This is a genomic window from Amycolatopsis sp. NPDC043889 (genome assembly GCF_056435645.1).
Map to the genome: position 1 here is coordinate 1 of NZ_JBWKEC010000029.1, position 56,715 is coordinate 56,715.

General features: G+C 68.1%; 53 protein-coding genes and 1 pseudogene (1 of these 54 only partly in view). 19 read left to right on the forward strand and 35 right to left on the reverse strand.

What is annotated here, in order from left to right:
* Positions 1-77, forward strand: a pseudogene (locus AC0685_RS34475) (helicase-related protein); the annotation flags it as partial.
* Between the two features lie 73 nt (positions 78-150).
* Here the strand turns inward: AC0685_RS34475 and AC0685_RS34480 are convergent.
* From AC0685_RS34480 to AC0685_RS34500, 5 genes are all read right to left on the reverse strand, one after another.
* Positions 151-1,560, reverse strand: a complete 1,410-nt coding sequence (locus tag AC0685_RS34480) for a S28 family serine protease (protein ID WP_478229325.1) — start codon at positions 1,558-1,560, stop codon at positions 151-153.
* 90 nt (positions 1,561-1,650) lie between these two features.
* Positions 1,651-2,421: an enoyl-CoA hydratase/isomerase family protein gene (locus AC0685_RS34485; RefSeq protein ID WP_478229326.1), complete on the reverse strand. Its 771-nt coding sequence runs from the start codon at positions 2,419-2,421 to the stop codon at positions 1,651-1,653.
* A 182-nt stretch (positions 2,422-2,603) separates the two neighbouring features.
* Complete coding sequence (locus tag AC0685_RS34490) at positions 2,604-3,026, reverse strand: hypothetical protein (protein WP_478229327.1); 423 nt, start codon at positions 3,024-3,026, stop codon at positions 2,604-2,606.
* A gap of 257 nt (positions 3,027-3,283) precedes the next feature.
* Complete coding sequence (locus AC0685_RS34495; protein ID WP_478229328.1) at positions 3,284-4,243, reverse strand: ABC transporter permease; 960 nt, start codon at positions 4,241-4,243, stop codon at positions 3,284-3,286.
* Positions 4,236-7,127 (reverse strand): alpha/beta fold hydrolase, encoded by a 2,892-nt coding sequence (locus AC0685_RS34500; RefSeq protein WP_478229329.1) that lies wholly within the window; start codon positions 7,125-7,127, stop codon positions 4,236-4,238. The genes AC0685_RS34495 and AC0685_RS34500 overlap by 8 nt, the downstream gene beginning before the upstream one ends.
* Before the next feature lie 336 nt (positions 7,128-7,463).
* Between AC0685_RS34500 and AC0685_RS34505 the strand changes: the two genes are divergently transcribed.
* The gene (locus tag AC0685_RS34505; protein ID WP_478229330.1) at positions 7,464-8,438 is read left to right on the forward strand and encodes a TerC family protein; all 975 of its coding nucleotides are present in this window, start codon (positions 7,464-7,466) and stop codon (positions 8,436-8,438) included.
* Positions 8,439-8,468: 30 nt separating this feature from the next.
* Positions 8,469-10,430, forward strand: coding sequence for a S9 family peptidase (locus tag AC0685_RS34510; protein ID WP_478229331.1), 1,962 nt, complete (start codon positions 8,469-8,471; stop codon positions 10,428-10,430).
* A gap of 78 nt (positions 10,431-10,508) precedes the next feature.
* Here AC0685_RS34510 and AC0685_RS34515 read toward each other — a convergent pair whose 3' ends face one another.
* From AC0685_RS34515 to AC0685_RS34525, 3 genes are all read right to left on the reverse strand, one after another.
* A complete protein-coding gene (locus tag AC0685_RS34515) occupies positions 10,509-11,165 on the reverse strand; it encodes an RES family NAD+ phosphorylase (RefSeq protein WP_478229332.1) in 657 nt (218 codons plus the stop codon).
* A 97-nt stretch (positions 11,166-11,262) separates the two neighbouring features.
* Positions 11,263-11,844: a DNA-binding protein gene (locus tag AC0685_RS34520; RefSeq protein WP_340688302.1), complete on the reverse strand. Its 582-nt coding sequence runs from the start codon at positions 11,842-11,844 to the stop codon at positions 11,263-11,265.
* A gap of 335 nt (positions 11,845-12,179) precedes the next feature.
* Positions 12,180-13,160, reverse strand: a complete 981-nt coding sequence (locus AC0685_RS34525; RefSeq protein WP_125682291.1) for a LacI family DNA-binding transcriptional regulator — start codon at positions 13,158-13,160, stop codon at positions 12,180-12,182.
* 114 nt (positions 13,161-13,274) lie between these two features.
* Here AC0685_RS34525 and AC0685_RS34530 point away from each other — a divergent pair, with 114 nt between their 5' ends.
* On the forward strand, positions 13,275-14,798 hold the full coding sequence (locus tag AC0685_RS34530) for an FGGY-family carbohydrate kinase (protein WP_478229333.1): 1,524 nt from the start codon (positions 13,275-13,277) through the stop codon (positions 14,796-14,798).
* On the opposite strand, the gene AC0685_RS34535 is transcribed toward AC0685_RS34530, so the two are convergent.
* Complete coding sequence (locus AC0685_RS34535) at positions 14,729-15,415, reverse strand: helix-turn-helix domain-containing protein (protein ID WP_478229334.1); 687 nt, start codon at positions 15,413-15,415, stop codon at positions 14,729-14,731. The genes AC0685_RS34530 and AC0685_RS34535 overlap by 70 nt on opposite strands.
* A gap of 30 nt (positions 15,416-15,445) precedes the next feature.
* Here AC0685_RS34535 and AC0685_RS34540 point away from each other — a divergent pair, with 30 nt between their 5' ends.
* The 3 genes from AC0685_RS34540 (at position 15,446) to AC0685_RS34550 (ending at position 17,326) form a co-directional block, all read left to right on the forward strand.
* The gene (locus AC0685_RS34540) at positions 15,446-15,850 is read left to right on the forward strand and encodes an NUDIX hydrolase (RefSeq protein WP_478229335.1); all 405 of its coding nucleotides are present in this window, start codon (positions 15,446-15,448) and stop codon (positions 15,848-15,850) included.
* A 201-nt stretch (positions 15,851-16,051) separates the two neighbouring features.
* A complete protein-coding gene (locus tag AC0685_RS34545; RefSeq protein ID WP_478229336.1) occupies positions 16,052-16,537 on the forward strand; it encodes an MmpS family transport accessory protein in 486 nt (161 codons plus the stop codon).
* 21 nt (positions 16,538-16,558) lie between these two features.
* The gene (locus tag AC0685_RS34550; RefSeq protein ID WP_478229337.1) at positions 16,559-17,326 is read left to right on the forward strand and encodes an ABC transporter permease; all 768 of its coding nucleotides are present in this window, start codon (positions 16,559-16,561) and stop codon (positions 17,324-17,326) included.
* On the opposite strand, the gene AC0685_RS34555 is transcribed toward AC0685_RS34550, so the two are convergent.
* The 12 genes from AC0685_RS34555 to AC0685_RS34610 all read right to left on the reverse strand — a co-directional run bounded on the left by AC0685_RS34555 (position 17,289) and on the right by AC0685_RS34610 (position 29,281).
* On the reverse strand, positions 17,289-17,975 hold the full coding sequence (locus AC0685_RS34555) for a histidine phosphatase family protein (protein WP_478229338.1): 687 nt from the start codon (positions 17,973-17,975) through the stop codon (positions 17,289-17,291). The genes AC0685_RS34550 and AC0685_RS34555 overlap by 38 nt on opposite strands.
* A 181-nt stretch (positions 17,976-18,156) precedes the next feature.
* Positions 18,157-20,025: a Na+/H+ antiporter gene (locus AC0685_RS34560; RefSeq protein WP_478229399.1), complete on the reverse strand. Its 1,869-nt coding sequence runs from the start codon at positions 20,023-20,025 to the stop codon at positions 18,157-18,159.
* A gap of 40 nt (positions 20,026-20,065) precedes the next feature.
* Entirely contained in the window at positions 20,066-20,461 is a 396-nt protein-coding gene (locus AC0685_RS34565) for a VOC family protein (protein ID WP_478229339.1), read from the reverse strand.
* A 5-nt stretch (positions 20,462-20,466) separates the two neighbouring features.
* Complete coding sequence (locus AC0685_RS34570) at positions 20,467-20,871, reverse strand: helix-turn-helix transcriptional regulator (protein WP_198941864.1); 405 nt, start codon at positions 20,869-20,871, stop codon at positions 20,467-20,469.
* A 115-nt stretch (positions 20,872-20,986) separates the two neighbouring features.
* Positions 20,987-24,079, reverse strand: coding sequence for a glycosyl hydrolase 2 galactose-binding domain-containing protein (locus AC0685_RS34575; RefSeq protein WP_478229340.1), 3,093 nt, complete (start codon positions 24,077-24,079; stop codon positions 20,987-20,989).
* Positions 24,080-24,199: 120 nt separating this feature from the next.
* Positions 24,200-25,438 (reverse strand): hypothetical protein, encoded by a 1,239-nt coding sequence (locus tag AC0685_RS34580; RefSeq protein WP_478229341.1) that lies wholly within the window; start codon positions 25,436-25,438, stop codon positions 24,200-24,202.
* A 58-nt stretch (positions 25,439-25,496) separates the two neighbouring features.
* Positions 25,497-25,883: a YchJ family protein gene (locus AC0685_RS34585; RefSeq protein ID WP_478229400.1), complete on the reverse strand. Its 387-nt coding sequence runs from the start codon at positions 25,881-25,883 to the stop codon at positions 25,497-25,499.
* Between the two features lie 19 nt (positions 25,884-25,902).
* Entirely contained in the window at positions 25,903-26,280 is a 378-nt protein-coding gene (locus tag AC0685_RS34590; protein ID WP_478229342.1) for a DUF1801 domain-containing protein, read from the reverse strand.
* Positions 26,281-26,350: 70 nt separating this feature from the next.
* A complete protein-coding gene (locus AC0685_RS34595; protein ID WP_478229343.1) occupies positions 26,351-26,554 on the reverse strand; it encodes a helix-hairpin-helix domain-containing protein in 204 nt (67 codons plus the stop codon).
* Between the two features lie 59 nt (positions 26,555-26,613).
* Positions 26,614-27,243, reverse strand: a complete 630-nt coding sequence (locus tag AC0685_RS34600; RefSeq protein WP_478229344.1) for a hypothetical protein — start codon at positions 27,241-27,243, stop codon at positions 26,614-26,616.
* Between the two features lie 385 nt (positions 27,244-27,628).
* Positions 27,629-28,882, reverse strand: a complete 1,254-nt coding sequence (locus AC0685_RS34605; RefSeq protein WP_478229345.1) for an HNH endonuclease signature motif containing protein — start codon at positions 28,880-28,882, stop codon at positions 27,629-27,631.
* A gap of 126 nt (positions 28,883-29,008) precedes the next feature.
* Complete coding sequence (locus AC0685_RS34610; protein WP_478229346.1) at positions 29,009-29,281, reverse strand: hypothetical protein; 273 nt, start codon at positions 29,279-29,281, stop codon at positions 29,009-29,011.
* 104 nt (positions 29,282-29,385) lie between these two features.
* On the opposite strand from AC0685_RS34610, the gene AC0685_RS34615 reads away from it, so the two are divergent.
* On the forward strand, positions 29,386-30,183 hold the full coding sequence (locus AC0685_RS34615) for a DUF1684 domain-containing protein (RefSeq protein ID WP_478229347.1): 798 nt from the start codon (positions 29,386-29,388) through the stop codon (positions 30,181-30,183).
* On the opposite strand, the gene AC0685_RS34620 is transcribed toward AC0685_RS34615, so the two are convergent.
* The 7 genes from AC0685_RS34620 to AC0685_RS34650 form a co-directional block, all read right to left on the reverse strand.
* Complete coding sequence (locus AC0685_RS34620) at positions 30,165-31,160, reverse strand: BtrH N-terminal domain-containing protein (RefSeq protein ID WP_478229348.1); 996 nt, start codon at positions 31,158-31,160, stop codon at positions 30,165-30,167. The genes AC0685_RS34615 and AC0685_RS34620 overlap by 19 nt on opposite strands.
* Positions 31,157-31,960 (reverse strand): MerR family transcriptional regulator, encoded by an 804-nt coding sequence (locus AC0685_RS34625; protein ID WP_478229349.1) that lies wholly within the window; start codon positions 31,958-31,960, stop codon positions 31,157-31,159. The genes AC0685_RS34620 and AC0685_RS34625 overlap by 4 nt, the downstream gene beginning before the upstream one ends.
* A gap of 45 nt (positions 31,961-32,005) precedes the next feature.
* Entirely contained in the window at positions 32,006-34,912 is a 2,907-nt protein-coding gene (locus AC0685_RS34630; RefSeq protein ID WP_478229350.1) for a discoidin domain-containing protein, read from the reverse strand.
* Positions 34,913-35,071: 159 nt separating this feature from the next.
* On the reverse strand, positions 35,072-35,758 hold the full coding sequence (locus tag AC0685_RS34635) for a hypothetical protein (RefSeq protein WP_007028085.1): 687 nt from the start codon (positions 35,756-35,758) through the stop codon (positions 35,072-35,074).
* 36 nt (positions 35,759-35,794) lie between these two features.
* The gene (locus AC0685_RS34640; protein ID WP_478229351.1) at positions 35,795-36,514 is read right to left on the reverse strand and encodes a HEAT repeat domain-containing protein; all 720 of its coding nucleotides are present in this window, start codon (positions 36,512-36,514) and stop codon (positions 35,795-35,797) included.
* A 189-nt stretch (positions 36,515-36,703) separates the two neighbouring features.
* A complete protein-coding gene (locus AC0685_RS34645; protein ID WP_478229352.1) occupies positions 36,704-37,189 on the reverse strand; it encodes an AMIN-like domain-containing (lipo)protein in 486 nt (161 codons plus the stop codon).
* Between the two features lie 77 nt (positions 37,190-37,266).
* Entirely contained in the window at positions 37,267-38,331 is a 1,065-nt protein-coding gene (locus AC0685_RS34650; RefSeq protein WP_478229353.1) for a DUF6734 family protein, read from the reverse strand.
* Between the two features lie 100 nt (positions 38,332-38,431).
* Here AC0685_RS34650 and AC0685_RS34655 point away from each other — a divergent pair, with 100 nt between their 5' ends.
* Together AC0685_RS34655 and AC0685_RS34660 are read left to right on the forward strand one after the other, a co-directional pair.
* Positions 38,432-39,049 (forward strand): hypothetical protein, encoded by a 618-nt coding sequence (locus tag AC0685_RS34655; RefSeq protein WP_478229354.1) that lies wholly within the window; start codon positions 38,432-38,434, stop codon positions 39,047-39,049.
* 18 nt (positions 39,050-39,067) lie between these two features.
* Positions 39,068-39,397: a hypothetical protein gene (locus AC0685_RS34660; protein ID WP_478229355.1), complete on the forward strand. Its 330-nt coding sequence runs from the start codon at positions 39,068-39,070 to the stop codon at positions 39,395-39,397.
* Positions 39,398-39,413: 16 nt separating this feature from the next.
* On the opposite strand, the gene AC0685_RS34665 is transcribed toward AC0685_RS34660, so the two are convergent.
* Both AC0685_RS34665 and AC0685_RS34670 read right to left on the reverse strand, forming a co-directional pair.
* Positions 39,414-40,490, reverse strand: a complete 1,077-nt coding sequence (locus AC0685_RS34665) for a beta family protein (protein ID WP_478229356.1) — start codon at positions 40,488-40,490, stop codon at positions 39,414-39,416.
* A 429-nt stretch (positions 40,491-40,919) separates the two neighbouring features.
* Positions 40,920-41,201: a low molecular weight phosphatase family protein gene (locus tag AC0685_RS34670; protein ID WP_478229357.1), complete on the reverse strand. Its 282-nt coding sequence runs from the start codon at positions 41,199-41,201 to the stop codon at positions 40,920-40,922.
* A 548-nt stretch (positions 41,202-41,749) separates the two neighbouring features.
* Here AC0685_RS34670 and AC0685_RS34675 point away from each other — a divergent pair.
* The gene (locus tag AC0685_RS34675) at positions 41,750-42,835 is read left to right on the forward strand and encodes a hypothetical protein (RefSeq protein WP_478229358.1); all 1,086 of its coding nucleotides are present in this window, start codon (positions 41,750-41,752) and stop codon (positions 42,833-42,835) included.
* 59 nt (positions 42,836-42,894) lie between these two features.
* On the opposite strand, the gene AC0685_RS34680 is transcribed toward AC0685_RS34675, so the two are convergent.
* Positions 42,895-43,572: an MBL fold metallo-hydrolase gene (locus tag AC0685_RS34680; protein ID WP_478229359.1), complete on the reverse strand. Its 678-nt coding sequence runs from the start codon at positions 43,570-43,572 to the stop codon at positions 42,895-42,897.
* A 107-nt stretch (positions 43,573-43,679) separates the two neighbouring features.
* Here AC0685_RS34680 and AC0685_RS34685 point away from each other — a divergent pair, with 107 nt between their 5' ends.
* Together AC0685_RS34685 and uvrA are read left to right on the forward strand one after the other, a co-directional pair.
* Positions 43,680-44,903 carry an acyltransferase family protein gene (locus AC0685_RS34685; protein WP_478229360.1) on the forward strand — a complete coding sequence of 408 codons (1,224 nt, stop codon included), beginning with the start codon at positions 43,680-43,682 and terminating at the stop codon, positions 44,901-44,903.
* 77 nt (positions 44,904-44,980) lie between these two features.
* Entirely contained in the window at positions 44,981-47,836 is a 2,856-nt protein-coding gene (gene uvrA / locus AC0685_RS34690) for an excinuclease ABC subunit UvrA (protein WP_478229361.1), read from the forward strand.
* Between the two features lie 125 nt (positions 47,837-47,961).
* Here uvrA and AC0685_RS34695 read toward each other — a convergent pair whose 3' ends face one another.
* Complete coding sequence (locus AC0685_RS34695; protein ID WP_478229362.1) at positions 47,962-48,603, reverse strand: fibronectin type III domain-containing protein; 642 nt, start codon at positions 48,601-48,603, stop codon at positions 47,962-47,964.
* A gap of 260 nt (positions 48,604-48,863) precedes the next feature.
* On the opposite strand from AC0685_RS34695, the gene AC0685_RS34700 reads away from it, so the two are divergent.
* The 4 genes from AC0685_RS34700 to AC0685_RS34715 are packed head-to-tail and all read left to right on the forward strand — an operon-like array spanning position 48,864 to position 51,306.
* A complete protein-coding gene (locus tag AC0685_RS34700; protein ID WP_478229401.1) occupies positions 48,864-49,415 on the forward strand; it encodes a sigma-70 family RNA polymerase sigma factor in 552 nt (183 codons plus the stop codon).
* Positions 49,412-50,122: an anti-sigma factor family protein gene (locus AC0685_RS34705; RefSeq protein ID WP_478229363.1), complete on the forward strand. Its 711-nt coding sequence runs from the start codon at positions 49,412-49,414 to the stop codon at positions 50,120-50,122. Before AC0685_RS34700 ends, AC0685_RS34705 begins: the two co-directional genes overlap by 4 nt.
* Positions 50,119-50,592 carry an SRPBCC family protein gene (locus tag AC0685_RS34710; RefSeq protein ID WP_478229364.1) on the forward strand — a complete coding sequence of 158 codons (474 nt, stop codon included), beginning with the start codon at positions 50,119-50,121 and terminating at the stop codon, positions 50,590-50,592. Before AC0685_RS34705 ends, AC0685_RS34710 begins: the two co-directional genes overlap by 4 nt.
* A 9-nt stretch (positions 50,593-50,601) precedes the next feature.
* Positions 50,602-51,306: a carbon-nitrogen hydrolase family protein gene (locus AC0685_RS34715; protein ID WP_478229365.1), complete on the forward strand. Its 705-nt coding sequence runs from the start codon at positions 50,602-50,604 to the stop codon at positions 51,304-51,306.
* Here AC0685_RS34715 and AC0685_RS34720 read toward each other — a convergent pair.
* A complete protein-coding gene (locus AC0685_RS34720) occupies positions 51,285-52,694 on the reverse strand; it encodes an MFS transporter (RefSeq protein WP_478229366.1) in 1,410 nt (469 codons plus the stop codon). The two genes, AC0685_RS34715 and AC0685_RS34720, sit on opposite strands and share 22 nt — an antisense overlap.
* Positions 52,695-52,798: 104 nt before the next feature.
* Between AC0685_RS34720 and AC0685_RS34725 the strand changes: the two genes are divergently transcribed.
* Complete coding sequence (locus AC0685_RS34725; RefSeq protein WP_240593172.1) at positions 52,799-53,200, forward strand: winged helix-turn-helix transcriptional regulator; 402 nt, start codon at positions 52,799-52,801, stop codon at positions 53,198-53,200.
* Here the strand turns inward: AC0685_RS34725 and AC0685_RS34730 are convergent.
* Together AC0685_RS34730 and AC0685_RS34735 are read right to left on the reverse strand one after the other, a co-directional pair.
* Entirely contained in the window at positions 53,190-53,771 is a 582-nt protein-coding gene (locus AC0685_RS34730; protein ID WP_478229367.1) for a DUF6000 family protein, read from the reverse strand. The genes AC0685_RS34725 and AC0685_RS34730 overlap by 11 nt on opposite strands.
* An 81-nt stretch (positions 53,772-53,852) precedes the next feature.
* Positions 53,853-55,175 carry a cation:dicarboxylate symporter family transporter gene (locus tag AC0685_RS34735; protein ID WP_478229402.1) on the reverse strand — a complete coding sequence of 441 codons (1,323 nt, stop codon included), beginning with the start codon at positions 55,173-55,175 and terminating at the stop codon, positions 53,853-53,855.
* A 205-nt stretch (positions 55,176-55,380) separates the two neighbouring features.
* Here AC0685_RS34735 and AC0685_RS34740 point away from each other — a divergent pair, with 205 nt between their 5' ends.
* Positions 55,381-56,715, forward strand: partial view of an ATP-binding protein gene (locus tag AC0685_RS34740; RefSeq protein WP_478229368.1) — the 5' portion only. The gene runs 270 nt beyond the window's last position; only the first 1,335 of its 1,605 coding nucleotides appear in the window; the start codon lies at positions 55,381-55,383; its stop codon lies beyond the right edge, outside the window.

Here is a 56,715-nt window from a genome sequence, read left to right on the forward strand (position 1 = left end):
TGGCCGCCCGGCTGCGGGACGAGGTCGCGGACCTCAAGAAGGAGCTCCGGGGCATGGACGCGGCCGGCATCAAATAGCCGCGTTTCGTCCTCTGGTTGCGATCCTTGCGTGTGCAAGTACCGCATTCAGAGGACGAAACGCGTGAGGGGGTCAGAGGCGACGGCGCTCCAGCATGGTCAGGTCGGCATCGAAGTCCGGGAACCCGGCGGGCACCGAACGCGTGCTGACGCCCGGCGAGACCGGAGGCAGACCGGCCCACCGCCGCACGGTGTTCGTCGCTTCGGCGGCCTGGGCCGCGGGAAGCTGCGAGATCCGGGCGCCGTGGTTCCCGCCCGGCACCGTGTAGCTGTAGGAGTCCTTCGTGCCGAAGCCGAGCCTGAACGGCTCCGCACTCCACGGGTCGTTCCCGCCGTAGACGAACATCAGCCGCTTCCCCTGAGACTTCACCCAGAAGTCGATGTCCGGCATCGCCAGGTGGTCGAACCGCGGGATGTCGACCGATTCCGGCACGAACGTCCGCGACACGTTGGAGCCCGGGTAGCGCAGTAGATCCCGCAGATATCCTTCGTAGGATTCGGGGGCGCCGAGCTGGTAGGCCGCCTGGAAGTAGTACGGGACGTAGACCTCGAGGTTCTGGTCGGAGTAGGTGTTCAGGCTTTCGACGCGTTCGAACCAGGCGTAGATCTCCGCCGCCGGAGCACCCGCCTTCGGGATCGTCGCGCAGTCGGACTGCCTCTGGTACTGCCAGAAGGCGAAGTACGAGTCGATCACGGAGATCTCCAGTGACACGTCCGCCGAGCCGACGGTCTTGAACGTGTAGCCGTTCTTGGCCGCGTCGGCGGCGGCGAGCGCCGCGAACTCGGGACGCCGGGTCAGCACGTCACGCTGGATCGCCTTCAGCGCCGACCGGCAGGCCGGATCGTCGCCGACGTTCGCCAGGAACCGGTTGTAGCGGTCGTGCGCGTTGATGACGTCGTTGGGCGCGACGTACGGGATCGTCGCGTCGACGTCGTCCGGGAAAAACCTACGGAAGTAGGTCGCCGTCATGCCGCCCTTGCTGCCGCCGGTCGCGAGCCACTTGCCCGGATAGATCCGCTTGAACGCCTCGACCGCGCGGTGCTGATCGGCGGCCGCCTGCCAGATCGTCAGCTGCTTGCCCCAGTCCGGACGGTCCGGCCGGGAGGGAGTGAAGAACCGGTACTCCATGGACAGCTGGTTGCCGTCGACGATCTGTGTCGGCTCCGAGCGATTGGGCGCTTGCGAGACGTTGTACCCGCTCGTGTACACCACGGTCGGCGACCGGAATTCCTTGTGCAGCAACGTGAACCGCTGCTGGAAGGTGCCGCGGTCCGGCCTGCGGTGGTCGACCGGCTGGGTGTAGCTGAGTTTGAAGAACCGGTACCCGGTCGGCGCCGGATTCTCCGAGACGACGGTCAGCCCGGGTATCCGCCCGAGCGCGTCCTCGATGTCTCCGGGTGCCGCCTGCGCCGCCGGGGTCAGCCCGGCCAGTGCGAGAACGGTGATCGCCAGAACCGGCCACGCGGCCGTGAGCTTCCGCATCCATGCCCTCCCCATCGGGACCTGTTGAGCGGTCGGATACTCACAGAGTCCCCGCCGGTGGGCAATCGCCTATCCGGTCGAGCCCGAAGATCAGGCCCGGCCGCTGAGCACCCGGTCGACGTAGGCCTTGATGGCCGCGAGGGCTTCGGGGGAGCTCCACAGATCGAGGACGTGGGCGTCGTCGCCGGTGCGGTGTTCGGCGATGCGCTCGTGGAACGGCCGGTGCAGCTGCGCCTTCGTGTGCGCGTACGCGGCCGCCGGGATCTCGGCGAGCTTCCTGGCCACCTCCACCGCCCGCTCGACGACGTTCCCGGGCGCGGTCACCTCGTTCACCAGGCCGAGCCGGAGCGCGTCCGCGGGCAGATGGGTCTCGCCGAGGAACGCGAGTTCGGCGAGGACGTCGGCGCCGAACCCGGACCGCAGGATCTCCAGCGCCGCCAACGGGAACGGCACGCCGACGAGCAGCTCGGTGATCCCGATCCGGCCGGGGCCGTCGGCGAGGACGCGGCGGTCGCAGGCGGCGGCGAGCACCGCCCCGCCGGCGATCGCGTGCCCGTTGACGGCCGCGATCACCGGGCCGGGGAAACCGAAGACCGAGAGGAACGCGTCCGACAGCGCCGGCAGGAAGTCCTCGAGATAGTCCGCGCCGCCGTCGTGAACACGCCGCAGGTCGACACCCGCCGAGAAGATGCCGCCGGTCCCGGTCAGCACGACACCGCGATGGCCGCCGAGCTGGACGTCTTCGAGCCGGACGACCAGTTCCTGGCAGAACTCGGTGTCGAGGGTGTTCGCCTTGCCGTGCTGAAGGGTGACGACGGCGATCCCGCCTTCGTCGTCCACACGGATCGAGGAGGTGGCCATGGCCTCGACCGTACCCGAGCCCGCGAGGATCTACAGTGGACCGCTGATCGCGCTTTCGGGTTGCCGCAGCCGGGCCGCGGCGTGGAGTTGTCCACTCACCCAGCCAGATCAGCGGTCCGCCTCCGCGAACCCGAGCCTCCGGCCGAAACTTAGCCGGAGAACCTCAGCCGGGGAGCCACCGCTCAGTCCCGGAGGCGCACGGTGACCGTCGGGCTGAAGGACCGCTTGCGGTTCCAGCCGGTTTCGGCGCCGATGCTGAGCTGGATGGCGCGGTCGGCGGGCGCCCAGTAGCCGGTGCGCACGAAGTAGGCGTCCATCGAACACAGCCTGGAACAGGACTTGCGGTTGCAGATCGTTTCCCAGCCCCACTGCCTGCCGCTCTCCTCGACGCCGTTGCGCCGGACGAAAAGATGCGGATTGCCGATTTCGCGGCAGTAGGCGCTGCCCTCGGAGATGTAGAGGACCCCGTCGATCTTGTAGAACCGATTGTTGTCGAGAAGCGTTACCTGGCCCGAGACGGCGAATCCGACCCGGCCGCCCTTGCCTGCGGTCATGGTCCAATCAAGAGAGAATTCTTGGACCGGGGTCTCGACTGACTGGGTCATGGTGACATCCCCGCTTTCCGCTCGCGTCGGCACCTTTCCACTGAAGATAAGGATTTCCCGGAGGTCTCCGAAGATGAATTCGAGGTTTTCACCCAATGAGTCGATGATCCGAAAATCAATGTTCTCATGCGCATGAAACACCGATTACCGGCGCTAATGGGTGAAGGTCGCCACGGCCAGTGAAAACCGGGGCCCACCAGGGAAGAGGATTTCGTCTTCCCAGTGGACCCCGGTGATTTTCCGGTACGGAAACGCTCTCAGCTGGTGATGTCCTTCGTCGCGAACCGGCGGCCCGCCAGAAGGAAGAACACCGTGCCGTACAACGCCGCGGACAGCATGCCGTTGGCCATGTTCGTCCAGTCGATGTCGGTCGAGATCAGGTCCATCCACGAGAAGGCGAAATGCGTCGGAAGGTAGTCGCGCAGCCCTTCCAGCGCGGTGATCTGGTCGAGGATCTGCGAGACGATCGCGACGATCACCGCCCCGCCGACGGCGCCCAGCGGGGCATCGGTGGCGACCGAGAGCAGCATCGCCAGACCGGCCACCCACGCCAGCTGCAGGATGATGTAGATCGTCGCGAGCCCCATGGCTATGAGACTGTCGCCGAACGACACCGCGTCCCCGGTCGGGCTGATGGCGTCGCCCGCGCCGTACCAGATGACGCCGACCACCAGCGAAACCAGCGGTAACAGGATCAGCGCGACCGCGGACAGGATGCCCGAGACGATCGCCTTCTGCCGCAGCACCCGATGCCGGGGGACCGGCATCGCGAGCAGGTACTTCAGGCTCGACCAGGACGCCTCGCTCGCGATCGTGTCGCCGTAGAACAACGCCACGATCATCGGGAGCAGGAACGTCCCGGAGACGAACAGCGCGAGCACCACGAAGTTCGGCGCGCTCGCGGTGGCCAGGTCGACGAAGCCGCCGCTGCGGCGGTTCGGGTTGGCCTGCCCGATCTCGAACGCGATCACCAGGATGAACGGCAGCAGCGCGGCGAACCCCAGCATCAGCTGGGTCCGCCGCCGTTTGAGCTGCCGCTTCAGTTCGACGCCGAGCCGCAGTGTCCGGTCGGCGCGGTACCCCGCCACCGCCCCGTCGGGGCCGACCTCGGTCGGTTCGTGCGACGCGACCTCGGTCAGCTCCAGCAGGGCCGCCGGATCGGTGTGCACGCCGTGATCCGCCCGGGTCGCCGGGCCGGAACCATTGGTCTTACTCACCCTTCGAGTCCTCTCCGACCAGCTGCAGGAACGCGTCTTCCAGACGGCGCCGCGGCCCGGCCTGCTCGACCGCGACCCCGGCCCGCACCAGGACGGCGACCGCCTCGGCGCGCGCGAGACCGTCGAGATCCGCGTGGACCAGTTCGCCGTCGACATCGACGCCGGAAACGCCGCCGACCTTCCGCAGCGCTTCGGCCGCTTCGGCGGGCTTGTCGACGCGGAACGTCGCCTCGCCGCTGGACGCGGCCAGTTCGCCGACCTCACCCGAGGCGACCAGCATGCCGCGGTGCATCACGACCACGTGCGTACAGGTCTGCTCGACCTCGGCCAGCAGGTGGCTCGAGACCACCACGGTGCGCCCGGTCGCCGCGTAGCGCTGGAGCACCTCACGCATCTGGTGGATCTGTGGCGGGTCGAGCCCGTTGGTCGGTTCGTCGAGCACCATCAGCTCCGGCAGGCCGAGCATCGCCTGCGCGATCGCGAGCCGTTGCCGCATGCCCTGGCTGTAGGTGCGGACCCGCCGGTTCACCGCGTCGCCGAGCCCCGCGATCTCCAGTGCCTCGGCGAAATGCGCCTTGTCCCTCGGGCGGCCCGTGCTCGCCCAGTACAGCTCCAGATTCTCCTTGCCGGACAGATGCGGCAGGAAGCCGGAACCCTCCACAAAGGACCCGATCCGGGACAGCACCGGCGCGCCGGGCGCGATCAGGTGGCCGAATACGCGGATGGTGCCCGCGGTCGGCGTGATGAGCCCCATCAGCATGCGCAGGGTCGTCGTCTTGCCCGCGCCGTTCGGCCCGAGCAGGCCGAGCACCTGGCCGGGTTCGACGCGGAACGACAGATCCTTCACCGCGACGAACCCGCCCGCGTAGGCCTTGCGCAGACCTTCGATCACGAGCGGCGTCCTCGCCAGGCTCTCGTCGACGTCGTGGGCACGGCGGCGGCGGAACGCGGCGATCACGGTGATCGCGATCCCCGCGAGCAGCGTTCCGGCGATCCCGAGCAACTGCGCGGTGGGCGCGCCCGCGCCGACCGAGTTGCCGGGAACGACCGGCACACCGAGCCGTCCGCCGTCCGCCAGCCCGATGCGGAACACGGCGGGCTCGACCGGCGTCGCGAACGCCTGGTCCGTCGTGCCGACGACCAGCCGAAGCGTGTGCCCGGCCTCCAAGGGCCGCACGATGCCCGGCAGGGTCACCGTCACCTCGACCGGGCTGCCGTCGGCAGGAAGGCCCGAGACGCGGAAGGGCGCGACGGCGTTGGCCGGAAGTGTCCGGACACCTTCCGAGTTGACGTCGTAGAGCTTCGCGAACAGGACGGCTTCCTTCTGGGGAGCCGCGGCGGACGGATCGGCCGAGACCTGCAGCCGGACTGTCGACGAACCGGCCGCGATCGTCTGCGCGTCGAGCGGCGGTGTCGCGAACTGCGCGGCCTGCCCCGGCGGGTCCAGGCTGAACAGGCCGGAAAGCCGGGACGAACCCGCAACCGCTCCGTTCAAGCCGGGGATCCCGCTCACCGCGGCGGGATTGCCGCCGGCGGGCCGCACGACCGGCTGGGCCGGGCCCGCCAGGGTGAACTGCCGCCGCTCGGTGGCGTCCCCGGTCGCTCCCGGGTACGCCGGTGCGGTGACCGTCCGGACCGAGGGGGCGCCGTTGGCCCGCAGCGTGCCCTGGATGTCGTAGCTGAACCCGGTACCGGCATCGGTGCCCTGCCCGGTGAGGGAGAACTTGAGGAAGTCGGCGATCTGCGCGCGCAGTTTCTGCCCGGGCTTCCCGCCGTCGTGGCCGCCGGTGTACCAGATCGTGCGGACCTTGCCACCCGCCGCGGTGATCTGCCGGGCGGTCGCGTCGGACTGGTCCAACCCGAACAGCGTGTCACTTTCGCCCTGTACCAGCAGGGTCGGCACGGTGATCTTGTCCGTCACGGACGCGGGGGACACCCGGCGGAGCAGGTCGACGGTCTTCTGGCTCGCCTTCCCCGTGGTGGCGAGCTCGGTGTAGGCCTGGCAGACCTCGGCGGTGAACCGTCCACAAGGGTCGGCCGGGCCGGACGGTGGCCGCTGCCCGTTCTGGCCGCCGAGCGGCAGCGACTGCGCCGCGGCCCCCGCCGCGCCCGTGCCCTGTGCCGCACCGGATTCGCTCGTCTCGTCACCGGCTTCGGGCGCGTCGTTGGCGGGGGAGCCGCTCTGCGCCGCGCCGGAACCGGCGGAGAAGAAGATGCCCGCCCACGACTTCTTGAAGACGCCGTCCGCGGTGAACGCGCCGGCGGCCGGGGTCGTGGCGTTCGGCGCGGCCGGAGCGGCGGCGTTCGGGAAGAGGCCTTGCGCGAGATCGTTGTAGGTGATCACCGGCGCGATCGCGTCGACCCGCTTGTCGGTCCCGGCGAGCAGCAGGGAAAGCGCGCCGCCGTACGAAGCGCCGGACACGGCCACCTTCGGGTCGCCGTTCTCGCTGAGGACCTCGGGCCGGGCGGCCAGACCGTCGATCAGCTTCTTGGCGTCGGCGACCTCCCGGTCGGGGTCGTTCAGCGCGATCTTCCCGGTGCTGCGGCCGAAACCGCGCGCGGACCAGGTCAGCACGACGAAACCCTTGTCGGCGAGTTCGCGGGCTTCGGTGGCGACACTGTTCTTGTCACCGCCGAAACCGTGGGCGAGCAGGACGGCCGGAGCCGGGGTCTGTTCGGGCAGATACGTGGTCGTGTCGATCTTCACGACCTCGGACGAGCCCGGGGTTTCGGGCAGGTCGAGGGTCGCGTCCTGGGTTCTGACCGCGGACGGGGCGGGTTCGCCGTTCGTCCACACGACGGCCGCGGCGGCCAGGACCACCACGACCGCGGCGAGCGCGGTGAGTTTCGCGCCTCGCGTGCGAGGGAGCGGGATTCGGGGCACGGAATGACCGTATTTCACTGAAGCTGAGAACCGCTTCCCCGGCACACACGGACCACACAAGCGTGCCGTTAAGCCGCCACCGGAACGGGTACTCAAGGAGCGAGAAGAGGTGGGTGTGACGGGAGTTACGCCATCATCTTGGTGACAAGGGCAACCTTAACTGGCGTCATGCGTACAGACAGGTCAGACTGGACCAGCTGTGAGGGGAGTATTCCTTCGCGGCGGTGTCGTCAGCACGGTGGTCTTCGCAGGCCCCCGGCACCGTCGGCCGGTTTCGCACCGGCGGAAGAGACCTCCGGTTAGTTGCTGCTGTGCACTTTCCGGAGGGTTGGTTACATGTCTGTTCCCCTGTGGCTATGGATCGCCACGGTCGGCGGTCTGCTCGCGCTGATCGCACTCGACCTGGTCATCGTCGATCGCAAGCCGCATGAGGTCACCACCGGCGAAGCCGCCAGGTGGGTCATCTTCTACATCGCCGTGGCCGTCGCGTTCGGCGTCGGCGTCTGGGTGTTCGCCGGACATGACCCGGGGGTCCAGTTCTTCACCGGGTATATCACCGAGTACTCGCTGAGCGTCGACAACCTGTTCATCTTCATGATCATCATGACGTCGTTCAAGGTGCCCGCGATCCACCAGCACCGGGTGCTGCTGATCGGCATCCTGCTCGCGCTCGCCATGCGAAGCGTGTTCATCGCCGTGGGCGCCGCGCTGATCGCGCAGTTCGTCTGGGTCTTCTTCCTCTTCGGCGCCGTCCTCATCTGGACCGCGATCAGCATGGTCCGCAACAAGGACGAAGAAGAGGAATACGAGGAGAACGCGCTCACCCGCTGGGTGCGCAAGCTCTTCCCCGTCACCGACGAGTGGCACGGCCACAAGTCCTTCGTGAAGAAGGACGGCAAGCGCTGGATCACCCCGATGTTCCTGGTGATCGTCGCGATCGGCAGCGCGGACCTGCTGTTCGCGGTCGACTCGATCCCCGCGATCTTCGGTATCACGCAGGAGGCCTTCCTGGTCTTCACCGCCAACGCGTTCGCGCTGATGGGCCTGCGCCAGCTGTACTTCCTGCTCGGTGGCCTGGTCACCAAGCTGGTGTACCTGTCCTACGGTCTCGCGGTGATCCTCGCCTTCATCGGCGCCAAGCTGTTCCTGCACGCGCTGCACGAGTACCACGTCGTCCCGGACTGGCTGGACATCAACAACTGGGTCTCCCTGGGCGTCATCGTCGTGGTCCTGACCGTGACGACGGTGGCCAGCCTCGCGAAGGCGAAGAAGCTGGAAGCCGCTGAGCAGGAGTCTTCAATCAGTAGTTAGAGCTGCTAAGGATCGGGTACCGTCGGGGCCGTGCGTCCCGTTGACATCGAAGCCCTGACGGTCCCCGGCATCCTCGCGCTGCACGGCGACCTGCTGCTCACCGCGGTGAGCAGGCCTGATCTGAAGACGAACAGCTACCGCGGAGCCCTGCGCAGAGTCGATCCGGGTGGCGGCGGAGAACGGGCCTGGACCCACGGGACCAAGGACTCCGCCCCCGCCATCTCGCCGGACGGCCGATGGGTCGCGTTCCTCCGGGCGGGAGAGGGCTCCGGGCGTGCGGCCAAGCCGCAGGTGCACGTGATGCCCGCGGCCGGTGGCGACGCGAAGCGGATCACCGGCCTGCCCCTCGGCGCGGGTGCCCCGGTCTGGGCACCCGATTCCCGCCGGATCGCCTTCGTCGCCCGTGTGCCCGAGCCGGGCCGCTACGGCAGCGAGAACGCGGACGGCGAAACGCCGGAGCCGGGCGAAGAAGCGCCGCGGCACATCACGAACCTCTTCTACCGCGTCGACGACGTGGATTTCCTCAACGACCGTCCACAGCGTCTGTTCATCGTGGACGCCGTCGCCGCGTTGGACGAGGAGCCGCCTGCCGAGCTCACGCCGCTGACCGACGACCGGGCCGACGTCGACCATCCCTCGTGGACGGTCGACGGCGAGCAGGTCCTGTTCACCGGCCCGCGTGACTGGGCCGCTGAGGACACCGTCCGTACGGATGTCTACGCCGTGCCCGCGGGCGGTGGCGAACCCCGGCTTCTGGTCCGGACCATGGGCACAGCGGACCGGCCGGTCGTCGCCCCTGACGGCTCGATCCTGTTCTACGGCAACGAATTCCCCGGTCTGGAGGACGTCGCCCGCAACACCGGGCTCTGGCGGGCGCCGTGGCCCTCCGGTGACGAGCCCTCGTCCCCGCGCCGGCTGACCGACGTCGAAACGGTGGATTGCGACAACGCCGCGGGGCCTCCGGTCGTCGTCGGCGACGAGGTCCTCGTCGTGGTCAGCACCCGAGGTGCCGCCGAGCTACGTGCCGTTCCGCTCGACGCCGAACTGGCCGAGCTGAAGTCTCTGCGCCACCTGGCGGGTGAGCGCACCGCGGTGAAGTCGTTCGCCGTCGACGGCGAACGGATCGTCGCGGTGATCGGGACTCCCGAGAGCTCCGGCGACGTCGTTCTGCTTTCGGACGGTGAACCGCGCGTGCTCACCGACTACTCGAAGGCTTTGCGGGACAACGGGATCCTGCCGCTGGAGGAACTGAACGCGACCGCCCCGGACGGCTACCCGGTCCACGGCTGGGTCGTCCGGCCCGAAGGGGACGGGCCGCATCCCGTGGTCCTGATGGTCCACGGTGGACCGTTCGCGGCGTACGAATGGAAGGTCTTCGACGAGGCGCAGGTGCTCGCCGCCGCGGGCTACGCCGTCGTTCTCGGCAACCCGCGCGGTTCCGCCGGCTACGGCGAAAGCCACGGCCGGAGCATCGTCCACGGCCTCGGCACCGTGGACGCGGACGATCTGCTGGCACTGCTGGACGAAGCGCTCAAGCTGCCGAATCTGGACGGTGACCGGGTCGGCGTGATGGGCGGCTCGTACGGCGGCTTCATGACCAGCTGGCTCGCCGCGCACCACGGCGGCCGGTTCCGCGCCGCGTGGAGCGAGCGCGCGGTCAACGCCTGGGACTCGTTCGTCGGCAGTTCCGACATCGGCTGGTTCTTCGCCGGGGGCTACGCCGGCGACGACATCGAAGAGCAGCGCAAGCGCAGCCCGCTGACTTACGCGGGGAAGATCGACATCCCGTTCATGGTCGCGCACTCCGAGCAGGACTGGCGTTGCCCGCTGGAGCAGGCGCAGCGGATGTACGTGGCACTGCGGCAGAACGGCGTCGCGGCCGAATTCCTGCTGTTCCCCGGCGAGGGACACGAACTCACGCGTTCCGGGCTGCCGCGGCATCGGGTGCAGCGGTTCGACGCCGTGCTGGAGTGGTGGGGCCGTCACCTCTGATCTTCGGTCCCTGGACTGCAATGAAGGGGCCTTTCATAGCAAATTTTGCTATGAAAGGCCCCTTCATTGCACGAGAGGTCAGCTGAGAAGCGTGTAGTTCAGCTCTTCGCACACCCGGCCGAGCGGCACGTCGAGCCCCGGATGGTCCAGCGGGAGCAGCACGTCCGGCGCGACCGGCAGCGAATCCCCGGCGGGCGGGTCCCACAGCGCGAGCGCGGGGCCGCCGGAGTCCATGGACGACCGGTACCAGACGCCGTCGAGGTCACCGAAGGCGGCGCGGATGGCGCGGGCCCAAGCCTGGGTGATCTTCTTCGGGCCGCTGGAGATCTCCTGCGAGGCGCCGACCCTGGTCGGCCACAGGCCGGCGAGGTCCAGCAGCCGCAACGTGCGGGTCGGCCGGACGACGACCAGACGCGGGCCACGGGACTTGCGGTCGACCGTCGACGTGGTCTGGAAGACCTCCGCGATGCTGGTGCGCACGGTGAGACCGAAGTACAGGACGCCGTTCCCGGGGTCGGTGACCGGACGGCCGCCACGACCAGGGGTCTGCGGGTCGAACCGGCCGTGCGGGAGCGGGCCGGTGTAGCGGAACGAATTCCACTGCTGGGGGTGGTTGCCGTGCGCGGTGAAGATCCTGACCAGCCTGGTGCCGGGGTGCACCGTCACCACGTCGTTGGTGCGGTGCAGCTCCTTGACCAGGACAGAGCGTGCGGGCGGCAGGGGGAGCCGGGCCATACCTCGGGAGTCGTCCGTCCTTGTCGGGTGATCTTGCTCGGTGGGGTCAGCCTACGGCCTACCCCCGACTGAAATTTTCCGTCGTCGGGCAAGGATCTCAGAACGGCGAGCCGAGTGTGGCCACCAGTCTCGCGACGTGCTCGGGGTCGCCGCCGGAGAGGAGCCATTGGCGCGGGGTGGCGGGGTGTTCGTTGATCACCAGATCGGCCTGCGGAGTGCTCATGAACGCGGCGACGACGAGCGCGGGCTGGTCTTCGGGGACGGCGCGCAGCACGACCTCCAGGCCGGGCAGCACCCCCGAACCGGCGAACTGCCAGGCGGGCAGTCGCCAGCCCTGGTCCTTCCAGCCGGTGAGCCTGCCCTCCTTCAGGCGGTGCCGGATCCTGCTGTCGTCCACGCCCAGTGCCTTCGCCGCTTCCAGCACGCTCAGCGCGGAATCGGCGAGTACGGCGTGCGCGGCGACCGTGCGGGCGCGGAAGTCCGGCTCGTCCTCGCCCCGGGGGGAGAGGTCCAGGCCGACGTCGGTGAGCGCGGCCCGCTGGTCCGCCGAGAAATAGTGCGACGGATCGGGGTTCGGTGGAGTCAGTCTCCGCGCCGCGTCCTCGACGAGGTTCAGGAACTCGTTGGCGTCGACCTTCAGGCCCGCCTTGGCGAGAACGTTCTCGAGCGCTATGGACATAGCGCCTAGGGTAACGCGTCTGTGCGGGTTCGTGCGGTCTCATCTCGGTTTCGTGGGGGAATTCACCAGAGATGAACACAGAGTGCACGGAATCAAACACGCGCAGTAGGCAATGTCGCCATAGTCTGCCCGGATCGGGCGAGCTTGTCCAGGAGTTCGGCTTGACAGGTGGTAAACGGGAACTTACCTTCCGAAAGGTAAACGATTTCTTCCCACCGCTTCGGAGAACCCGGCTGGTGTGGGCCGGCTTGGGGGGAACAAGGGGGTGGGGCGTTCCTGGGCGGCCGGTGCGAACCGGTCGCCCAGGCACGTCGTGCACCTGGGATCTCCGGGCGTCAGTCGCGCCGTGAACTCCGGCGCACGATCAGTTTCGCCTGCAGCGTGGTCGTGGTGGCCTTGCGCGTGCTGTCGCCGATCCGGGCGAGCAGCAGCTCGGCGGCGACCCTGCCCACCTCGTTCGCGGGCTGGGCGACCACCGTCAGCGGCGGGTCGATCAGCGTCGTCCACGGCGCGTCGTCGAACGACACGATCCCCACGTCCTGTCCCGATCGCAGACCGCGTGCGGCCAGTGCTTCCAGGACGCCGATCGTCATCGTGCTGTTGCCGACCAGCAGCGCGTCCGGCGGCTCGGGCTCGTCGAGCAGGCTGAGCGCGGCGAGCCTGCCGCCCTCGGCGCGGAACTCGGCCCGCCGGGTGAGCGCGTTCTCCTCTCCGACGGCATCGGTGTAACCGGCCAGCCGGTCTTCGGCCGTGCGCACCCCAGGCGGCCCGCTGACGCAGGCGACCCGCCGGTATCCACCATCGAGCAGGTGCCGGGTGGCGTCGCGGGCGGCGAGCCGGGTGTCGACCAGCACCTGGTCGCCGGTGTTCTTCAGCAGTGGCCGGTCGACGGCGACCACGGGAGTGCCGCGTTCGGTCAGCCGGTCGACGTTGGTGGCCCGGCCGGTGGGGGAGAGCACCACGCCGGCGACCCGCTCCTGGAGGGCGACGTCTATATAGCGCCGCTCCTTCTCCTCGTTGTCGTCGGCGTTGCACAGCACCACCGAATAGCCCGCCGTCTGCGCGATGTCCTCGACGCCGCGGGCGATCGCGGTGAAGAACGGGTTCTCCACGTCGGAGATGATGAGCGCGAGTACCGCGGTCTCCTGACGGCGCAGATTCCTCGCGAGCCCGTTCGGGTGATATCCCAATTCGGCCGCGGCGGCCTGCACCCGTGCCGCGAGCACCGGGTCCACAGTGGACTTCCCGTTGAGCGTTCTCGACACGGTCGCCGTCGAAACCCCGGCCTTCGCCGCCACGTCGTTGATGGTGGCCACCGTGACCTCCCCTTCCGCAGGTGTGTTGACACCCTCGCACGGGAAGAATAGCTTGACCGACAATCGTTACCATCCGCTGATCGCGCTACTCGCGCGGAGGAGTTCGGAGGCGTCGTGCGGGAACCGGGCCTGGTGCTCGGCATCGACATCGGCACCTCCAGTTCCAAAGCCGTCCTCGTCGATTCCCGGGGCACCGTGGTGGCGCGGGCAGCTCGACCGCACGAAACATCCCGCCCGCATCCCGGCTGGTTCGAGCACGACGCGGAAACCGTTTGGTGGCAGGACTTCGTGGCGCTGGTGAGGGAACTTTCGGCGGGCGCCGGGGATCATCCCATCATCGGAGTGTCGGTCAGCGGGATCGGGCCGGTGTTGTTGCCGGCCGACGCTTCCGGGAAGCCCTTGCGCCCGGCGATCCTTTACGGTGTCGACACCCGCGCCTATGACGAAATCCGGGAATTGAACCGCGAATTCGGCGAAGAATCCATTGTGGAACGCGGCGGGAGCGCACTCGGCTCACAGGCCGTCGGGCCGAAATGGCGCTGGCTGGCCAAAAACGAGCCGGACGTATTCGAGCGGGCGAAGCTCTTCTTGATGGCGAGTTCGTTCCTCGTGCTGCGCTTGACCGGTGAATACGTCCTCGACCATCATTCGGCGAGCCAATGCGATCCGATGTACGACCTGCGCGAGGCTCGTTGGGCGGCGGACCGGGCCGCCGCGATCGCCCCCGGCGTCGAGCTGCCGAGGCTCGCGTGGCCGACCGAGGTCGCCGGTTCGGTCACCGCCGAGGCAGCCGCGGAAACCGGCCTGCCGCAAGGGATCCCGGTCACAGCGGGGACGGTGGACGCCTGGGCCGAGGCGACCAGCGTCGGGGTCACCGCGCCCGGGGACACCATGCTCATGTACGGCACCACGATGTTCCTGATCCAGATGCTCGCCGATCCCCGCCCCGGGCAGGGGCTGTGGACGACGCGTGGTGCCTTCCCCGGCAGCTACTCGCTCGCCGCGGGGATGGCCACCTCCGGCGCGATCACCGATTGGCTGCGGGATCTCGTCGGCGGCGAGTTCGGGGAACTGGCCGCGGCGGCGGCCGGGGTCCCCGCCGGCAGCCGCGGTCTGCTGATGCTGCCGTACTTCGCGGGAGAACGGACACCTGTGCCGGACCCGGACGCGAGGGGGGTCATCGCCGGGCTCACCACGTCCCACGATCGTGCCGATCTGTACCGCGCGGCCCTGGAAGCCGCCGCGTACGGCGTTCGGCACAACCTCGAAGCCATGCGAGAGGCCGGTGGGGGCACCGGCCGGTTCGTCGCCGTCGGTGGCGGGACACAGGGCGGGGTGTGGACGCGGATCGTCAGCGACGTCGCGCGGATCGACCAGGAGATCCCCGCGGAAACCATCGGTGCCGCGTTCGGAGACGCCGTTCTCGCCTCGGTCGCGCTGGGCTGGGAACCGGATATCGAAGCCTGGAACCCCGTCGCCGAGATCGTCCGCCCCGGCGCGGACGCCGAGGTCTACGACGAGTTCTACCCGCGTTACCGTGACCTGTACCGGTCCACTGTGGACATCGCTCACTTCCTGGCACGGAAGAACTCACTCGCTTTCAGCCCGGAGAGCTCCCGGCAGTCCCGGCTCAGGTGAGCCTGATCGGCGTACCCTGCCGAAAACGCCAGCGAGGCGAGATCCGGCGCCGTTCCCGCGAGGCAGATGGCGCGCTGGAACCGGGTGACCCGCAGGTACGTGGCGGGGCCGTAGCCGACCGCGAGGGTGAACCGCCTCCGCAACTGCCGCTCGCCGGTGGTGAACCTCTCCAGCGCGGCCGAGACCCGGGGCGCACCGCTGTCCAGTCTGGCGATGAGCTCCGAAATCTCCCGGTCGGCTCGTCCGGTTCCGCGCCGCACGGCGACGGCGGTCAGCGAAGCGGCACCTGAGAGCACCCGCTCGGCCAGTAGTTCGCCTTCCCTGCCCCACATGTCGCCGAGGGGGACACGCTGATCGCGTAGCTCGTCGGCACCCAGGCCCAGGATGTCACCCGCTCTGCCGGGGGCGAACCGCACGCCCTTTGCCCGTTCGCCGGTCTCCCAGGTCCAGGCCGCGGTGTCCGGCCCGGCGACGAAGACCTCGCCGCCGCTCTCCACCAGGTCCACGCAGCCGTCGGGCACGATCCGCTTCGGTGCCGTGCCCGTGTCCTCCCACAGGCAGCGCACCATGCCTGCCAGCTCGCCGGGCGCCGTCGTCTCCCGATACACGGTTGCCATGATGCCCCTGACCTACGACAGAATCAGGCCGTGTCCGAAGCAGAGATCGATTCACTGGCCTGGATCCACGTCCGCGACCGCCGTCTGCTGTCGGTGCGGACCAAGGGCAAGGCCAAGTTCTACCTTCCCGGGGGCAAACGTGAGCCGGGCGAGGGCGACGTCGCCGGACTGTGCCGGGAGATCAAGGAGGAGCTCGGCATCGAGCTCGACCCGCAGAGCTTTCGCTTCTTCGCGGTGCTGAACGAGCAGGCCGACGGTTTCGCGGACGGCCGACGCGTCCGCATGACCTGTTACACCGCCGGCCATCGCGGAGAGCCCGCGCCGGGCCGCGAGATCGCGGAGTCCGCCTGGCTGTCGTCGGCCGACGCGCATCTCTGCCCGCCGGCGGGGCGGCGGATGCTCGGGCTGCTCGCCGAGGCGGGTCTCGTCGATTAGGCCGAGATCACTCAAAGTGAGCTGTTCGGCTCACTGTGCTTACGCCGATCTCCTCATAACCAGGGATTCTCCACTCAGTGGGACACCCAAAAGGGTGAATATCGGGTTTCTTCCCGATAACGGCTAACGCGGAGTCACCTTCGTGCGAGAAGTAGACGACGCGCTCGACGGAAGCGCGCTCGGACGAGAGAAGACCTCTCCATGGGTGTTCCCACCGCGACCCCTCCGGCATCGGCGCCGGTGCAGGGTGCCCCCGGCAGGCTGAAGCCGCTGGGGACCGTCGTGGTCGTGCTGGGTGTGATGGCCGTCGCCGTCACCCTGACCAGCTACGTGCTTCCGAAGGCGTCGAGGCCTGTGCAGAGCCCGCCCGTGCCACAGGTCGAACAGGCCGTGGCTGCCGTGCGCACCGTGATCCACTCCGTCGTCTACGAGCTTTCCGGCGCGGAGGGCGCCCAGAACGTCACCTACGTTGCGCAGGGTTCGGAACTCATGCAGAAGACCGAAGTGACGGCGCCGTGGAGCACCACCTTCGAGCGCAGGAGCGAGGAAGGCCGCGACGAGTTCTACAGCCTGTCCGCGCAGGGGTCGGGCAGCGGCGCGCTGCGGTGCCGGATTGTCGTCGACGGCGTGGTCGTCAGCGACCGCACCGCCCCCGCCGCGGGCGCGCCGGTCACCTGTACCTCCTGACCCTGCGGCAGGATCATCCGCGTGACGGATGGTGCGATCGCGTTCGGCCCGGTGCTCGCCGTGGTCCTGGCCGTGCTCGCGATCTTCGGCGCGGCGGTGGTGCAGTTCGGGCGGTTGGGGCAGGGCAAGGCGGTGCTGTTCGCGGCCGGACGCGCCGTCGTGCAACTCGCCGCCGTGTCGCTGGTCATCGTCGGAATCCTGAAATCAGGCTGGCTGACCGGCGGTTTCGTCCTGCTGATGTTCACGATCGCGGCGGTCACCTCCGCACGCCGGATCGGCGTGGCGAAGGATCTGGCGTGGGTCGCGCTCGCCATCGCCTCCGGCGTGGTGCCGGTGCTGACCCTGGTGCTCGCGACCGGGGTGGTCCCGTGGCGGCCCATCGCGATCGTGCCGATCGCCGGCATCGTCATCGGTGGCGCGATGTCCGCGACCTCTCAGGCGGCCAGGCGGGCCCTCGGCGAACTCGTGTCACGGCACGGCGAGTACGAAGCCGCGTTGGCGCTGGGATTCCTGCGCCGCCCGGCCGCGCTGGAGATCTGCCGCCCCTCGGCGGGACACGCGCTGATCCCCGCCCTCGACCAGACCCGGACGGTCGGCCTGGTGACCTTGCCCGGCGCCTACGTCGGTGTCCTCCTCGGTGGCGCCGGGCCGGTGCAGGCCGGGGTGACCCAGGTGCTCGTGCTCATCGGGTTGCTGGCCGCCGAAGCGGTCGCGGTCCTGGTCGTCGTGCACCTGGTCGCGGCGGGCCGGATCAGCCGAAAGGCGACTGAAGATGCGACGTGTCGTTGAACCGCCGCACCATCCAGTCTTCGCCCGACACCACCAGATGCGAGATCGAACCGTTGTCCGCGCCCAGGAACGCGAACCGGTTCTTCGCGCCGCTCGCCTGCGCGAAGACCTCTCCGATGACGCCGCCATGGGTGAACACGGCGATCCTCCGGTCCGGGTTGGCCGCCGCGAGCCTGCCGATGGCCGCCCTGATCCGGCCGCCGAACGACTCCATCGTCTCCGCGCCGGGAATCACGTCCCAGCGCTGTTCACGCCACAGCTGCTCGACGATCGGGTGACCTTCGTAGGTGTAACGCCGGAAAAGCCCGTTCTCCCAGTCGCCGAGGTGGATCTCCCTCAGCTCCGGCTCGACCTCCGGCGTGAGCCCGAGCTTCGCCGCCAAGGGCGCCGCGGTCTGCGGCGTCCGGCGCAGTGTCGTCACGTACAGCGCGGAGATCCGCTCGTCCGCGAGACGGCGCCCCACCCGCTCGGCGTGGTCCCTGCCCTCCGGCGCGAGATCCGGATCGGCCTGCCCGTCGACGAGGTCGAACGGCGCGCTGCCCTTCGCGGGCGCCGATTCACCGTGGCGGACAAGGAAGATCTCGGTCGCGCCCGGCGGAGGTGAGAACCGGTGCTGGTGGTATTCGACTTCCTGCTCAGGGGTGCTCATGCTTCGGACGATACCCAGGTCGTGTCCGGTGAGTCTTGTCCGCGGTCTTCGCGCCCAGGTGGTCCCTGACGGCACGGGCGGATGCGGCCGAATACGACCCGGTACGAGGCCGATCCGCCCGCACCGCCAGGAACCACTTTGATCACTAAGCCCATCGGACAAGACTCACAGGACACGACCTCTAGCCCAGCTGTTTGTCCACGAAACACCAGCGCCAGGTCTCGCCGGGTTCGTGGCTGCGCATCACCGGATGCAGGGTGTCGTGGAAGTGCTCGGTCGCGTGCTTGCCCGGTGAGGAGTCGCAACAGGCGACGTTCCCGCATTTGACGCATTCGCGCAGGTGCACCCAGGTCATCCCGTTCTCGACGCAGACGGCGCACAAGTCCGGGGCGCTGGGTTCGATCGCGGGCCACTCCTTGGTCAGATGTTTGCACGATCCCGCCGTCGCGGCGGGGGTGCGCAGTTCCCGATCGGAGTCCGGCACGGTCTCCTCCTCCCTGTCCAGCATGGATTCCTCGATGTCGAGGCGTTCGAGGATCCGGCGCAGGACGTCATCATCGGCCATCCCGGAGTCGCGCGCCTCCAGGAACTTCTCCCGTTCGACTTCGAGCAGCCGCAGCCGCAGGCGGCGGTACGCGTCGCTCGGCGTTTCGGTCAGCGCGCTCTGCCTGCCCAGTTCCTCCCACGCCGAGTCCGAGCGGTGCTGGAGCCGGCTGCGCAGGCGTTCGACGATGTCGTCCGGGTCCTCGGGAGTCCGGATCTTCTCCAGTTCTTCGAGCGCGGCCCTGGTCATGTCGTGGAGCACGGCCGCCTCCTGGAGCGCGTCCTCGGCCGGGTCGGGCGGCGGCAGTTTCAGGCGGCGCACCAGCACCGGCAGCGTCGTCCCGTGCAGCAGCAGCGTTCCCGCCACCACGACGAACGCGACCAGGACCAGCACGGCCCGCTGCGGGGTGTCCGCGGGCAGCACGAACGCGGCCGCGAGCGTGACGACACCGCGCATGCCCGCCCACGCGATCACGGCCGAGTACCGCCACGGCCAGGCGTGCCGGCGGAATACCCGCCGCGCCAGGCCGATACCCGCCATCCAGACGATCCGGGTGACGATGGTCGCGGCCAGGGTGGCGGCGCAGATCAGCACCAGTTCCAGCGCGGTCAGCCCGCTGTCGCCGACCTCGGTCATGATCCGGCGGACCTGGAGCCCGATCAGCAGGAAGACGATGTTCTCCAGCAGGAACTGGATGGTCTGCCAGTTCAGCCTGCTGGCCAGCCGGGAGCGGCCCGAAAGCATGCTCGGCGCCTTGTGCCCGAGGATCAGCCCCGCGACGACAACGGCGATCACGCCGGAACCGTGGATCGCTTCGGCGGCCAGATAGGCGACGAACGGGACCACCAGCGAAAGCGCGGTGTCGGTGACCGGGTCTTCGAGGCGGGTGCGGATCAGCGCGGCGAGCGCGCCGACGGCGAACCCGATCACCAGCCCGCCGCCCGCGGCCAGCAGGAAGTCGCCACCGACCTGCAGCAGGCTCACCGAGCCCGCGATGGCCGCGATGGCGGTCCGCAACGCGACCAGCGCGGCCGCGTCGTTGAACAGGCTTTCGCCCTCCAGCAGCCTGGTCAGCTTGCGCGGCATCCCGACCTTGCGGGCGACGGCGGTGGCCGCGACCGCGTCGGGCGGCGCGACCACCGCGCCGATCGCGAGCCCGGCGGCCAGCGGCAGACCGGGGATCACCAGCCACGCCACGACCCCGACCGCGACCGTGGTGAAGATGACGAGCCCCACCGACAACAGCAGGATCGGCCCGCGGTTGCGGCGGAAATCGATGAGCGACGTGCGGATCGCGGTGGCGTACAGCAACGGGGGAAGCAGCCCCAGCAGCACGACCTCCGGGTCCAGCTCGTATTCCGGGACGCCCGGCACGTACGAGGCCGCGACCCCGACGGCGATCAGGCACAGGGGTGCCGACCAGTCGAGTTTCCGCGCCGCGGCGGTGACCAGGAGGACGGCCACCACCAGTGCCACTAGTTCTACCGCGATCTCCACGCCGCTCATCATCACCCGGGAGCGTCAGAGCGCGCGCACCGAGGCCGGGCTACCGCTCCTCGAACCGCACCAGATTGCCCGCCGGGTCGCGGAAAGAGCAGTCGAAGGCGCCGTAGGACTGCTTCATCGGTTCTTGGACGACGTCCGCTCCCGCCGCCTGGATCCGGTCGAAGGTGGCGATCAGGTCCGGGGTGGACAGCACGATGATCCCGTGGACGCCCTTGGCCATCAGTTCGGCGATCGTGGCGCGTTCCTCGTCGGTGATCTCCGGATCGGCGGCGGGCGGGTGGAGCACGAGCGACGTCTCCGGCTGCCCCGGCGGGCCGACCGTGGCCTGGCGCGGGCCTTGGGCACGCACCTCGAAGCCCAGGATGTCGCGATAGAAGGAAAGTGAAGCCTCGAGATCGTCTGCCGGGAGGAAGGACGCCTGAATCGAGAGGGTCATACGACTCAAGGTAGGTCGGCGCGTGGAGGCGTCGCTTCTCGATTCCTGATCGGTCGCATGACCTGTTTGACGACGCAGCCGGGCATGCCCCGGCCGTCCTCCGCCGCCTGTTTGCGGTACGCGCTCGGCGAGATGCCGACCAGTTCGGAGAACCGCGTGCTGAACGTGCCCAGCGACGAGAAACCGACGTCGAAGCAGACCTCGGTGACCGACATGTCCCCGCGCCGCAGCAGCATCATGGCCCGCTCGATCCGGCGGGTCATCAGGTAGCTGTACGGCGATTCGCCGTACGCGGCGCGGAACTCGCGGCTGAGGTGCCCGGCGGAGACGTGCACGCCGCGGGCCAGCGCCTCGACGTCCAAGGGCTGCGCGTAGTCGCGATCGATCCGGTCGCGGACACGGCGCAGCATCGCCAGGTCCCGCAGGCGCGGGTCGGGTTTGCCGGTCACCCGGAAAGCGTAACCCACGCCCCGACGGGAGAGGCCCCCTCGCCGGGTGGCGAAGGGGCCTCGGGCGACTCCCGGTCTAGAGGGTGATCTTGTCGATGTTGGGACCGCCGTTCGCCGTGGTGGCGACCGCCTTGATCTTGTTCGTACCCGCCGCCAGTGTCACCTTGACGGTTCTGGTCGTCCAGTTCGGCCAGGCCCCGGTGCCGCCGAAGCCGACACCGGAAGCGCTGATCGAGCCGTTGACCGAGAAGTCCAGCGGCCGGTTCGCTGTCGTCCCGTTCGCGTAGCGGACGACCACGTCGTAGGTGCCCGCGGACGGCACGTTCACCGTCCACTCGACCGAGCTGCCCGCGACGTTGTCGTAGTTGACGAAGCCGGTGCCGGTGAACCCGGCGTGGTTCGACTCCACCGCGCCCCGGTCGATCGTGGCGTCCTCGGCCTGGTAGTCGACCGGGGTGCTGGGGCCGGAGCCGTCGGCGGGAACGGTCTGCGTGCCGGTGTTCCAGCCCGAGACGCGGACCGAAGGCTTGGAGCCCTTGAGATCGGCGGTGCGGTACTTCGCGGTCAGCGTGGTCGTTTCACCCGGCCACAGGCTGACCGCGTTGTCGTTCCACTCCACCGGAAGTACCGGCTTGCCCGCGGCGTCCACGACCTTCGAGTCGACGTAGAACGCCGGGAGCTTGCCGCCCGAGGTGTTCTTCAGCGTCACGGTGGTCGTGGTGGTGCCGTCGGCGCCGGCGACCGACTTCGCCGTCGCGCTGACCGCGGACTGCCCGAGGTTCTTCAGGCCGGACAGGTCGGCGTAACCCGACTGAGGCGTGTAGTACCAGTCGCTGCCGCCCCAGTTCAGCGTGTCGGCCTTGGTGGAGAGCCAGTACACGTTCCGGCTGACCTCCTTGCCGGACGAGTCGGTGAGCACCAGCTTCGCCAGGTACGTCGTCGACAGTCCGCTCACCGCCGGGACGGTGACCGCGGTGGCCTTGGCGCCCAGCGCGCCGACCGACAGCCCGGTCTTGGTGTTGCTGTACTTCTCCGTGCCGTCGAGGTTGTACAGCTTCGTTGTCGCCGTCAGCCCGCTCGCCGCGTTCGACGTCTGGTTGATCACCACGACCGACCGATTGTCGTGCGAGTACTGGATGTGCAGCGGCTCGTTGGCCTTCTTCGCCCCGTAGTAGGCGCCGTTCTGGTCCATGTAGGCGTCGAACAGCTGCCAGTGCAGCGAGGTCCACGGACTGTTGAGCATCCAGTAGATCAACCCGGTCGACGGGTTGGTCGAATCGGTGTAGTTGCGCGAGTGCGATTCGAACTCCGCGCGGACGTTCTCGTACTGCGCGAGCTGCGCCTTCCGTACGAAGTCGGTCAGATCCGCCGGCGCGCCGTAGCGCTTGGTGAGCGCGTTGGCGAACAGCTTCAGGTTCGCGAACGTCGTCGACGAAGAACGGTGGTACTGGGGTGCCGACGGGTCCTTCCACATCGTTTCCAGTTCACTGGCCGACATCATCCGCTTCAACGTGTCCATCGTCGGGATGTCGACGCCCGCGCTGGTCTCGGAGTTGAAACTCCACGCGCCGCCACGGTCCTTCTGCGACTTGTCGTACCAGTAGACGGGCGGGACGTAGTCGTACGGGCCGTTCATCTTCATGCCGGAAGCGCCCGTGATCGGGGACGGCCTCTTCGACGCAGACGGGATCACCGGGAGGGCGAAGTCGGCGGCCTTCATCGCGTCGAGGTAGCCCTGCTCGATCCGCCGGTCCGGCGCGAAGTCGCTGCCGATGTGGAAGGAGATGACGCTCGGGTGGTCACGCAGGCGCTCGGCCTCGGAGAACATCGACGCCTTGGCGATCGGGTAGTCCGACTCGACCCACGGCTCGCCCTTCTCCTCGCCGTTGACGTGCCCTTCCCATTTGTCGCAGCATTCCCAGCCGGGCATGGTCAGCACGCCGAGGTCGTCGGCGAGGTCGAAGAACTCGTCCGGCTCGATGTGGCCTTCCAGCCGGACCGTGTTGAGTCCGAGGTTCAGCACGTACTTGAGCTTGTCGGCCGCCGCGGTCTCGTTCCAGCGCAGGAACAGGTCCGGCGTGTAGCCGCCACCCCTGATCAGCAGCGGTTTGCCGTTGACGCTGTACTGCCGCCCGCCGCTGGAGTTCAGCGGCGCCTTGACGTCGCGGACACCGAACTTCGACTTGGAGGTGTCCGACGGCGTTCCGCCGACACTCGCGGTCAGGTCGAGTTCGTACCGGTGCTGGCCGCCCATCCCGGCGGGCCACCAGAGGTCGGGTTTGTCGAGGCCGACCACGCCGAAGGTGACCGTCTTGCGTTCCTTGGCGGCCAGCGAGACCGTCTGGGTGATCGGCTTGCCCGCGACGGTGCCGGCGACGGTGGCCTGCACCGCGTTCGCCGAGTCGTTGCGGACGTCGGCCTTCACCGTCAGGTCGGCGCGGTCCAGCGAGGAGTTCAGTTTCTGGACGACGTGGGCGCTGCGCAGCGCGACCGGGCCGCTGCGGCGGACGAGGACGTCGCGCACGATGCCCATGTTCTGGTCCGGCGGGGTCTGCGCCCAGTCGATCCAGCCCATCGAGAGGTCGTTGTCGGGGTCGTTGGGGTAGACCTTGAACGCGACGCTGTTGACGCCCTGGCGCACGTGCGCGGTGATGTCGAGGTCGTGGCGGGTGTAGGCGCCGTTGACCTGGTCCTTCGTCGCGATCCTGGTGCCGTTGACCCAGACGTCGGCCTTGGAGAGCACGCCGCTGAAGTCGAGGTACGTGCGCTTCGAGGTGTCGTCGACGTTCAGATCCGTGCGGTACCACCACGGCACCGAGAACTGCGCGGTCGGGACGTTCTTCATGTTCGTCGAGTAGAACGGGTCGGCGTACTTGCCGTTCTGCAGCAATCCGGCGTAGACCGTCGAGCGCGACGACACCGGGTACCAGCCGGCGGTGGGGAAGCCCGGCTTCGACACCGCCGAGTCGTCGCTGACCTGTGCCGAAGACTGGATCACGTAGCCGGGGATCGGGGTGGCGTTGCCCGCGGCGGCGCCGACGGACAGGGGGACGGCCACTTCCGCTCCGGTGGCGGCGGGGGCGGTGGTCACCCCGCAGACCGCGGCGGCCAGCGCGGTGACGGTCATGGCCAGTAACGGGATCCGGGTTCTCTTCTGCCGAAAACTCACGAGCGCGCCTCCTCGGGCACACGGCGGACCTTGGCGAAATCGTTAAGAAAGTTCCCTAACAATATTGGGGGAGATAGTAGCCGCCACGTCACGCGGAGAACAGACCTTGCACCGGGTTCGTCAGCGATGGAAGCTCCGCCGGACGGCGGCCGCGCGCAGGCAGAGCAGGAGTGGAAGGGACGCGTCGTCACGCAATCTCGACGGCAGTGAGGGCGCGTCGGCCAGGTCCACCCCGTCGGAAAGGTCCTTGCCTAGCGCCGCGAGGTCGACGTCGAGCATGGTCGTGCCCGCGCTGTACAGCTTCTCGGCGCCGCGCGTACGACGCGTCAGCAGGGTGGCGCTGTCCACGGAAAGCTCGGTGATCCCCAGGAACTCCGGCTTCGCGCCGCGCTCCATCCAGCGCGCGAACCCGGTCAGTCTGGTGGAGGTGATTTGGCAGGGCAGGAGGCCGGTCTCCTCGCGGAGTTCCCGCTCCATCCCGGCGATCACCGCGGTGTGCAGCATCCGGCGGCGTCCGCCGTCGGGGGTGTCGAGATCCTGGGGTTCCAGCGAGCCGCTGCCCGACGGCGCGAGCAACAGCGCGCTCGCGGAGTTCCGGCCGGACTGGCGCACCACGACCAGTTTGCCGTCGGAGGTGAACGCGATGGTCGAGACGCCGACCAGATCGGCCAGTTCACTGCTCGCCAGCGTGCGCAGGCTGCCCGATGAGTCGGCGAGTTCCTCGCGGCGGAGGTCGTACTCCTCGCCGGTGTCGGTCTTGGTGATCCGCAGCGTCGAAAGTTCGTTGGAGCACACGGCGTCGAAGAACCGCGCTCGATGCAGCCGGATCGGGGCAGGCGTGGCGCCCGCGGCGGGGAGCGGTTCGCCGCGCATGCCGACGATGGCGCCGTTGAACAGCAGCCGCCCCTTCGCGCGCAGGGGGAGAACGTGCGGCGCGGTCGCCTTGAGCTTGGGCGGCAGGCGGTACGGCTCCTCGGCGACGACGATCCGAAAGTTCCCCGCCGTCAGTGCTGCGTCGATCGCGTCGCTGACCAGCGCCGTTCCTCGCGCGGGTACGGAGAGGTACGCCGCTCCCGGGTAGGCGGGCGGGGGCGGCAGTTCGGCGGTGGGGAAGGGGGCGGCGATCGCGCTGAACTCGAACCCGGCCCATCGTGCCCGCAGCAGCCGGAGATCCCTGACGAACGTGGTGGTGCCCAAAGCCAGTGCCAGTACCGAAAGCGCGATGCCGAAGGCGCTGGGCAGTATTGTCGCCACACCCAGGACGACGCCGACCCCGGACGCCGCGACCGGCCACTCACGAGCGGCCGAGTAGGCGAAGTGGTCGGCCTTCGCCCTCGCCCGGCGGGTCAGTTTTCCCATCGCCACCTTGTCTATCACGGCAGGGGCGGGTGATTCGCCGGGTTGGCGGAAGTGGGACTCAGCCGACGGGAGCCACGTAGATCCACTGCCCGTCGGCGCGGACGAAGCGGCTGTTCTCGTGCATGCTGCCGGGTTGGCGATCCTGCCGGTAGTGGGCACGGAACTCCACGGTGCCCTCGTTCTCCAGCAGTCCGCCGCCGGTCTTGCCGAGGATCTCCAGGAACGTCCAGCGTTGCCCGGGATCGAGCTCGAGATCGGCGGGCCTGGTCTTCGGGTGCCAGGTCTTCGTGAGGTATTCGGTGTCGCCGACGGCGAACGCGCTGAACCGCGACCGCATCAGGAGTTCGGCGGTCGGCGCGGTCGCGGCTCGCCGGTGGAAGCGGCCGCAGCAGACGCCGTAGGGCTCGCCCAGGCCGCAGGGGCAACGGGACTCGTCGGTGATCACAGGCACGCCGCCGATTGTGTCACCGCGCCGCCGCGGTGGTTTCGAGGTCTCGCGCCTGCTTGAGCCAAGCGGTGAACAGGGCGGCGTCGATGTCTTCGACTGAGCGCAGCTTGACGTGCGCCATCTCCCGCGCGCTCGCCTCCAGCCTGCCGGACTCGTCGTCGACGAGCTGCCCCTTCCACAGGGCGAAGGTGACGTACGACGAGTAAGCCTTCATCAGGCAGACGAGGTTCTTCCCGACGGCTTCGCTGGCGCTCCACGTCGGGGAGGCGTGGTACATCGCCTCGATGGAACCCGGCAGGGAAGCGTTGACGATCGGGCGCAACGCGCTGGCGACTTCGCGCAGGTTCTCGGGCAGAGCCGCGATGTAGTCGTCGACGTTCGCGAACTTGGCCATGACTCGTACTCCTTCGGTCGGTGTGGTGTAGAGTCAACCGCCGAAGGTCTAAGTTGTCAAGACAAAAAAATTAGTCGGTGAGTTTGAATGTCTGACCTCGTGTTTCCAGCGCCTCGCGGATGATGCGGAGCGCTTTGGGGCCGACGCCGTGCAGGCTCGTGAGCTCGGCTTCGGTGGCGCGGGTGAAGTGCTCCAGCCGCGTGTAACCGGCCGCGGTGAAGGCGCGTGTCGCCGGGTTGCCGATGCCGGGCGGCAGGTCGGTCTGATCGTTCATGGGTGTCCTCTGCGGTCGTCTCCGGCCTGGCGCCTCCATTGTGGACCGCTGGTGCGGGTTCAAGGTGCGGGGAACTCGACGGCGACGTCGACGGCGGTCTCCAACGTCGCTTCGCTCGGTCGTCCTGAAGCTGGGGCGGATTCGGCGATCACGACCAGCTTCTTGGCCAGACGGGAGTCGTAGTTCTTGCCGGTGAAGCGGCTTCCGGGCGGTGCCTCGCCGAAGAGCACGACGTTGCCGGTGCCGTCCTTGTCGACGAGTCGTTTCAGGTCGCTTGCCTCGCTCGACTTCGGCATCTTCACCCACGCGACGGACACGGTGATGGTGCTCCCGGCGCCGTCGTCGACAGTGACCATCATGCGATCGAGATCCACGCAAGGATGGCGCAGGAAGAAGCGCTGGACTTCGCCGAAAGAATGCGGCCCGCAGGTGAGTTCCCGCTTGGCGGTCTTCTTCAGCTGGCGCCAGCCCAGGCGTTGCCATGTTTCGGAATGGCGGCCCTTCTGCGCGGATTTCTTGCTGGAGCTTTTGCCTTTGAGGGCTTGGCTCGCGGCGGAATCCAGGGAGGCGGCAGTGCCTCCGCCAATGCCGTTGGTGGCGGCAACGACCACTCCTGCCGTGGCCATCGCGCCCGCACCGTACTTGTATTTGATCCAACGGCCGTCCGGGCCACGTGGTTGATTCACCATGATGTGCTCCGTCCCCTCCCAAGTCCGGAACGGCCGATCTTGCTCCGGGTTTTGCGGAATAATCGAGAGCTCTTGCGTTAATACGCTCGAACGGCGCAGTCGATGTTCGGGTTTCCGCCGGTACTGAACATTTTCAGCCGACGCGCGGCTTGACCGGGTAGTCGGCCTGGCGAGACGCCGTGACTAGGTACGTGAAGGCCCCTTCATGTACCTAGGCGCAAGAGGAAAGGGGCCTTCATGTCCTTCAGATCCCGGTGTTGTCCGCTGGACATGACCTCGTCCGTTGCGCTGAGGTCGTCGCGTTGCAGGAAGAATCGGCACGGAGCGCCGGGCTGGAAGCATGCCGAGGGGCCCGTCGCCGGTGTGGCTGGCGGGCTCCTCGGGGTCAGTGGTGGTGGAGGGTGTTGCGGCGGGGTTGCCGGAGCGGATCTCGATACTGGGGTGGGATGAACTCAGGTAATCCGTCGGCCGCCATGCGGACTTCCCAGTCACCGTGGTGAATCAACCGGTGATGGAATCCGCACAGCAGCACGAGATTCCGGAGATCCGTGGGTCCGCCGTCTGCCCAATGCACAATGTGGTGGGCGTGGCAATTCTTCGGTTTTCGATGGCAGCCGGGAAAGGCGCAGCCTCCGTCGCGGATGTTGAGGGCTCGGCGTTGGCCGGGGGTGACGAACCGGCGCAGTCGTCCCACATCCAAGGGCTCACCCGCGGCGCTCATCACGACCGGCAGCATCAGGCAGTCGCAGGCCGCGAGCCGCGCTTCTCTGGCGGTCATCGTGCCGACGAAGTCCAGGCACGCGGTCCCGAGGCCGGATTTCAGTTCGTCGAGTCCGATGGTGACGTGTAGCAGGGTGCGGTAGCCGCTGGTGCCGGGCTGGTCCGGGCAGGCGATGGCCAGGTCGAGGATGTCGGCCCAGGCGTCTCCCAGGCGTTCGCACTTCATCCGCAGATCGGCTTGGCCGAACTCGTCGACCGGCCGCGGTGCGGCGTACGCTTCCAGTGCGGCGGCGGTGCGGGCACCGGTCTCATCGTCGAGCAGACCGGTGAGTTTCCAGAACCCGTCTTTCCGGCGCTCCAGGGTGATTTCCCGGCGCGGCTCTTTGGGTTCGGGATTCTTTGGCTCGTTGCCGTCCGGGTCCAGCAACGCGAGCAGATTCGCTTCGGCGTCCGCGAGCTGGCGGGGACCGGCGTCGCGGGCGAGGGTGGCGAGAATCTTCTCCGCACCGGCGCGGTCCTCAGTAGAGGTGTCGGCGGGGAGCTTCTTCAAGATCTCCAGGATCTGCTCGATCCGTTCGTCCCCGACCAACCCTTCGGCGGCGACCGCGGCGGTCGCGGGCGCGACAGCGGGAACCTCAGTGCCGTCCAAAGCCCGAGTCGGATTCAGCGCGATCGCCCGATTCACCACCGGACGCGCCTCACCGCGTGACAATCCCGCCACATCCGCGAACCAAGCAGCCGTACTCCCATACCCGAACAAGTCTTTGACACCCCGGGACTCGATCTCCGCCAGGTACTGCCCCAATCCGGCGGTCGCCATCCGAATCACCCGCAACGACTGCCGCACACCATGGGCAAGCTCCAGCTTGCCGGCACGCCACAGTTCCTGCGGCAACTCGGGAAAGAAGGTCTCGGGCACCTCTCCATATTACCGCAAATCAATCGAACAAGTGTTCGTAATTTTGAGCGACAAGTAAGACGTACACACAACACTGAAGGATGATGTTTCCTCGCGTCGACACCACGCAAAGAAGAGGTGACGCAATTAGTCGACTAAATGCGGCCCCGCATGCGACCGGCAGACCGCGCGGACGAATTGCTCCAGGCCCGCCCCGCGATGCTCGCCGACTTCCGGGCCGACCGGGAAGGGTTCCTCGACGCCCAGCTGATCCGGGTCGACGACGAGAGCTGGCTCGACGTCGTGTGGTGGCGTTTTTCCGAGGACTTCGCCGCGTCCCGCGAGAGAAGGGGCGAACCTGCCGGGGATCAAGGCGTTCTTCGCGCCCAACACCGAGTTGATCTCCGCCGAGGAAGGCATCACCGAGGATCACCAGGGCCAGCCCACATGCCGGGACGGGAAATATCGCCGCCAGCAGGCCGTTGACCTGGGGGAACGAGCAAGGTCACGGAAGGGGATCGGCGATGAGCACAAGCCTGGACACGTTCACGCGGGACTGGCAGAGCTGGAAGACCCAGCGCGAGCGCGATCTCGCCGATCCGCTCGGCTGGCTCGCCCTGGTGTCCCTTGATTGGCTCGAGGACAAGCCGCGCGCGTACGAGGGGCTGCCCGGCCTGTGGTGGCAGGACGCCGACGCGGCGTACCTCGAACCTCAGGGCGCGGATCTCTCGCACGACGGCGAGCGGATCACCGGTGTCCGCCGCTTCGAGCTGATCAACAGCGGTGCGACCACCAGGGTCGTCGCCGGCGACATCGAGATCGAGGTGGCGCGCCGCGGCGGGTACCTGATCCGGACGCACGACCCGAAGGCGCCGGTGCTGAACGCTTTCCGCGGTGTCCCGGCGTACGAGCCCGACGCGGCCTGGGTGCTGTCCGGGACTTTCGAGCCCTTCGACGAGCCGCGGCCGACCACGGTCGGTGCGGTCGTCGAAGGGCTCAGCCACGTCTACGTCTCGCCGGGCATCGTGCGTTTCGAGTACGACGGCGTGGAGCACGCGCTCACCGCGTTCAACGGCAAGAAGGACGGCCTGCTCATCCTGTTCACCGATGCCACGAGCGGCGTCACCACCTACGCGGCGAACCGGTCGCTCGCGGTGCCGCCTCCCGCGGACGACGGGTCGGTAGTCCTCGATTTCACCCGCGCGACGAATCTGCCCTGCGCGTTCACCGATTTCGCCACGTGCCCGTTGCCGCCGGCGGGCAACGACCTGCCGTTCGCGGTGGAAGCGGGGGAGAAGCTGCCCTACGAGCGGCAGGGCTGAACGGTCGCGAGCGCCGTCATCGCCTCCTGTTCGCGCCGGGCCAGCTCGGACAGGAGGGCGGACGCGTCGTTCAGCCTTCCGGCATCGCCGGTTTTTCCTGCCTGTGCGAACAAGTCCGCGACCTCTGTCCATAGTGGAGTGATTTCCCGGTATTTCTCATACGCGGTGAGGAGACCGGCATCGTCGACGATGGCCGCGCCTTCTGCGAGGAAGTCACGGTAGATCCGGCGGAAGAGTGCCCCGCCGGTCCCTGCCCGCTCCATCAGGACGGCGGCCTGCGGAAGGTCGCGCGCCGGATCAGTGCTGCGCTCCAGCCATTTCCGCACCTGGACGGCGGCCTTGCCGATCCCGCGATATCCGAGGTTCGCGATGGGCGGATTGAGGAACCCCGCCGCGTTGGCCCGGACGGCCGTGCGGATGGCGTCGGCGAGCGGAACCAGTGGCTCGTCCGCACCGATGGTGAACGAGCGGTTCTTCGCCGTCATCGGGCCCTTCTCCCCGCGGGCGCGTTCGAGGCTCTCCAGTGATGTCGATACGGAGCCGCCCTGCTGTGCCGTGTCGACGAGGAAAGCGTGCTCGTCGTCATAGCCGTACAAGGCGGCGAAGTGCCCTCCGAAGTGGACTTTCGACGTGAAGTACTCCAGGTGGTACGAGTCGAGTTGCAGACCGACCGGCACACCGGCGTCGATCTCCTCGGCCACGTTGCGCCACGCCGTGCGCGCCGACGTCGTTTCCTTGACCCGCAAGGACAGCCCGAGCCGGTCGGTCAGCTTCCGCGTGATCTCGACGGGCTTGCTGCGCCCGCCGAGGAACGGGAACGGCAGGTTCTTCCCGTCCCAGTAGAGGAAGCCCAGGCCTTCGCCGAGTCCGAACAGCATCGGCTCGGACAGCTCGATCCCGGCGTGCCGCAGGAGGACATGGAGCGTGCTGGTCTCGCAGTGCTCCCCGCCCGCGGACGCGATTCCCTCGATGATCACGAGGTCACCGGCCAGGCGATCTCGGTGCGGTAGGCCTCGGGTGCGACTCCCGGCCCGGGCGCCACCAGGTACAACTCTTCGGCGGGACCTGCCGGGACGCGATCGCGTTCGGCGATCCAGCGGCCGAGCGATCGGTACGCGGTCTCGACGTCTTCGTAGCCACCTTCGTGGATCGTCGCCACGAGCGGTCCACCGGGAAGCTCGGCGGAGCCGATCGCCCCGTCGTCCCGCACCGGCCCGCCGACCGGGACGAACAGTTCGACGGTCAGCTCATCCGGATCGTCGGTGACGTAACGGGCCCCGGGCGGTCCGGACGGTGTGACCCCTTGCGCGCCCAGGGCCGCGAACAGCCGGGCGTAGGCGGGGCCGATCAGTTCGGCCAGACCGCTCAACGGCGTCCGGATCGACAGGCGGGCGATCGGTCGCGGTGCGCGCACGCGTTCGTAGACGTGCAGCCACCGCGTCGGTTCGGCGAGCACGGAGTCGAGTCCGTCGGTGATCGCCGCGAGTTCGGCGGCCCGTGCCGCCACCCGGTCGTGATGCCGTTTGATCGCGGCCTTCACCTCGTCCGGGTTGCCCGCGTCCAGGATCGCGGCGATCTCCGCCAGCGGCACCTCCAGTTCCCGCAGCCGCCGGATCAGGCCGGCGCGCGCGAACTGTTCGAGCGAGTACCGGCGGTACCCGGTGCCAGGATCGACGCTGGCGGGTACCAGCAGCCCGATCCGGTCGTAGTTCCGCAGCGCGCGGACCGACAGCCTGGTGGCGTGCGCGAACACGCCTATCGGCATCAGGGTCGTCATGGGACCAGCCTGAACCCTCTCCCGGGGAGAGGGTCAAGCCGGTACTCACTCCAGTGACAGCCGATCGAGATCCGGGGCGGACGCGTGGTCGTTGTGGAGTTTGATCGTGTTCGCCCCCGCCGTCAGCTCGACCGGCAACGACGCCGTGAGCTGGGTGTTGTTGCCGGCGCCGTCGACCTTCACCTCGATCGGCGTGCCGCCGTTGACCGTGACGAAGTACGAGCGCGGCCCGTTGACGGTGAAGTCGATGTGGAGGGTGTAGCGCCTGGTCTCGGGCACGGTGACGTCGTCGAACCGCACGAACGAACTCGGGTCGCCACCGATGTTGCGGACCTTCTGCCCGCCCGAGCACACCCCGCAGTTCGTGACACCCGCGTCGCCGACGTCGTTCGCCGAGTCTTCGGCCTCCCGCATGAAGACCCGGTCCGCCGGTCGTGGGCTCACCCGGACCGGCTTGCTCACCGTTTTCGCCCGGCCGAGCAGGTCGAACGACGCGGTGACCGGGATGTCGGCCGCGGTGACACCTTCGGGGGAGACCAGGGTCCAGGAGGCTTCGAGCTCGTTCCCGACCCGCATCGACGTCGCCGTGGCCGGAGCACCCTGCAAGGTCCAGCCCCCCGGGACGACGGGTGCGAGGCCGACCTGCTTGATCGTGTCGTCCGCGTCGAGCCGCAGCTTCGCGGTCACCTGAAGGGACTGCCGTCCCGGCGCGAGCCACTGGATGCCGCCCGGTTCGACGGTCAGCGTCGTTTTCGGCGTGTAGGACGACGGTGGCAGGAGGGCGATCGCGATCCGGTCAAGGCCCGGCCCCGAGGAGGCGTCGCTGAACACCTTGACGGTGTTGGCGCCGGCGTTCAGTTCGACGGGGATCGCCGTCGAAGTCACGACTCCCGGCGTTCCGGCGTCGATCACGGTCCCGACGGGGGTGCCGCCGTTGACACTCACCGCCACCGACGTCGCGGGACCGCCCACGGTGTCGAGCTGGAGCCGGTGGCTTCCGGCTTCGGCGGCCGTCACGTTCGGATAAGTGACCGAGTTGCGCGGGCCGCCACCGAGCCCGGTGACCTGGAACGATCCGGAGCAGGATGAGCAATGGCCGAGCCTGGCGCGGCCGTCGTGGTCGTTGCGGAAGGACTCCGCCTCCAGCGGGACCTGCGCGCCCAGCGCCGAACTCGGGTAGCCGTACGCCACCTTGATCTCGTCGATCGCCAACTGCTTGTAGAAGGGTTTCGCCTGAGGCCCGGACCAGGTGTTCAGCACCTCGAGTTTGACGAACCGGGCCTGCCGTTCGCCGAAATCGATGAACTGCACACCACGGGCGCTCGGCATCGCGCCGGTGCGGACCGGTTTGCCCCAGTTCCGCCCGTCGTCGCTGACGTAGACGCGATAGTCCTTGATCCGCGACGAGTCCTCCGGCCTGCCGAACGACTCGCGCGCGTGCGTCGGCGACATCTCACGCTGATTCACCGCGAGATAGGTGGCGGTCCGTCTCCTGCCGAGGTCCAAGGTCAGCGAGACCGGCTGCTTGCCGTCGGCGTCCCAATGGTTCTCGAAGTTCCCGTCGACCAGGTTCGACGCCGGATGCCCGGCGCGCGAGGACGAAGCGGTCGCCTTGATCGTGCGGGAGTCGTGGAAGTACCGCTGCCCGGCCGTTTCCACCTTGAACACCGTGTCGTAGGAGTCCCAGTCCTTGATGTCCACAATGGTCAGATAACCGCCGGATTGGCTGAAGCGCAGCGACTTCCCCGTGCGCAGGTCGGACACGCCGGTCACCTTGTATCCGTTGTCGCGTAAGCGGAGCAGGTCGGTGCGCGGCCGCGTCACCACGTGGAGGTACTGCGTTCCCGCGCCGGGCTCGACGGTGATGACGCCGTGCGCACCGTCGTTCCAGAACCCGGGCTGCATCCCGCCGTACATGTACCCGCCGCCCTCCTTGCCCTGCAAGGAGGACCTGATCGGGGGCACCCAGCTCGCCATGAAGTTGTTGTACGCCTCCTGCTGCGGCGGGAACTTCCCGTTCACCATCGGGGTTTCGGCCATCAACGACTTCATCGACGAACCAGCGTTGGTGATGTAGCGCCCGGTGGACAGCCGGAAGTCGACGGCCTGATCGGTGCCGTCGTACCACCAGCCGCCGTTGGTCGGCAGCTTGTAGTCGGCCTCGGTGAGCCTCGGCATGGGGGTGAAGGCGGCCTGCGGATAGTCGTACGGCGGTGTGATGCCGGTCTTCTGCTCGTTGCTGACGGTGTCCATGATCGGGGTGTCCTCGTTGTTGTTGCTCAGCAACCAGGACGGCCGTTTCTCGCGGATCTGTTCGTAAAGCTTGTTCTTCTCCCAGTAGTCGTTGTCGTTGTCGATCCAGAACCCGGCGAGGTCCGCGTAGCGGTCCATGACCTCGTGGAAGAGGTCGTAGCTGTACTCGCCGAAGCCCGGGCGGGTCGTCAGGTCGACTTGCTTGCCCTTGTAGGCGGAGTACGCGGCGGAATCCAGTGACTCGACACCAGTCTCCTTGTGCCACTGGGGATCGTCGGTCATGTAGAGGATCGTCCGGACGCCCTTCGCGTTGCCCGCCTTGACGAGCTCGCCGAGGAGGTCGCGGCGCGTAGAGCAGCTGCCCGGGATCGCCGACGGCCACGGGCGCGCGTAGCCCAGCCTGCTGTGGAAGGTGGCGAGCACGATGTAGGAGGCGCCCAGCTTGCGAGCCTCGTCCACCCAGTAGTCCGCGCTCCAGCCGCCGTCGGTGACGGCGCGTTCCCAAGCGGCGCAATCAGTGTGGCGTGGTGCGGTGAACATGCCCCAATGGAGGAAGAGTCCGGCGGTGGCTTCGCGGAGCCACTTCTGCCGGGGATGGTGCACCTCCGCGCTCGCGGTCGTCGTGGTGAGCAGGCTCGTCAGCAGGGCGAGAACTATGGCGAGCCAGGCGGTGCGATGCGCTCGAACTCTCATGACCATCCGCTCTCATCCAAGGCGTGGGGTTCCCGAGAGATCCGATGATTGTCGCAGAAATGTCGATGGTCAAGCCCCGATGAGCGGGACACTCATCAAGTCATCGGAGGTATTTCGCGACTAAGCCCTCTCGTCTGCAGTACGAGAGGGCCTGTCGGTCGTGACTCAGATGTTGAAGCCCGGATGAGTCGCGAAGGCGTTGTCGATCACGAGGTTCCCGCGCTGGCGGGCGCGTTCACGCAAGGCCGACGTCGTGCGGGCGCCCTGGGCGTAGAACCACCACAGGTAGAGCGCGCCGTACATCCAGGCGCCCTCGTAGCCCCAGGTGGAGTCGGCGCCGCTCTTGCCGGCGCCGAACACCGAACCCGCCGGGAAGTTCGCGTTGTGCGGCTTCCCGCCCTGGTGCCGCGATTCGTGGATCAACGTCTCGGCGCGTCCGGGAACGTCCTTGGAGTACCAGAAACCGAGGTACAGCTCGATCCGGTCGTCGACGAACGCCCCTTTGAACGAGCGCGCGATGGCGCTGCCGTCGCCGCAGAGCGAGCGGAGGTCGTCGCAGTTGTCGCGGACGTACCGGCGCGCCCAGTTCAGCATCGCCCCGGAATAGGCGTCGTTCTGGTAGTCCTGTGCCGAATAGGTCAGCAGGTAGCACGCGTTGAACGTCCGGGCGAGCGGCTTGTCGGTGTTGCACGCGTCTTCCCAGCCGAAGCCGTCGTCCCAGTAGTCCTTGTTGCCCGCGAAACCGTAGGTGTTCCAGAAATAGTCGATGTAGGTCTGATTGCAGATCGAGGCTCCGTAGAAATTGTCCCCGGTCACGTTCTTGTCGGGCACGGTGTAGCTGCAAGTGGCCATCGGTGATCACCTTTCTGTAGAAGGAATGGATGGGGTTCAGGAGCGCGGGGGCTCCGGCGGTGGCACGTCGTCGGCCAGCGAGTCCTTCACGTACCGGCCGCCGACGGCCTGGGGGACACCGCGGACGTCGACCCGCCGGATGTTCAGCAGGCGCTCGTCCTCGGTGCCGCTGAGTTCCTCGCGCACCCGCGCGGTGAGCTCCGTGTCCCCGGTCGCGGCGATGGCCTGGACCGCCGCGCGCCGGACCGTGAACACCTCGTGCCGGACCTGCCGCAGCAGTAGCTCCTTTGCCGTGCTGTCCCCGGCGGATGCCAAGCGCGCCAACGCTTCCACGGCGGTGGTGCGGATGATCACCTCTTCGCCGACGGTGCTGATCCCGTGCGCGGGATCGTCGGAACGCTCCGGCGGGATCGGCTGGCGCAGCACGTTCTCCAGTACCGAAACGGCGGCGGTGTGCCTCAGATCGGTGAGCAGTTGGACCAAGCCCCAACGCTCCAGGTACTGCTCCTCGGACAAGGCGTCGTACTGCGCTCCGAGCGCCGGGACGACGTCGTCCGCGCGCTCGCGAAGCCGGTCGAGGCTCCGCTGGTAATTGCGCTCGGCGTCCTCGCCGGACGCGGCCATGGTTTCGGCGGCCTGGGTGACCAGTTCGCCGATTTCGCTGTTCGAGAAGCTTCCGAGGCCCGAACTACCCGGGCCCGCTTCGAGATTGTCGCCACCCGGGCCCAAGGACGGGGTGTCGGGATTGCGTGGCATGAGGTTCTCCTTCGCGGCGGCGGTGATGCTGACGGAAGGAAGGAACGCGGGCCGGCGCGGCAGATACCTGATTTTCCGAAAATTCGCCCGTTGGGGCGGAACGTGATTTTCACCGCGGAAATCCGAAAAGGATTTTGCTCACCGAAACGGGATGGTCGTCGAAAAGCCTTCACGGATTCCCGCTCGTGCTCAATGGCGGACGTCGATGACGACGCGGTTCGGCGAAGTCAGGGTGAACACGGTGACCGGCGTCCTCGACCGGACGCCGAGACCGATGGACAAGGTGCCTTCGTAGTCGCCGGTGACCGCGACCGCCATGACGTTGCGCAGATTCCGGGTCCGGAATTTCCGCGGGCCGGGATAGGTGGGATTCCCGGCGTCGTCGTGCGCGGCCGCCGGGGTCGCGGTGACCGCGATGAAGAATTCCCCGGTCAGCCAGACGATCTCGCCCGAACCATCGGCGATCAACTCGTCGACGAGGTCGTACCGGACGGCGGGAGCCGCGCCGGCGCTCAGGTCGAGCACGACCCGGTCGAAGCCGGGGTTCTGGCCGGTGCGGATCCCGGTCATGGCGGGGATCTGCTGCGCCGCAGCGGAAGCGGGTGTGACCGCGGCGATGGCCCCGGTCAACATCAGGACGGTGGCGGCGACTGCGCGTCGTAGGGTGATGGTCATGGCGATGACCTCCTGCCGGAGAGTTGTTTCCGGAAAGACGCCCCAGGTCCCGATCGGTTGTATTCTTCGCACTATCGTTACTGATCGCCGAATACGCGTCGAACGATCTCGAGGTCGGCGGGAAAATGGTTTCTCACGCGCTCCGCGAGCCAGGCCAGGTAACGGAGATCGCTTTTCGCGGAAGCGATGAGATGGGTGAATTTCCGGTCATCGTCCCGGTAGCTGTCGTGCTGCGAGCCGAAGACGCACTGCACGTCCGTGGTACCGCCGCCCCAGCAGAGTGCGCCGAGAAGGTATTGCTCGACAACGAGGTTGTAGTCCTCGAGCGGCGCGAGCCGTTGCCAGGCCGTCTGGTTCTCGGCCGACTCCACCATGCGGATGGCGAGATCGGCGTAGCGGCGGAGGAAGGGAATCGCCGTGCCGCCGACGACTCCGGTGCACAGTGCGGCGTCCCCGGTGTAGCCGCTGAATTCCTTCGGCAGGAAACCGCCGGCGCTCCGGATCGCCGCGGCGACGGCCGAGGGCCGGTAGTAGCCGGCATCGCGAACCGGTGCGTGCTCTGGATTCTGTGCGACGACCTCTCCGTCCAGCCCCTTCGCCGGAAATCCGGGCCAGAGGAACACGTCGTTGTCGATGTGCAGGAACGGCTCATGCTGCTCGCGGTATGCGTGCAACTTCCCGAGCGCCCACCATGACGGGTCCTGCCCGGCGAGTCCGTTCAGCGTCAGGGAGATGTCGTCGAAGGGCAGCCGCAGCCGGTCGGCAAGCAGTTCGTGACCCCAGTCGTCGGTCACCAACGCCGTCGTGGGGAAGAGGCGGGACGCGAGCCGGAACGACAGGATCCAGGACAACGCGTGGAAGAAGTCGCTGGGCCAATGCCTTCCGCGCCGGCGCCGGTACGGGACGCTCCAGAACGACCAGACCACCCGGCGGATCGGTCGCGCGGTCCTGTCACCTGGACGGACCACGCGGACCGGCGGAGGACGCCAACCCGGCTCGCCGATCTCGCCGTATCCGCTGTGCCGGGGGATTCCGGGCGCGAGCAGCCGGCCGCCGATGGCGACCGCGGTGCCGGGGTCGTATCCGTAGTACGGCATCGCGCTGTGGTTCGGCTCCGGAAGATCGAACGTTACGACGGCCATTTGTCGAACCCGCCGGATGTGGTGTACTAGTACACCTTGGGTGCGACGACCGGTGAAAGCCCTTCGCCGGTTCTGATCTTTCACGGTCAGGAGGAGTCTCTTGTCGTCAAGCGCGGGGGCGCCGAGCCGATTCTCGGAGCGTCAGGCGTTCGCCTGTCAGCCGGTGTTCCTGGAACGCCTGCTCGTGAGCGTGGAAATGCGGCATGGAAGGGCGTATCGCCGGTTGGCGGTGCGAACTGTCGTCGCCTGCGAGAACGGCGTCGACGGCTACGCGGCGCGGGCTCCAGCCGGGTGGACCGAGCCGGTTCCCGTCAAAGCGATCTTCGGTTGCCGCGTCGAGACGTCGGCGGATGCTGTGGATCTGCGCTTCCCGAAGCCGCTCCGTAAAGGAGAGCGGCACGAATTCGTCTCCCTCGTATGCGACGACGATCTGGACGGAGAAAGACGGTGGATCAACGTCGACGTCGACCATCACGGGATCGCGCCAGGTGTCGTCGACGGTGAAGGCAAGGTCAAGGGAGGGCTCAACGTCAGCATCACGTTCGACGACCACGTTCCCGAAGCCTGCTGGTGGTACGCGGAACAGACCCAGTGCGAGCGCGTGATCCGGCCGCCGGCCGGCGATCGGCGTCTGCTCGAAATCCGGCGTGGCGTCGTGGAGCACACGTTCGCGGGGCCTTGCCGGCCGCGTGAGCAGTACGGCATCGCTTTTCGCTGATGGTGCAGGGGAGTGAACATGGCCGATGACGTGGGCTTGGAGTCGCTGCTCGACTACGCGCGAGAGGGCAGGGTCGGGCTCTCGGTCGTGGCCGCCGTGGCGGGAGCGAAGGTGGGCGAAGGCGCGACCTTCGCGGAGAGAACCGCGGCGTTGCTCTTGGTAGTGGGCGCCTTGATGGACCGAGGCGCGGTCCCCGGCGACCTGGTGGGCGCGGATCACGACTTCGTGGCGTGGCCAGGGTCGAAGGACGCCGTTCTGTCGCGGCTGGCGTGCGAGGTCAAGGCGTTGGGGGAGCTTCCGGCGACAGGGGAGCTTTGCTGGATCCATGATCCGGCCACCACGGGGTAACGTTGCTCGAGTCGAGTCAGAGGTCGGCGGCAGACCTTCGTGCCACATGTTCGATGTGGTGGGAGGTGGCCATGGCGACCCAGCGAGAGACTGAGCCGGCGGTTCTCCCACCGGTGCGCCGGCATCGTGTCAGTTCATTGTCTCCCCATGAGTAGCCCGGTCCGGCGAAGTCGTTTCTTTCGACAAGCTCCTCGACCAGATCTGTGAATCGCTCGGCGGGATCGTCGCCCTCTTCGACTTTGCGGCGCAGCAGTACGGACTTGCCCGGCACGGTGTAGCAGAGGTACGGATTAGGGGTTCTCGGGTTGCCGTCGGACCTCGGCGGCAGTGGATGCGTCACGCCATAGTCGCCGTAGTTGACCCCGTTCGCACTGGCGTGGTCTGCCTCGTTCCAGAAGGTGACTTCTGGGCGATCGCGTTCGGTCGTCACGTAGGTGGTTCGCTGGGCTGGGATGGATCCGGCCAGAAGCGTGGTCGTGGCAGGGCCGAGCAGATCTGACAACGCCGAGGCCGTTTCGGCTGCCGCGATGGCTTGGCCTGGGCGGACGGTCTCGACGAAGCCAGCGTCGAGAATCGTATGGATGCGCCCCGGTCGCGTGCCCGTCGACCTCATGATCGAGTCGATCCGTCCGAGGACTTCGTGTAGTGGCCTGCCCGAGTGAGGAAGCCGGATGACGATGTCGCGATCCTGGTGTTCGAGCAGAAGACGTACTCTGCGTAACTCGTACTCCGAGGCGTCGAGAGAGACGACGGGAATCAAGTAGGCGACGTCAGGTGCGAAGAGCCCGAGCTCGGCCTGGGCCGCGAACTCGATGGCATGGTCGAGGAACTCGAACACCCCTCCCGGCTGCTGTACGAGCGGGCTGCCGGCTGCCAGCCAGGTGGTGTCGATCCACAAGGGGCGGCCGTAGGACGCGGCCCGTACGGCTGCTCGGACGAGCACTGGGAGGATCCTGCCTCCGGTCGGAGCCACGGAATCGAGCAGTTCGACCATCACACGTACCTGTGTGTCCTGAGGGGAGCGCAGGCAGCTCAGAGCGTTCAATTCTCCGACCTTGGCCTTGACCGCGACCAGCGGACGAACAGGATGCATCCGCCTTCCTCCCTGTGGGCGGCGACATTGTTCGAACTTTCTCAGTATCAAGCAATGTCGTGTTCGAGGCCGTCCTCCGAGTAGGTGGCAGATATTGCGCTCTGTGAGTGATCAGGTTCGTTACGTGAAGTAGTTCGGCGGTGCGGCTCATCGAGCTACGCTTGAGCACACTGGTCTCGTGAAGGTGATCACCCAGCGCGAGTTCATGATCAACCCCGCAGCTGTAATGGATGCCGTCGAGGCTGGCGAGACTTACCACCTCACGCGTAACGGTGTTGAGGTAGCTGAACTGCGGCCAATACCGAGGCAGCTCAGCTGCGGCGGGAAGCCGATGAGTTCTTCGGTACCGAGGATCGAGTGGACTACGGCGACGCCTGGGATCGGTTTCGTGACTGATCGTCCTGAGACAGGCGTACTCGACACCTGTACCTACATCGACTTCGGTCTGCTCCTCCCCATAGCACTCGCAAGCTCCCGGAGCTGACTGCTGTCACCGTGGCTGATTTGCATCAGGCGGTTACGACGGGCGAAGGACGCCGCCCGTTGCCGCTCGATGGCGTCGCGGATCGGGCGCACGGCGTCGACGCCTTGCCTGGCCGGATCGTTGAGTTTCCAGTCGCGGTAGCGCTTGCCGGGGAAGACCGGGCAGGTGTCGCCGCAGCCCATGGTGATCAGCACGTCCGAGGATTCGACGGCCTCGGCGGTGAGCACCTTGGAATCTCGGCGGAGATGCCGGTGCCGACCTCGCGCATGGCCTCCACAGCCGGGTTGACCTGGTCGGCGGGCAGAGCCGGCCGAGCGAGCCTGAACCCGGCCGCCCGCGAGGCGGGTGAGGAATGCGGCGGTCAGCGTTGTGGACGCAGACAAACAGCACCGACGGCGCTTGGCCACTTGGCGCCAGGTGACACTTTGTGTCTCTTGTGGCTCCTGTGCTCGTGTTCCGAACGTGCTGCAGTAAGGGGTGGCCGTGTCACGCCTTTCCCGTGAGGAGGAGGAATAACGTGAGGAAACCTCAACGATGGGGAGCAGCGGCGCTGCTTCCGCGACGTCGTGCATGGGGGCTGCGGGCCTTCGGTATCGGGGCCGCAGCGGTGGTGGCGGCAGGGTTGGTTGTCAGTGTTCCGGTGCGGGCTGTCGCTGCCACCACGGTCACCGACCTGGGCACCCTGCCTGGCGGTCGCTCCAGTGCAGCTGTCGGGAGCAATGCCGAGGGTGCGGTCAACGGCCAGCCACCCTCTGCGTCCTACCCCAGGCGCGCGGTGCGGTGGGATCCGGCGGACCGGATCACCGAGCTGGGCACCCTCGGCGGCGGCGAGAGCCGTGCTCGTGCGATCAATGATGACGGCACGATCGTCGGCTGGGCGCGCACGGCCGGCGGCGGCGACCGCGCGGTGCGGTGGGACGCGGCGGGCCGGATCACCGACCTGGGCACCCTGCCCTGCGGTCGCTCCAGTGTCGCTGTTGGGATCAACGACGACGGCACGATCATCGGCGAGGCGTCCATGGGCGGCGGCCATTCTCACGCGGTGCGGTGGGACCCGGCGGGCCGGATCACCGATCTGGGCACCCTGCCCGGCCGTCCCGAGGGCACTGCTGTCGCGGTCAACGCCGACGGCATGATCGTCGGCACGGCGACCGTGGCCAAGGGCGAGCCCCGTGCGGTGCGGTGGGACGCGGCGGGCCGGATCACCGATCTGGGCACCCTGCCCGGTTACACCGGCAGCACACCTGTCGGGATCAACGCCGACGGCACCGTCGTCGGCACGGCGACCGTGGCCAAACTCCAGCCCCGTGCGGTGCGCTGGGACCCGGCGGGCCGGATCACCGACCTGGGCAGCCTGCCCGGCGGCCGCTTCAGCCATGCCACCGGAATCAACGACGACGGCACGATCATCGGCCAGGCGTCCGCGGGCGGCGGCCATACCCACGCGGTGCGGTGGGACTCAGCGGGCCGGATCACCGACCTGGGTGCCTTGCCGCCTCGCCATCCCGAGAGCAGTGCTGTCGGGATCAACGCCGACGGCGTGATCATCGGCAGGACTTCAGAAGCCACTGGCGAGTCCCGCGCGGCGCGGTGGGACCAGATGGGCCGGATCACCGACCTGGGCACCCTCAGCGGCGGCGAGAGCACCGCTTACGCGATCAATGACGACGGCACGATCATCGGCCAGGCGGAGCTGCGGAGCGGCTATTCCCGCGCGGTGCGGTGGGACTCGGCGGGCCGGATCACCGACCTGGGCACCCTGCCCGGCCACAACGACAGCAGCACTGTCGGGATCAACGCCCACGGCACGATCATCGGATGGTCGGACAGGTTCAACAGCCGGCGGCACGCTGTGAGATAGCACAATTCGCCTACACCCGCCAGGCACAACCCCTGGCCTCGCCGACATAACCTGTTGCCTCACCAGCCTCGGGAGCGCCATTCGTCGATGTGCGGTTTCTGCTCGCCCAAAGTCGAGTCGTCGCCGTGGCCTGGGTAGAACCAGGTGTCGTCGGGCAGAACGTCGAACAAGCGGGACTTCACGTCATTGATCAAAGAGGTGAAGTCCTCCGGCGAGTTCGTCTTCCCGACGCCGCCGGGGAACAGCGAGTCGCCGGTGAACAGGTGCGGGTGCCCGTTCGGGTCGCGGTACAGCAGCGCGATGGAGCCGGGGGTGTGGCCGCGCAGGTGGATCACGTCGAGGGTGATCTGCCCGACCTTGATCGTGTCGCCGTGTTCGACGAGGAGGTCCGGCGGGATCGGCAGCGGTCCGGCGTCCAGCGGGTGGGCGGCGGTGTTCGCGCCGTTCGCGCCGGCGACGGCGCCGAGGGCCTGCCAGTGGTCCTGGTGCTGGTGGGTGGTCACGACGGTCTTCAGCGCGGGGCGGTCGGGGCCGTGGCCGATGAGGTCGGAGATCCGCTCCGGGTCGTTCGCGGCGTCGATCAGCAGCGCTTCGTTCTCGGCGCGGCAGACGAGCAGATACGCGTTGTTGTCCATCGGGCCGACCGACAGCTTGGTGATGGTGAGCGCGTCCAGGGTGCGACGGGCGGCGTCGCCGCCGGGGTCGACATGCCCGGTGTAGGTCTCGACGATGTTCACACCGCACACGGTAGTCGTTCGCCTGCAATCGGTTCCACCCGCACAGGCGGCGCACAGGTGCAGGACGTAGGCTCGCGTCGCCCCGCCAGCCGAACCACAGGACGCTCGTGCCCGACGCCTCGCCACGCGCCTCGCGCAAGATCAGCTGGGACGTCCTTCGCGTTGTCGCAGTCTTCGCGGTCATGCTCGGGCACGTCACCCATCAGGGGGCGCTTCTGCATCCCGAACTGGTGGGGTACCCCTTTCGGGTAACCGCTCAGTTCGGCGCGGCCATCCTCCTGGTGATTTCCGCCTTCTTCGTGTGCGCGAGCCTGCGCAAGGGGAAGCCAGGGCGATGGCTGTGGAACCGGGTCGCGCGGCTGGTGCCCGCGTACCTGGTCGCGGTGGTCGTCACCTATGTCGTCGCCCGGTACGCGACGATCCGGTTCAGCGGCTTGCCGTTCCCGCCGGGTCTGTCCGGATTCCTGTTCGGCGTCCCGCAGGGCCCGCCGTCCGATCCGTCGCCCTGGTACGTCCCCACCGGCGCCGATCTGCTCGCCAACCTGGGCATGGTCCAGGAATGGGGCTGGCGGTACGAGCTCTTCTACTATCTCGACGGCGCCTATTGGACGCTGCCGGTCCAGCTCGTCGCCTTCACCGCCGCCGCTCTTCTGTGGCCGCGCCGGTGGCGCACCCACCGGCTCACCGTGGGGTTGCTCTGGGCGCTGATCCTGGTTCCCCTGTTCCTCCGGTTCGTCGTGTTCGACCCGGTTTCCACGCCGAAGCTCGTGGAGACCTTCTACTACGGCCTGGGCCTGCACCGGGTGCACGTCTTCGCCATCGGGATCGCGATCTGGCTGTGGGCGAAACGGAGCCTGGCGCACTGGCATCTCGCGCTGTTCGTGCTCGCCGCCTGCGCGGCGCAGGACCTGCAGGTCTTCCCGTTCCACCAGGCCCTGCCGAATGATCCGGAGCGCTGGCCGTCGGCCATCGGGTTCGCGATCATGCTGCTGCTGGTGTGCCTGGCCGCGCGCGGACCGGACTGGCGGTTCCCCGGTCTCGCCAGGATCGCCCCGGCTGTCACCTGGCTCGCGGGCATCTCGTATGGTCTCTATCTGGTGCACCAGGAACTCGGTTACATCCTGGCCCGTGCCCTGCTGAACGCCGGTGTCCCCGGCTGGCTGCGGCTCCCCCTCGTGCTGGCCGCCGCCGTTTTCGGGGGCTGGGCGATCACCGCCGGTGTGGAACGGCCGGTCCACCGGTGGCTCACCGCTCGCCGGGATCGCCGCGAAAAGCTGGGAAAACCGCAGGTCAAAGACTCGGAACCGGTTTCTGTCGGTGGTGCCTCGTAGCATGGAAGCGGCCGCCCGTGCAGCTATCGACCGGGACGGCGACCGCAGCTGAGAATGAAACCTGAAGGGACCCTGGCGTGGCTGATCGCCTCGTTGTTCGCGGCGCCCGCGAGCACAACCTCCGCGGTGTGGATCTCGACCTGCCCCGCGACAGCCTGATCGTGTTCACCGGTCTGTCCGGGTCCGGGAAGTCGAGCCTCGCCTTCGACACCATCTTCGCCGAAGGGCAGCGCCGCTACGTCGAGTCGCTGTCGGCGTACGCGCGCCAGTTCCTCGGCCAGATGGACAAGCCGGACGTCGACTTCATCGAGGGCCTTTCGCCCGCGGTGTCGATCGACCAGAAGTCCACCTCGCGCAACCCGCGTTCGACCGTCGGCACCATCACCGAGGTCTACGACTACCTGCGCCTGCTCTACGCCCGCGCCGGCAAGGCGCACTGCCCGCAGTGCGGCGAGGCGATCAGCAAGCAGACCCCGCAGCAGATCGTCGACCAGGTGCTCGCGATGGAGGAGGGCACCCGCTTCCAGGTGCTCGCGCCGGTCGTGCGCGGCCGCAAGGGCGAGTACCTCGACCTCTTCGAGAACCTGCAGCAGCAGGGCTACGCACGGGTCGTGGTCGACGGGACGATCCACCCGCTCACCGACCCGCCGAAGCTGAAGAAGCAGGAAAAGCACCAGATCGCCGTCATCATCGACAGGCTCTCGGTGAAGACCAGCTCGCGGCAGCGGCTCACCGACTCCGTCGAGACGGCGCTCCGGCTGGCCGACGGTCTGATCGAGCTCGAGTTCGTCGACCTGCCGGAGAACGACCCGCATCGCGTGCGCGGCTTCTCCGAGAACCTGGCCTGCCCGAACGGCCACCCGCTCGCGATCGAAGACCTCGAGCCGCGGTCGTTCTCCTTCAACGCTCCCTACGGCGCCTGCCCGGACTGCACCGGTATCGGCGTCCGCAAGGAGGTCGACCCGGAACTCGTGGTCCCGGACGACGAGATGTCCCTCGGCGAGGGTGCCATCGCGCCGTGGGCGGGCGGCCAGAGCGCGGACTACTTCATCCGCTTGCTCGAGTCGCTTGCGGAGACCATCGGCTTCCGGATGGACACGCCGTGGCGCAAGCTGCCGGCGAAGGTGCAGAAGGCCGTTCTGCACGGCGTCGACGAGCAGGTCCACGTCCGCTACAAGAACCGCTACGGCCGCCAGCGTTCCTACTACGCGAGCTTCGAGGGCGTCATCCCGTTCCTCGAGCGGCGTCAGGAGCAGACGGAGTCCGAGTACATGCGCGAGCGGTACGAGGGCTATATGCGCGAGGTGCCGTGCCCGGCCTGTCAGGGCACGCGGCTCAAGCCGGAGATCCTCGCCGTCACCCTGGAGCACAAGACGCAGGGTGACCGGTCGATCGCCGAGGTCTGCGCCCTCTCGATCGCGGAGGCGTCGCAGTTCCTCGACGAACTGGAGCTCGGCAAGCGCGAGCAGGTGATCGCCGGCGCGGTGCTCAAGGAGATCCAGGCGCGGCTGCGCTTCCTGCTCGACGTCGGCCTCAACTATCTCTCGCTCGACCGCGCTTCCGGGACCCTGTCCGGTGGCGAGGCGCAGCGCATCCGGCTCGCCACGCAGATCGGTTCCGGTCTGGTCGGCGTGCTGTATGTGCTGGACGAGCCGTCGATCGGGCTGCACCAGCGCGACAACCACCGCCTGATCGAGACGCTGGTCCGCCTGCGGGACCTCGGCAACACGCTGATCGTCGTCGAGCACGACGAGGACACCATCCGCTCCAGCGACTGGGTGGTCGACATCGGCCCGGGCGCCGGTGAGCACGGTGGCCACATCGTCCACAGTGGACCGTACAAGAAGATCTTGCGGAACAAGGAATCGATCACCGGCGCGTACCTGTCGGGCCGCACCAAGATCGAGGTGCCGGCGATCCGGCGCCCGATCGACAAGAAGCGGCAGCTGACCGTCGTCGGCGCGCGCGAGCACAACCTGCGCGGTCTCGACGTGTCGTTCCCGCTCGGCTGCCTCGTGTCGGTCACCGGTGTCTCGGGTTCCGGGAAGTCCACGCTGGTCAACGACATCCTCGCGACCGTGCTGGCGAACAAGCTCAACGGTGCCCGCCAGGTCCCCGGCCGCCACACCCGCGTGAACGGGCTGGCGAACGTGGACAAGCTGGTCCGCGTCGACCAGTCGCCGATCGGCCGCACCCCGCGGTCCAACCCGGCGACGTACACCGGCGTGTGGGACCACGTGCGCAAGCTGTTCGCCGCGACCACCGAGGCGAAGGTGCGGGGCTACCAGCAGGGCCGGTTCTCGTTCAACGTCAAGGGCGGCCGGTGCGAGGCCTGCGCCGGTGACGGCACGATCAAGATCGAGATGAACTTCCTGCCGGACGTCTACGTCCCGTGTGAGGTCTGCAAGGGCGATCGGTACAACCGCGAGACGCTCGAAGTGCACTACAAGGGAAAGACCGTCTCCGACGTGCTGAACATGCCGATCGAGGAGGCGGCCGAGTTCTTCGAGCCGATCAAGGCGATCCACCGGCATCTGGCGACCCTCGTCGACGTCGGCCTCGGCTACGTCCGGCTCGGGCAGCCCGCGCCGACGCTGTCGGGCGGTGAGGCGCAGCGCGTCAAGCTCGCCAGCGAGCTGCAGAAGCGGTCCACCGGCAAGACGGTCTACATCCTCGACGAGCCGACCACGGGTCTGCACTTCGAGGACATCAGCAAGCTGATCGGCGTGATCAACGGGCTGGTGGACAAGGGAAACACGGTGATCGTCATCGAGCACAACCTCGACGTCATCAAGACCTCGGACTGGATCATCGACATGGGTCCCGAGGGTGGTTCCGGCGGGGGCACCGTGATCGCGGAGGGCACGCCGGAGCACGTCGCTTCGGTCGAGGAGAGCTACACCGGTCAGTTCCTCAAGACCGTTCTTGCGTGAGGGCTCGTGAGTGTTAAGGACGGTTCTAACCGTCCTTAACACTCACGAGGGGACCTGGACCAGCCTTCACGGACCCGCGATCGACCGGCAGTCACCTCCGGTAGGTACGCAAGACACCGTTGGCTCTAACCGTCCTTACCACTCACGAGGTCCAGCACCGGCGAAGCGGGCCCGTAGTAGAAGGCGCGCAGCCGGTACGCGGCGCCCTCTTCGCCCGGCATCGTGGCGAGCCCGGCCGACGTCGTCCCCGGATCGGAGACCTCGATCGGCACGAAGTCGGCGGCGCCGGGTTTCTTGATCTCCACAAGGAAACCGTCTTCGTCGCTGGAGCGATCGGCCCAGCTGAACCGCACCATCTCCTCCGGCGCGGGCTCGGCCCGGAACGACGCCGGAGCGGCCGATCGATCACCCGCCCGCAGCGGCACGACGGGTCCGGAAGCGGCGGGAGTCGCGGGGCCGGAAACCGTCACGGCGTCCGAAACGGCGCCGTAGAACGGCCGGATCCGGTAGTAGAACCGCGTTTCCGGCATCAGGTCCGGATGCCGGTAGGACGTCCGCCTCGGCGGCACGAACTGCAGGATCGTGTATTCGCCGTGCGGATCGGTGGTGTACTCGACGATCCGCCCCGCGGCGGCCGGATCGTCGTCGGGCCAGCTCAGGTCGACGTTCACCGGATCGCTCAGTGTCGCGGTGAAACCGGGCTCCTCGCCGCATCCTGACACGAAAGCGAACACCAGCAGCAGAACGGCCACGAGTTTCCTGGGCACGCCCAGACCCTCCCGGGAATCAGGCGGCGGCGGAATCCGGAGGCGTCAGCATACGAGCGCGTCCGATGATCGACAAGACCCCGGTTGAACCGCATCCCCGTGCCGTCCGTGTGGGAGGCAAGAGGAGGCGGCCATGGAGAACCGAGGAGAGGCCGGTGCCGATGCACAGTTCGATCGCGGCGCGCGCCGAACGATCCACTCTGGCCCTGCGGGTTGCAGTACTGTCCTCGCCGACCCAGAAGACCGTCGGGAGGACGCGAGTGGCGATCGGAGGCCGGCGGCCCATGAAGGCCAAAGGCGAGGACTTGGTCCGGCACTTGTACGCCGAACACGGGCGAAGCCTGCTGGCGTACGCGACGAGGCTGACCGGGGACCGCGCGGCCGCGGAGGACGTCGTGCAGGAGACCCTGGTCCGGGCCTGGAAGCACGCCGAAGACCTGGAGAACGACGCGAAGGGATCGGTGCGGGGCTGGCTGCTCACGGTGGCCCGCAACATCATCACCGACCGCGCGCGGGCCAGGGCGGCGCGGCCACCGGAAGTGGCGGAGCCGGAGGAAGGCGTGCCCACCCCGGCGGTGGAGCGGGATCACGCGCAGAGCGTCGTGGACTCCATGGCCGTGCTCGGGGCGATGGACGGCCTTTCCGCGGAACATCGTGAGGTACTGGTGGAGATCTACTACCGGGGCCGGACGGTGGCCGAAGCGGCGAGATCCCTGGGCGTGGCCCCGGGTACCGTTAAGTCGAGATCTTATTACGCGTTACGGGCGCTCAGAGCCGTGATGGCGGGACCCGGGAAGGAGGTGGCGCGATGAGCGCGGTCGGACACGACCAGGGCCAGCTCGCCGCCTACGTCCTCGGCGGGCTCACCCCGGCGGAAGCGGCGACGTTCGAGACGCATCTGGCGAACTGCCCCACGTGCCGTCGTGAGGTGCGCGAGCTGTCGGAACTGCGGTATCACCTCGACGAGGTGCCGCCGGAGGCGTTCCTCGAAGGACCTCCCGACGGGGGAGATCTGCTGCTGCAGCGCACGCTGCGTCAGGTTCGCGAAGAAGAAAGCACCCAGGAACGCAGGCCGCGGCGGCTCCTCGCCGTGGCCGGTGCGGCCGTGCTGGTCGTGGTGGCGCTCGGCGCGGGCGTGCTGGTCGGACGGCAGACGTCGCCCGAACCGTCGACGGTGGCTCTGCCGGTGCCGACGGCGACCGCCCCGGTGCCCGGCACCCGCGATCTCGCGGCGACCGACCGGGACACGGGCGTGCAGCTGGCGGTGCGGGTGGTTCCGGCCGCGGGCTGGGTGCGGCTGCATGCCAAGGCCACCGGCGTCCGCGAAGGCGAGAAGTGCGCGCTCGTCGTGGTGACCAAGAGCGGAGAACGGGTCAACGCCGGCAGCTGGCTCGTTTCGGAGAAAGGGCAGCGCGAGGGCACCGGTGTCGACGGTTCCGCGTTGGTCGCCCCTGGCGACGTGGCCTCGGTCGACGTCGTGACCACGGACGGCCGGAACCTGGTGTCGGCGCGGGTATGACCGATTCGCTCGCGGGTCGCGGAGGCGGTTGGTACCGCTTCCGCGACACGTGGGTGCTCCCTGCCTCGCCCAAGACGGTTTTCGACGCCGTCGTCGACCTGGCCGCGTATCCGCTGTGGTGGCGCGATGTCCGGTCGGTCAGCCAGGTCGACGAGGACACCGCCGAACTCGTCTGCCGGTCCAGGCTGCCGTACGCGCTGACCGTCCGGATGCGCCGGGACCGGCAGGACGAGCGCGAGGGCCGGGTGCGGGTCCTGCTCAGCGGCGATCTCGAAGGGATGCTGGCCGGCGCGCTGATGGCGGTGGGCAGCGGCACCAGACTGGAGATCACGCAGGAGGTCGAGGCGCGGAAGCCGTTGCTGCGCAAGCTCGATCGGATCGCGCGGCCGGTGTTCCGGATCAACCACGCGCTCATGATGCGGCGGGGGCAAAACGGATTACGGGGATATCTGGGAGCGGCCGCGGGTTAGGCTCCCGCCATGCGTGTCGCCACCGTGCAGCCGTACACCGTCCCCGCGGATCTTTCCGCGAACATCGCCGAACACGCGAGACTTCTCCGGATCGCGGACGCCGATCTCTGCGTCTTCCCCGAACTTTCCTTGACCGGCTTGGAGTTCGAGGCGCTCGCCGCCGATCCGGGACTCTGGCTGTCCTCGGACGATCCCCGCCTCGAACCGCTCCGGGAGGCGTGCCGGGCCAGTGGTGTCCATGCCGTCATCGGCCTTCCGCTCGTGGAGGACGGACGGCGGTTCATCGGTTCGCTCGTCCTCGGCCCGGCCGGGGAAACCGTTGCCACCTATGCGAAACGCACCCTGCACGGCAGCGAGGAAGAACTGTTCGAACCAGGCGCGCGGCAGGTGATCATCGAGGTCGGTGGCAGGCGTCTCGGCCTCGCGATCTGCCTCGACGCGGCGAACCCGGACCATGCGCGGGAGCTTGCCGAGGCGGGCGCCGAGGTCTACGTCCTCAGCGCGCTCTTCAGTGAGGGCCAGGAACAGCGGCTGCTCGACCAGGTCGGCGTCGCGGCCGGGTATGGGATGTGGGTCGTGCTCTCCCAGTTTTCCGGCAAGACCGGCGGGATGGCCGCGTTCGGTGGCAGCGGGGTCTGGAAACCCGGAGGCGCCGCCGAGGTACGCCTCGGCGGCGAGGTCTCCGAGTGGGCCTACGCGACGATTGCTTCCTGAACTTTCCGGGTGCGAAGGAACACCATCGCGGAGAAGACGGCGAGAGCGAGCAGTCCGGCGCTCAACGCGTACGCCGTCCGGTAGCCACTGGTGAGCGCCTCGGGAATCGCGGTGCCCCCGGCCAGGAGCGAGCCGGTGCGGGACGCGGCAGCGGTCGCGAGCACGGCGGTCCCGATGGCCGCGCCGATCTGCTGCGTGGTGTTGATCAGCCCTGAAGCGACCCCGGTGTCTGCGGGGGCGACGCCGGACATCGCCTGTCCCATCAGCGCCGGCATCGCCGCGCCGAACCCGATGCCCATCAGGACGAGCGCGGGCAGGACGTCCGTCGCGTAGTCGCCGTCCGCCTCGACGGTGGCGAGGAAACCGAGCGCCAGCGTGACCAGGGAAAGCCCGGTGACGAGTACCGTTCGTGCCCCGAAGCGGTGGTTCAGCCGCTCGGCGAAGACCAGGGACATCACCGCGATCGAGAGCGGGGCGGGCAGGAAGGCGAACCCGGTGCTCAGCGCGTCGAGCCGGAGTACGCGCTGCAGGTAGAGCGCGGTGATGAACTGGAAGCCGAACAGCCCGGCGACCATCAGCACCATCACCGTGTTCGCCCCGGACACCGCGCGGAGGCGGAAGATCCGCAGCGGCAGCAGCGGTTGACGGGCCTTCGCTTGCCGGAGCACGAATCCGGCGAGAAGCAGCAGCGACACCGCGAGCAACCCGAGCGTGCGGGCGTCGGCCCAGGTGTACTCCTCGGCCTTGACGATCGTGTAGACCAGGAGCATCAGCCCGCTGGTGACCAGTCCAGCGCCGGTGACGTCGGTGCCGCCGCGCAGCCCGGGGCCCGTGTCGTCGGCGAGCAGCCGGACGGCCAGCGCGATCGCGATCGCGCCGATCGGCAGGTTGACGAAGAACGTCCAATGCCAGTCGAGCAGCTGGGTGAGCGTTCCGCCCGCGATGAGCCCGATCGACGATCCGGCGGCCTGGGTGAAGCTGTAGACGCCGATGGCCTTCGCCCGTGCCCGCGGTTCCGGGTAGAGCGTGGTGATCATGCCGAGCACGACGGCCGACGCCAGCGCGCCGCCCGCGCCCTGCAGAAAACGGAACACGATGAGCTGCGCCTGGTCCTGCGCGATTCCGCACAGCAGGGAGGCGAGCGTGAACAGGCCGAGCCCGGCGAGGAAGACCCGTTTCCGGCCGATCAGGTCGCCCAGTCTGCCGGACAACAGGAGCAGCCCGGCGAACGCGATCAGGTAGGCGTTGACCACCCAGGCGAGGGTGGACGGCGTGAAGCCGAGGTCGTTCTGGATCGCGGGCAGCGCGACGGCGACGATCGAGCCGTCGAGGACGACCATCAGCGAGACGGCGCAAAGGACGGCGAGGGCGAGAGCGCGCTGTGGCATGAAGAATCCCATTCGGAAGAGTTCCCCAGGTGATGCTTTGGTGCATCACTTGTAACAGCGCCCATCTTGTGTGACTCTGTTCCTCGCCGGAAGGAGGCACTTTCATGTCCCAGGGGAACACCGATGTGACCGCGCAGGCCAGGGTCGTCGATCCGGAAAAACTCGAGGTGTGCACCGTGCTCGAGGTGATCAACCGGATCAGCGGCAAGTGGGCGATCGGCATCCTGCTGGAGGCCACGCGCGGTCCCGTGCGGTTCACCGAACTCGAGCGGTCGGTGGAGGGGATCAGCAGGCGGATGCTCACGCTGACGTTGCGGAACCTCGAACGTGACGGCCTGCTCGTGCGCACCGTGTACCCCACGGTGCCGCCGAAGGTGGAATACGAGGCCACACCGATGGCGAAAGAACTCTATGCGTCGCTGAGCGGCTTGCTGAGCTGGGCCGAGCGCCACCGCGACTCGATCGCCGCGTCCCGCGTGGTCTACGACGAGAAGGTCAGCGCCTGACGCCTGCCGCGTGCACGGCGCGCTGGACGTGCGAGCACAACAGGTCGAAGTACATCCTCTGGAACGGCAGGTCCGTGCTGTTCTTCACGGACCAGCTTTCCCAGAGCCCGCCCGGCCGCAGATAGCGTGACGTGTACGCGGTCGTGAGGTCGGCGTCGATGTGGTGCAGGGCCGCGAGCGCCCACTCCTGGTCGTAGCGCAGATCCGGCCGCGCGAGGTAATGGTCCAGATAGGACACGAGGATCTCGGCGTCGGCGATCGTGCCGAACCGGGCGAGCGCGAAACAGTAGCCCTGCCCGGCGAAGACCAGTCCGCTCTCCAGCAGCAGCTCCCGGATACGCCCGCGCCAGGCGGTGCGGCGGGCGACGCCGATCAGCCAGGCCGCCGTGATCCGCGGCCTCCAGTCGGCCGCGAGCAGGTCGCCGAGTTCGTCGTCGGTGATGCTCCGCGCGTCCTCGACCAGGTCGCGCAGGAAAACCTCGCGTTCGGGGTCGCTCATCATCCCGGCGAAGTTGCCGTGCAGCAGCTTGGAGTACCGCGAGACCACGTAACGGTCGATGGCGTCCGGCATACCGGTGAGTTTCCCAGAAACGAAGAACCGCGGTGCGAGGACGGGGGACCCTCGCACCGCGGTTTCGGTTCTTGCCGTGCGCTAAACGCGTGCCACGGCCTTCTCCCTGTCTCCGTCACTGTCCTCGTGGGGATCCGAGGCGTGATCGTCGATCAGGGTGGCTTCGTCGAACGGGGCCTGGCCGCTGAAGACCCGGTTGGCCTGGTCGCGGTCGAATTCCTTGGTCCACGTGCCGACCAGGACAGTCGCGACGGCGTTGCCCGCGAAGTTGGTCAGCGCGCGGGCCTCGGACATGAACCGGTCGATGCCGAGGATGAATCCGACGCCGTCGACCAGTTCCGGCCGGTGCGACTGGAGTCCGCCGGCGAGGGTGGCGATCCCGGCGCCGCTCACGCCCGCCGCGCCCTTCGACGCGATGATCATGAACAGCAGCAACGAGATCTGTTCGCCGACGCCCAGCGGCTGGTCCTGCGCGCTGGCGATGAACAGCGTCGCCATGGTCAGGTAGATGGCCGTGCCGTCGAGGTTGAACGAGTACCCGGTGGGCACGGTGATGCCGACGACCGGCTTGCTGACCCCGAGGTGCTCCATCTTCGCGATCAGGCGAGGCAGGGCCGATTCGGACGACGAGGTCGACAGGATCAGCAGGAACTCGCGGCCGAGATAGCGCAGCAGGGTGAAGATGTTGATCCGCGCGCCGAGCCACAGCACCGAGCCGAGCACGCCGAACACGAAGACCAGGCAGGTCAGGTAGAAGCCGATCATGATGACGGCGAGGCTGCGCAGCGCGCCCCAGCCGGTTTCCCCGACCACCGCGGCGATCGCGCCGAACGCGCCCACCGGGGCCGCCCACATGATCATCGCGAGGATCCGGAACACCAGCCGCTGGATGTGCTCGATACCGCGGCGGATCGGTTCGCCCTTGGTGCCCAGCTTCTGGACGGCGAACCCGGCGAGCAGCGCGACCAGCAGCGTCTGCAGCACCTGGCCTTCGGTGAAGGCGGAACCGAAGCTGGTGGGGATGATGCCCATCAGGAAGTCGACGGTGCCTTCGCCGCCCTCGGCCTGTTTGTGCGCCTTCGCCGCGGCGGCGGGGTCGAGGTGCAGGCCCTCACCCGGGTGCAGGAGGTTGCCGACGACGAGGCCGATCGCGAGCGCGAACGTCGACATCATCAGGAAGTAGCCGAGCGACAGCAGCCCGACCTTGCCGACCTTCGCGGCCTTCGCCACCGATCCGATGCCGAGCACGATGGTGCAGAAGATGATGGGGGAGATCATCATCTTGATCAGGTTGACGAAGCCCGTGCCGAGCGGTTTGAGTTCCTTGGCCAGACCCGGCGCGGCGAACCCGACGATGACGCCGAGGACCACCGCCGCGATCACGGCCAGGTACAGGTAATGCATCTTGTCGCGACGTCGTGGCGCCGCTTCCGGCGTTGTAGGCACCTTTGCCTCCAGCTCAGGGGGTCTCCGTGGGATTGCCGGTCACTATCACCCGGCCAGGTGAGCTGGGTCACGGTTGTGTTCATTGAGTTCGCGCGAGCGGTTTCCGGGGAATTCCGGCCGGGCGCGCTGAGCGGCCCCGGGAGCGGTGTGCTGGTATGAGCGGGTGCCCTCGACGACGCGGATCCGGACCAGGCGCGGCAGCCTCGCCCGCCAGCTGCTGATTCTGCAGCTCGTCGTGCTCTTCGTGCTCGTCGCGGCGGGGGTGGCCTTCGCCTATCTCGATTCGGTGCGGGCCACCGAAGACCGGGCGCGGGACAAGGTGACCGCGGTCGCCGAGTCGTTGGCGGACGCGCCGGGCGTGCTGGCCGCACTGTCCACATCGGAGCCCACCGCGACGTTGCAGCCGTTCGCGCAGAGTGTCCGAGCGGACACGCAGGTGGATTTCGTGACCATCATGGACAAGAACGGGATCCGCTACACGCATCCGAATCCGGACCTGATCGGGCAGCCGTTCATCGGCAACATCGGCGAGGCGCAACGCGGCGGCCGGGTGCTCGAGACCTACGCCGGCTCGCTCGGGCCGTCCGAACGCGTCGTGGTGCCGGTGCACGGTGCCGCCGGACAGGTCGTCGCGCTGGTGTCGGTCGGCATCACCGTCGAAGCGATCGACGCCGAACTGCGGGAACGCCTGTGGCCGCTGATCGGGGTCGCGGTGGCGGTACTGGTGGTCGGCGGGATCGGCAGCTACCTGGTCAGCGCCCGGCTCCGGCGGCAGACCAGGGGGATCGCGCCCGAGGAACTGAGCAACCTGTTCGAGTACCACGAAGCCGTCCTGCATTCCGTGCGCGAGGGGCTGCTGCTCGTCGGCGGTGACGGGCGGGTGGTGCTGTGCAACGACGGAGCCCGCGCGCTGCTGGGTGTCACCGACGATCCGGTGGGCCGCGAACTGTCCTCATTGGATATTCCCGAAGATCTCGTCGAAGCGTTCACCTCGGGGGAGGAGCGCACCGACGAGCTCCATCTCACCGAGGCCAGGGTGCTCGTCGTCAGCACGTCGCCGGTGCGCTCGCGCGGTAAGGCGATGGGCACCGTGGTGATCCTGCGCGACCACACGGAACTCCAGGCGCTGACCGGGGAACTGACCACCGTGCGCGGCCTGGCCGAGGCGCTGCGGTCGCAGGCGCACGAGGCGGCGAACCGGCTCCACACCGTCGTTTCGCTGGTCGAGATCGGCCGCCCCGAACAGGCCGTCGAGTTCGCGACCGAAGAACTCGCGCTGGCGCAGGAACTCACCGACCGCGTGGTCGGCGCGGTCGCCGAACCGGTGCTCGCGGCGCTGCTGCTCGGCAAGGCGGCGGAGGCGAGCGAGCGCGGCGTCGAGTTCACGATCACGCCCGACACCGTCATGGAGGACGCGGACACCGGCGTCCCGCCGCGGGATCTGGTGACCATCCTCGGCAACCTGATCGACAACGGCATCGACGCGGCGGCGGGGAAC

Bases quoted from the DNA above. Each gene is read 5' to 3' on its own strand.
- AC0685_RS34660 (WP_478229355.1), top strand. From the start codon at position 39,068: ATGGCCGATGACGTGGGCTTGGAGTCGCTGCTCGACTACGCGCGAGAG.
- AC0685_RS34650 (WP_478229353.1), bottom strand. From the start codon at position 38,331: ATGGCCGTCGTAACGTTCGATCTTCCGGAGCCGAACCACAGCGCGATG.
- AC0685_RS34590 (WP_478229342.1), bottom strand. From the start codon at position 26,280: ATGGCCAAGTTCGCGAACGTCGACGACTACATCGCGGCTCTGCCCGAG.
- AC0685_RS34615 (WP_478229347.1), top strand. From the start codon at position 29,386: ATGAGCACAAGCCTGGACACGTTCACGCGGGACTGGCAGAGCTGGAAG.
- AC0685_RS34570 (WP_198941864.1), bottom strand. From the start codon at position 20,871: ATGCTGCGCCGTGTCCGCGACCGGATCGATCGCGACTACGCGCAGCCC.
- AC0685_RS34485 (WP_478229326.1), bottom strand. From the start codon at position 2,421: ATGGCCACCTCCTCGATCCGTGTGGACGACGAAGGCGGGATCGCCGTC.
- AC0685_RS34720 (WP_478229366.1), bottom strand. From the start codon at position 52,694: ATGCCACAGCGCGCTCTCGCCCTCGCCGTCCTTTGCGCCGTCTCGCTG.
- AC0685_RS34730 (WP_478229367.1), bottom strand. From the start codon at position 53,771: ATGCCGGACGCCATCGACCGTTACGTGGTCTCGCGGTACTCCAAGCTG.
- AC0685_RS34595 (WP_478229343.1), bottom strand. From the start codon at position 26,554: ATGAACGATCAGACCGACCTGCCGCCCGGCATCGGCAACCCGGCGACA.
- AC0685_RS34535 (WP_478229334.1), bottom strand. From the start codon at position 15,415: ATGGCAACCGTGTATCGGGAGACGACGGCGCCCGGCGAGCTGGCAGGC.
- AC0685_RS34490 (WP_478229327.1), bottom strand. From the start codon at position 3,026: ATGACCCAGTCAGTCGAGACCCCGGTCCAAGAATTCTCTCTTGATTGG.
- AC0685_RS34640 (WP_478229351.1), bottom strand. From the start codon at position 36,514: ATGCCACGCAATCCCGACACCCCGTCCTTGGGCCCGGGTGGCGACAAT.
- AC0685_RS34560 (WP_478229399.1), bottom strand. From the start codon at position 20,025: ATGAGCGGCGTGGAGATCGCGGTAGAACTAGTGGCACTGGTGGTGGCC.
- AC0685_RS34545 (WP_478229336.1), top strand. From the start codon at position 16,052: ATGGGTGTTCCCACCGCGACCCCTCCGGCATCGGCGCCGGTGCAGGGT.
- AC0685_RS34705 (WP_478229363.1), top strand. From the start codon at position 49,412: ATGAGCGCGGTCGGACACGACCAGGGCCAGCTCGCCGCCTACGTCCTC.
- AC0685_RS34505 (WP_478229330.1), top strand. From the start codon at position 7,464: ATGTCTGTTCCCCTGTGGCTATGGATCGCCACGGTCGGCGGTCTGCTC.
- AC0685_RS34555 (WP_478229338.1), bottom strand. From the start codon at position 17,975: ATGAGCACCCCTGAGCAGGAAGTCGAATACCACCAGCACCGGTTCTCA.
- AC0685_RS34580 (WP_478229341.1), bottom strand. From the start codon at position 25,438: ATGGGAAAACTGACCCGCCGGGCGAGGGCGAAGGCCGACCACTTCGCC.
- AC0685_RS34630 (WP_478229350.1), bottom strand. From the start codon at position 34,912: ATGGTCATGAGAGTTCGAGCGCATCGCACCGCCTGGCTCGCCATAGTT.
- AC0685_RS34665 (WP_478229356.1), bottom strand. From the start codon at position 40,490: ATGCATCCTGTTCGTCCGCTGGTCGCGGTCAAGGCCAAGGTCGGAGAA.
- AC0685_RS34725 (WP_240593172.1), top strand. From the start codon at position 52,799: ATGTCCCAGGGGAACACCGATGTGACCGCGCAGGCCAGGGTCGTCGAT.
- AC0685_RS34520 (WP_340688302.1), bottom strand. From the start codon at position 11,844: ATGTCCATAGCGCTCGAGAACGTTCTCGCCAAGGCGGGCCTGAAGGTC.
- AC0685_RS34610 (WP_478229346.1), bottom strand. From the start codon at position 29,281: ATGCCTTCCTCGGCGGAGATCAACTCGGTGTTGGGCGCGAAGAACGCC.
- AC0685_RS34480 (WP_478229325.1), bottom strand. From the start codon at position 1,560: ATGCGGAAGCTCACGGCCGCGTGGCCGGTTCTGGCGATCACCGTTCTC.
- AC0685_RS34645 (WP_478229352.1), bottom strand. From the start codon at position 37,189: ATGACCATCACCCTACGACGCGCAGTCGCCGCCACCGTCCTGATGTTG.
- AC0685_RS34600 (WP_478229344.1), bottom strand. From the start codon at position 27,243: ATGGTGAATCAACCACGTGGCCCGGACGGCCGTTGGATCAAATACAAG.
- AC0685_RS34515 (WP_478229332.1), bottom strand. From the start codon at position 11,165: ATGGCCCGGCTCCCCCTGCCGCCCGCACGCTCTGTCCTGGTCAAGGAG.
- AC0685_RS34735 (WP_478229402.1), bottom strand. From the start codon at position 55,175: ATGCATTACCTGTACCTGGCCGTGATCGCGGCGGTGGTCCTCGGCGTC.
- AC0685_RS34565 (WP_478229339.1), bottom strand. From the start codon at position 20,461: ATGACCCTCTCGATTCAGGCGTCCTTCCTCCCGGCAGACGATCTCGAG.
- AC0685_RS34715 (WP_478229365.1), top strand. From the start codon at position 50,602: ATGCGTGTCGCCACCGTGCAGCCGTACACCGTCCCCGCGGATCTTTCC.
- AC0685_RS34625 (WP_478229349.1), bottom strand. From the start codon at position 31,960: ATGACGACCCTGATGCCGATAGGCGTGTTCGCGCACGCCACCAGGCTG.
- AC0685_RS34635 (WP_007028085.1), bottom strand. From the start codon at position 35,758: ATGGCCACTTGCAGCTACACCGTGCCCGACAAGAACGTGACCGGGGAC.
- AC0685_RS34710 (WP_478229364.1), top strand. From the start codon at position 50,119: ATGACCGATTCGCTCGCGGGTCGCGGAGGCGGTTGGTACCGCTTCCGC.